Annotated in this window: 59 protein-coding genes; 25 read left to right on the top strand and 34 right to left on the bottom strand. The window is 54.2% G+C overall.

The genetic code is table 11. The annotated features are described in order from the left end of the window. Positions 1–41: 41 nt before the first annotated feature. From V6575_RS20490 to V6575_RS20435, 12 genes are all read right to left on the bottom strand, one after another. Positions 42–791 carry an NUDIX hydrolase gene (locus V6575_RS20490; RefSeq protein WP_340277043.1) on the bottom strand — a complete coding sequence of 250 codons (750 nt, stop codon included), beginning with the start codon at positions 789–791 and terminating at the stop codon, positions 42–44. Positions 792–799: 8 nt separating this feature from the next. Further along, positions 800–1,270, bottom strand: coding sequence for a DUF983 domain-containing protein (locus tag V6575_RS20485; RefSeq protein WP_340277041.1), 471 nt, complete (start codon positions 1,268–1,270; stop codon positions 800–802). Continuing rightward, a complete protein-coding gene (gene rnr, locus V6575_RS20480; protein ID WP_340277039.1) occupies positions 1,267–3,600 on the bottom strand; it encodes a ribonuclease R in 2,334 nt (777 codons plus the stop codon). The genes V6575_RS20485 and rnr overlap by 4 nt, the downstream gene beginning before the upstream one ends. Beyond that, positions 3,597–6,362: a type I DNA topoisomerase gene (gene topA, locus V6575_RS20475; protein WP_340277038.1), complete on the bottom strand. Its 2,766-nt coding sequence runs from the start codon at positions 6,360–6,362 to the stop codon at positions 3,597–3,599. The genes rnr and topA overlap by 4 nt, the downstream gene beginning before the upstream one ends. A gap of 246 nt (positions 6,363–6,608) precedes the next feature. Further along, entirely contained in the window at positions 6,609–6,947 is a 339-nt protein-coding gene (locus V6575_RS20470) for a DUF2834 domain-containing protein (protein WP_340277037.1), read from the bottom strand. Between the two features lie 91 nt (positions 6,948–7,038). Further along, positions 7,039–8,178 (bottom strand): DNA-processing protein DprA, encoded by a 1,140-nt coding sequence (gene dprA, locus V6575_RS20465; protein WP_340277035.1) that lies wholly within the window; start codon positions 8,176–8,178, stop codon positions 7,039–7,041. Beyond that, positions 8,178–8,849, bottom strand: a complete 672-nt coding sequence (plsY, locus tag V6575_RS20460; protein ID WP_340277033.1) for a glycerol-3-phosphate 1-O-acyltransferase PlsY — start codon at positions 8,847–8,849, stop codon at positions 8,178–8,180. Before plsY ends, dprA begins: the two co-directional genes overlap by 1 nt. A gap of 24 nt (positions 8,850–8,873) precedes the next feature. Beyond that, entirely contained in the window at positions 8,874–10,175 is a 1,302-nt protein-coding gene (locus V6575_RS20455; RefSeq protein ID WP_340277031.1) for a dihydroorotase, read from the bottom strand. 15 nt (positions 10,176–10,190) lie between these two features. Further along, entirely contained in the window at positions 10,191–11,147 is a 957-nt protein-coding gene (locus tag V6575_RS20450; RefSeq protein WP_422785610.1) for an aspartate carbamoyltransferase catalytic subunit, read from the bottom strand. A gap of 89 nt (positions 11,148–11,236) precedes the next feature. After that, on the bottom strand, positions 11,237–12,166 hold the full coding sequence (locus V6575_RS20445; RefSeq protein ID WP_340277028.1) for an AEC family transporter: 930 nt from the start codon (positions 12,164–12,166) through the stop codon (positions 11,237–11,239). Next, complete coding sequence (gene ruvX / locus V6575_RS20440) at positions 12,167–12,688, bottom strand: Holliday junction resolvase RuvX (protein ID WP_340277025.1); 522 nt, start codon at positions 12,686–12,688, stop codon at positions 12,167–12,169. A gap of 132 nt (positions 12,689–12,820) precedes the next feature. Beyond that, positions 12,821–15,094, bottom strand: a complete 2,274-nt coding sequence (locus tag V6575_RS20435; protein WP_340277023.1) for a bifunctional diguanylate cyclase/phosphodiesterase — start codon at positions 15,092–15,094, stop codon at positions 12,821–12,823. A gap of 496 nt (positions 15,095–15,590) precedes the next feature. Between V6575_RS20435 and V6575_RS20430 the strand changes: the two genes are divergently transcribed. Both V6575_RS20430 and V6575_RS20425 read left to right on the top strand, forming a co-directional pair. Further along, the gene (locus tag V6575_RS20430; RefSeq protein WP_340277021.1) at positions 15,591–16,304 is read left to right on the top strand and encodes a metal-dependent hydrolase; all 714 of its coding nucleotides are present in this window, start codon (positions 15,591–15,593) and stop codon (positions 16,302–16,304) included. Positions 16,305–16,507: 203 nt separating this feature from the next. Continuing rightward, positions 16,508–18,400, top strand: a complete 1,893-nt coding sequence (locus V6575_RS20425; protein ID WP_340277019.1) for a PhoX family protein — start codon at positions 16,508–16,510, stop codon at positions 18,398–18,400. Between the two features lie 78 nt (positions 18,401–18,478). Here the strand turns inward: V6575_RS20425 and V6575_RS20420 are convergent, their stop codons facing one another. Both V6575_RS20420 and V6575_RS20415 read right to left on the bottom strand, forming a co-directional pair. Next, positions 18,479–18,964 carry a YHS domain-containing (seleno)protein gene (locus tag V6575_RS20420; protein WP_340277018.1) on the bottom strand — a complete coding sequence of 162 codons (486 nt, stop codon included), beginning with the start codon at positions 18,962–18,964 and terminating at the stop codon, positions 18,479–18,481. 156 nt (positions 18,965–19,120) lie between these two features. Next, positions 19,121–19,708 carry a TetR/AcrR family transcriptional regulator gene (locus V6575_RS20415; RefSeq protein WP_340277017.1) on the bottom strand — a complete coding sequence of 196 codons (588 nt, stop codon included), beginning with the start codon at positions 19,706–19,708 and terminating at the stop codon, positions 19,121–19,123. A 135-nt stretch (positions 19,709–19,843) separates the two neighbouring features. Between V6575_RS20415 and gatC the strand changes: the two genes are divergently transcribed. The 3 genes from gatC to V6575_RS20400 all read left to right on the top strand — a co-directional run bounded on the left by gatC (position 19,844) and on the right by V6575_RS20400 (position 22,795). Further along, positions 19,844–20,131: an Asp-tRNA(Asn)/Glu-tRNA(Gln) amidotransferase subunit GatC gene (gene gatC / locus V6575_RS20410; protein WP_340277016.1), complete on the top strand. Its 288-nt coding sequence runs from the start codon at positions 19,844–19,846 to the stop codon at positions 20,129–20,131. 66 nt (positions 20,132–20,197) lie between these two features. Next, entirely contained in the window at positions 20,198–21,682 is a 1,485-nt protein-coding gene (gatA, locus tag V6575_RS20405) for an Asp-tRNA(Asn)/Glu-tRNA(Gln) amidotransferase subunit GatA (protein ID WP_340277013.1), read from the top strand. Positions 21,683–21,697: 15 nt separating this feature from the next. After that, positions 21,698–22,795, top strand: coding sequence for an NAD(P)/FAD-dependent oxidoreductase (locus V6575_RS20400; protein WP_340277012.1), 1,098 nt, complete (start codon positions 21,698–21,700; stop codon positions 22,793–22,795). A 100-nt stretch (positions 22,796–22,895) separates the two neighbouring features. Here V6575_RS20400 and V6575_RS20395 read toward each other — a convergent pair whose 3' ends face one another. After that, a complete protein-coding gene (locus tag V6575_RS20395) occupies positions 22,896–23,153 on the bottom strand; it encodes a YjhX family toxin (protein ID WP_340277011.1) in 258 nt (85 codons plus the stop codon). Between the two features lie 206 nt (positions 23,154–23,359). Next, positions 23,360–23,605, bottom strand: coding sequence for a hypothetical protein (locus V6575_RS20390; protein ID WP_340277009.1), 246 nt, complete (start codon positions 23,603–23,605; stop codon positions 23,360–23,362). Positions 23,606–23,824: 219 nt separating this feature from the next. Here V6575_RS20390 and V6575_RS20385 point away from each other — a divergent pair, with 219 nt between their 5' ends. The 9 genes from V6575_RS20385 to V6575_RS20345 all read left to right on the top strand — a co-directional run bounded on the left by V6575_RS20385 (position 23,825) and on the right by V6575_RS20345 (position 32,858). Continuing rightward, positions 23,825–24,124 (top strand): phosphatidylglycerophosphatase, encoded by a 300-nt coding sequence (locus V6575_RS20385; protein WP_340277007.1) that lies wholly within the window; start codon positions 23,825–23,827, stop codon positions 24,122–24,124. Between the two features lie 123 nt (positions 24,125–24,247). Further along, the gene (fliK, locus tag V6575_RS20380; protein ID WP_340277005.1) at positions 24,248–26,860 is read left to right on the top strand and encodes a flagellar hook-length control protein FliK; all 2,613 of its coding nucleotides are present in this window, start codon (positions 24,248–24,250) and stop codon (positions 26,858–26,860) included. 85 nt (positions 26,861–26,945) lie between these two features. Next, complete coding sequence (locus V6575_RS20375) at positions 26,946–27,236, top strand: EscU/YscU/HrcU family type III secretion system export apparatus switch protein (protein ID WP_340277003.1); 291 nt, start codon at positions 26,946–26,948, stop codon at positions 27,234–27,236. Between the two features lie 166 nt (positions 27,237–27,402). Continuing rightward, the gene (gene gatB / locus V6575_RS20370) at positions 27,403–28,887 is read left to right on the top strand and encodes an Asp-tRNA(Asn)/Glu-tRNA(Gln) amidotransferase subunit GatB (RefSeq protein WP_340277001.1); all 1,485 of its coding nucleotides are present in this window, start codon (positions 27,403–27,405) and stop codon (positions 28,885–28,887) included. A gap of 301 nt (positions 28,888–29,188) precedes the next feature. Next, entirely contained in the window at positions 29,189–29,869 is a 681-nt protein-coding gene (locus tag V6575_RS20365; protein ID WP_340276999.1) for an amino acid ABC transporter permease, read from the top strand. Then, a complete protein-coding gene (locus V6575_RS20360; RefSeq protein ID WP_340276997.1) occupies positions 29,866–30,576 on the top strand; it encodes an amino acid ABC transporter permease in 711 nt (236 codons plus the stop codon). The genes V6575_RS20365 and V6575_RS20360 overlap by 4 nt, the downstream gene beginning before the upstream one ends. 38 nt (positions 30,577–30,614) lie before the next feature. After that, positions 30,615–31,403 carry a transporter substrate-binding domain-containing protein gene (locus V6575_RS20355; protein ID WP_340276995.1) on the top strand — a complete coding sequence of 263 codons (789 nt, stop codon included), beginning with the start codon at positions 30,615–30,617 and terminating at the stop codon, positions 31,401–31,403. A 157-nt stretch (positions 31,404–31,560) separates the two neighbouring features. Next, the gene (locus V6575_RS20350; protein ID WP_340276993.1) at positions 31,561–32,022 is read left to right on the top strand and encodes a GNAT family N-acetyltransferase; all 462 of its coding nucleotides are present in this window, start codon (positions 31,561–31,563) and stop codon (positions 32,020–32,022) included. Positions 32,023–32,144: 122 nt separating this feature from the next. Then, entirely contained in the window at positions 32,145–32,858 is a 714-nt protein-coding gene (locus tag V6575_RS20345) for a glutathione binding-like protein (protein ID WP_340276991.1), read from the top strand. Between the two features lie 55 nt (positions 32,859–32,913). On the opposite strand, the gene V6575_RS20340 is transcribed toward V6575_RS20345, so the two are convergent. Beyond that, a complete protein-coding gene (locus V6575_RS20340) occupies positions 32,914–33,414 on the bottom strand; it encodes a DUF2147 domain-containing protein (protein WP_340276989.1) in 501 nt (166 codons plus the stop codon). A gap of 326 nt (positions 33,415–33,740) precedes the next feature. On the opposite strand from V6575_RS20340, the gene V6575_RS20335 reads away from it, so the two are divergent. Beyond that, positions 33,741–34,010, top strand: coding sequence for a hypothetical protein (locus tag V6575_RS20335; protein ID WP_340276987.1), 270 nt, complete (start codon positions 33,741–33,743; stop codon positions 34,008–34,010). A gap of 131 nt (positions 34,011–34,141) precedes the next feature. Here V6575_RS20335 and V6575_RS20330 read toward each other — a convergent pair whose 3' ends face one another. From V6575_RS20330 to V6575_RS20270, 13 genes are all read right to left on the bottom strand, one after another. Continuing rightward, positions 34,142–34,699 (bottom strand): GNAT family N-acetyltransferase, encoded by a 558-nt coding sequence (locus V6575_RS20330; RefSeq protein WP_340276986.1) that lies wholly within the window; start codon positions 34,697–34,699, stop codon positions 34,142–34,144. A gap of 248 nt (positions 34,700–34,947) precedes the next feature. Further along, the gene (locus V6575_RS20325) at positions 34,948–35,904 is read right to left on the bottom strand and encodes an AraC family transcriptional regulator (protein WP_340276985.1); all 957 of its coding nucleotides are present in this window, start codon (positions 35,902–35,904) and stop codon (positions 34,948–34,950) included. A 657-nt stretch (positions 35,905–36,561) separates the two neighbouring features. Further along, positions 36,562–37,617 (bottom strand): tyrosine-type recombinase/integrase, encoded by a 1,056-nt coding sequence (locus tag V6575_RS20320; RefSeq protein ID WP_340276983.1) that lies wholly within the window; start codon positions 37,615–37,617, stop codon positions 36,562–36,564. A gap of 177 nt (positions 37,618–37,794) precedes the next feature. Further along, positions 37,795–37,989 (bottom strand): hypothetical protein, encoded by a 195-nt coding sequence (locus tag V6575_RS20315; protein WP_340276981.1) that lies wholly within the window; start codon positions 37,987–37,989, stop codon positions 37,795–37,797. Next, the gene (locus V6575_RS20310; RefSeq protein ID WP_340276979.1) at positions 37,986–38,393 is read right to left on the bottom strand and encodes an HNH endonuclease; all 408 of its coding nucleotides are present in this window, start codon (positions 38,391–38,393) and stop codon (positions 37,986–37,988) included. Before V6575_RS20310 ends, V6575_RS20315 begins: the two co-directional genes overlap by 4 nt. After that, positions 38,384–38,569 carry a hypothetical protein gene (locus tag V6575_RS20305; protein WP_340276978.1) on the bottom strand — a complete coding sequence of 62 codons (186 nt, stop codon included), beginning with the start codon at positions 38,567–38,569 and terminating at the stop codon, positions 38,384–38,386. Before V6575_RS20305 ends, V6575_RS20310 begins: the two co-directional genes overlap by 10 nt. Continuing rightward, positions 38,566–38,727, bottom strand: coding sequence for a hypothetical protein (locus tag V6575_RS20300; protein WP_340276976.1), 162 nt, complete (start codon positions 38,725–38,727; stop codon positions 38,566–38,568). The genes V6575_RS20305 and V6575_RS20300 overlap by 4 nt, the downstream gene beginning before the upstream one ends. After that, positions 38,724–39,236 carry a hypothetical protein gene (locus V6575_RS20295; protein WP_340276975.1) on the bottom strand — a complete coding sequence of 171 codons (513 nt, stop codon included), beginning with the start codon at positions 39,234–39,236 and terminating at the stop codon, positions 38,724–38,726. Before V6575_RS20295 ends, V6575_RS20300 begins: the two co-directional genes overlap by 4 nt. Beyond that, positions 39,233–39,403 (bottom strand): hypothetical protein, encoded by a 171-nt coding sequence (locus V6575_RS20290; protein WP_340276972.1) that lies wholly within the window; start codon positions 39,401–39,403, stop codon positions 39,233–39,235. The genes V6575_RS20295 and V6575_RS20290 overlap by 4 nt, the downstream gene beginning before the upstream one ends. After that, the gene (bet, locus tag V6575_RS20285) at positions 39,400–40,326 is read right to left on the bottom strand and encodes a phage recombination protein Bet (RefSeq protein ID WP_340276970.1); all 927 of its coding nucleotides are present in this window, start codon (positions 40,324–40,326) and stop codon (positions 39,400–39,402) included. Before bet ends, V6575_RS20290 begins: the two co-directional genes overlap by 4 nt. Positions 40,327–40,328: 2 nt before the next feature. After that, positions 40,329–40,853, bottom strand: coding sequence for a siphovirus Gp157 family protein (locus tag V6575_RS20280; protein ID WP_340276969.1), 525 nt, complete (start codon positions 40,851–40,853; stop codon positions 40,329–40,331). A 119-nt stretch (positions 40,854–40,972) separates the two neighbouring features. Next, positions 40,973–41,107 (bottom strand): hypothetical protein, encoded by a 135-nt coding sequence (locus V6575_RS20275; RefSeq protein WP_340276967.1) that lies wholly within the window; start codon positions 41,105–41,107, stop codon positions 40,973–40,975. Further along, positions 41,107–41,415 (bottom strand): hypothetical protein, encoded by a 309-nt coding sequence (locus tag V6575_RS20270; RefSeq protein ID WP_340276965.1) that lies wholly within the window; start codon positions 41,413–41,415, stop codon positions 41,107–41,109. The genes V6575_RS20275 and V6575_RS20270 overlap by 1 nt, the downstream gene beginning before the upstream one ends. Positions 41,416–41,847: 432 nt before the next feature. Between V6575_RS20270 and V6575_RS20265 the strand changes: the two genes are divergently transcribed. Genes V6575_RS20265 through V6575_RS20255 form a run of 3 tightly spaced genes read left to right on the top strand, consistent with a single transcriptional unit; the run spans position 41,848 to position 46,274 of the window. Then, entirely contained in the window at positions 41,848–42,927 is a 1,080-nt protein-coding gene (locus tag V6575_RS20265; RefSeq protein ID WP_340276964.1) for an AAA family ATPase, read from the top strand. Next, complete coding sequence (locus tag V6575_RS20260) at positions 42,809–45,400, top strand: S8 family serine peptidase (protein ID WP_340276961.1); 2,592 nt, start codon at positions 42,809–42,811, stop codon at positions 45,398–45,400. The genes V6575_RS20265 and V6575_RS20260 overlap by 119 nt, the downstream gene beginning before the upstream one ends. A gap of 1 nt (position 45,401) precedes the next feature. Then, positions 45,402–46,274 carry a hypothetical protein gene (locus tag V6575_RS20255; RefSeq protein WP_340276959.1) on the top strand — a complete coding sequence of 291 codons (873 nt, stop codon included), beginning with the start codon at positions 45,402–45,404 and terminating at the stop codon, positions 46,272–46,274. Positions 46,275–46,354: 80 nt separating this feature from the next. On the opposite strand, the gene V6575_RS20250 is transcribed toward V6575_RS20255, so the two are convergent. Beyond that, positions 46,355–47,131: a LexA family transcriptional regulator gene (locus V6575_RS20250; RefSeq protein WP_340276958.1), complete on the bottom strand. Its 777-nt coding sequence runs from the start codon at positions 47,129–47,131 to the stop codon at positions 46,355–46,357. Here V6575_RS20250 and V6575_RS20245 point away from each other — a divergent pair. The 5 genes from V6575_RS20245 (at position 47,130) to V6575_RS20225 (ending at position 49,666) form a co-directional block, all read left to right on the top strand. Beyond that, on the top strand, positions 47,130–47,411 hold the full coding sequence (locus V6575_RS20245) for a hypothetical protein (RefSeq protein WP_340276957.1): 282 nt from the start codon (positions 47,130–47,132) through the stop codon (positions 47,409–47,411). The two genes, V6575_RS20250 and V6575_RS20245, sit on opposite strands and share 2 nt — an antisense overlap. A 153-nt stretch (positions 47,412–47,564) precedes the next feature. Further along, entirely contained in the window at positions 47,565–48,011 is a 447-nt protein-coding gene (locus V6575_RS20240; protein WP_340276956.1) for a phage regulatory CII family protein, read from the top strand. Further along, positions 48,008–48,949 (top strand): helix-turn-helix domain-containing protein, encoded by a 942-nt coding sequence (locus tag V6575_RS20235; RefSeq protein WP_340276954.1) that lies wholly within the window; start codon positions 48,008–48,010, stop codon positions 48,947–48,949. Before V6575_RS20240 ends, V6575_RS20235 begins: the two co-directional genes overlap by 4 nt. After that, the gene (locus V6575_RS20230) at positions 48,939–49,136 is read left to right on the top strand and encodes a hypothetical protein (protein ID WP_340276953.1); all 198 of its coding nucleotides are present in this window, start codon (positions 48,939–48,941) and stop codon (positions 49,134–49,136) included. The genes V6575_RS20235 and V6575_RS20230 overlap by 11 nt, the downstream gene beginning before the upstream one ends. Further along, positions 49,136–49,666: a transcription termination/antitermination NusG family protein gene (locus V6575_RS20225; protein WP_340276952.1), complete on the top strand. Its 531-nt coding sequence runs from the start codon at positions 49,136–49,138 to the stop codon at positions 49,664–49,666. Before V6575_RS20230 ends, V6575_RS20225 begins: the two co-directional genes overlap by 1 nt. Before the next feature lie 195 nt (positions 49,667–49,861). Here V6575_RS20225 and V6575_RS20220 read toward each other — a convergent pair whose 3' ends face one another. The 3 genes from V6575_RS20220 to V6575_RS20210 are packed head-to-tail and all read right to left on the bottom strand — an operon-like array spanning position 49,862 to position 52,736. Then, a complete protein-coding gene (locus V6575_RS20220; RefSeq protein ID WP_340276950.1) occupies positions 49,862–50,911 on the bottom strand; it encodes a DNA cytosine methyltransferase in 1,050 nt (349 codons plus the stop codon). Then, positions 50,908–51,618, bottom strand: coding sequence for an MAE_28990/MAE_18760 family HEPN-like nuclease (locus V6575_RS20215; protein WP_340276949.1), 711 nt, complete (start codon positions 51,616–51,618; stop codon positions 50,908–50,910). The genes V6575_RS20220 and V6575_RS20215 overlap by 4 nt, the downstream gene beginning before the upstream one ends. After that, a complete protein-coding gene (locus tag V6575_RS20210) occupies positions 51,615–52,736 on the bottom strand; it encodes a DUF262 domain-containing protein (protein WP_340276948.1) in 1,122 nt (373 codons plus the stop codon). The genes V6575_RS20215 and V6575_RS20210 overlap by 4 nt, the downstream gene beginning before the upstream one ends. 610 nt (positions 52,737–53,346) lie before the next feature. Here V6575_RS20210 and V6575_RS20205 point away from each other — a divergent pair. Next, positions 53,347–53,868 (top strand): 2'-5' RNA ligase family protein, encoded by a 522-nt coding sequence (locus V6575_RS20205; RefSeq protein WP_340277063.1) that lies wholly within the window; start codon positions 53,347–53,349, stop codon positions 53,866–53,868. 576 nt (positions 53,869–54,444) lie between these two features. Further along, the coding region (locus V6575_RS20200) for an autotransporter outer membrane beta-barrel domain-containing protein (protein ID WP_340276947.1) at positions 54,445–55,762 on the top strand (1,318 nt) is incomplete at its 3' end.

Here is a 55,762-nt window from a genome sequence, read left to right as displayed (position 1 = left end):
CTCCGCGCTTTTAGGCTTCGAGGACGACTATTATCTAGATATCAGATCTGGTTTTTTTGGAAATCCCCGTTCTTGTAAAAATAAAACGGAACAGCTGATTCCGGTGCCAGGTCCGGATCAAATTCAAGTCGCTCGCCCAGGTCCTGTAAAATTTGCCGTGTGATCATGGGAAGCTCGTCCATACTCGCAGCTTCGTCCAGCGTCAGCCAGGCAATGTCCTCAAGCTCTCCAGAGGGGCCTGTACCGCTTTCCAGCCTGTCAGCAATCGAATGTGCGGAGACAGCGAGAAAGCGCGTGTCGAAGCGCCGAGAGCGGTTTGGAGGTGTGATTGCACGGGCAATCATTCGAAGAGGCTCTAGGTCGGGCATGATGCTGCGGGTGGCAAAGTCTTCAAAGCCCTTGCCGAGATGGATTTTTTCAGCGTGATCAACTTTGCGGCCAATGAATAGCCCGGCTTCTTCATAGGTCTCCCGAATGGCAGCCAATGCAAAGGCACGCACACGAGCGGGGGTCTTTGGACCTTTGAGCTGATCGGACAGCTTTGCTTCCACGACAGGATGATAGTCGCGCACAACAGAAATGCGCGAGTCCGAAGGATCCAGCCTGCCACCTGGAAAGACAAACTTGCCAGGCATGAAGGTGTGGCGCATATGACGGCGCCCCATCAGGACACGAGTGTCTTTACCCTTGCCTTCAAGAATCAGCAGGGTGGCCGCGTCCTTTGGCCGGATATACGGGTACTTGCCCGCTTGTTCGTCCTTGCCGAACTTGGCGGCCAAGCCTGTTTTCATGGGTGAACTCATTGTTGAGATCGCAATGTGTCTGCGGGATCCGGTTCGGGCAGATCTTCAGTGGTCTCCGGGTCGAAGCCATGCATGTAGAGCGCCCACTGAAGACCCACGAGAGACCCTTTGATTGGTCGCAAAAATCCCAGAGAGAGCAGTATCGTCAGCGGCAGCCAAAGCGCCATGTGTATCCAAAGCGCTGGCCGATAGAACACCTCGACGGCGAGTAGGGCCGGGATGATGATGTGACCGACAATCGTGACAGTGAAATATGGCGGTGCATCGTCGGCGCGCTGATGGTGAATTTCCTCACCGCAGGCCTGACAGGAGTGCACGGTGGTCAGATAGCCATTGAACAACTTACCTTTGCCGCAGGCCGGGCAACGATTGAGCAAGCCCCTGCCAACGGCCCGCATCACATTACGGGCAGGCTTGGCATCCGGTATGTCGACGTCTGCAGCGTGGGATGTATAGGTGACGTTCATCGCTTCTTCTTCCCGGTTCTCGGCTTAGTCGAAGCCTTGGACCGGCGGGATGGGCCGCGTCCACGCGGGGGACCGGACTTTTTTGGCCCGGAACTGCGCAGACGTTTGCCGACAATGCGTCCCGGGGTCATGATCTCGAACCTCAGGGCACCAGCAAAGGGAGCCGCTTCAACCAGCTTGACTTCAACACTATCCCCAAGCTGGTAGGTTTCTCCGCTTTTGTCACCTATTAGCGAATGCGACCCTTCGTCATACCTGTAGTAATCAAGACCAATGGTTGATGCTGGCACGAAGCCATCTGCGCCTGTGTCTGCCAGGCGGATGAACATGCCTGATTTCACCACACCTGCAATACGTCCCTTGAAGGTCGCGCCGATCTGCTCGGACATCCAAAGCGCAATCAGCCGGTCAATCGTATCGCGTTCGGCCAGCATGGCGCGGCGCTCTGCAGATGAGATTTCCGCACCAATGACATCCAGTTTGGATTCGATGCCATCGGGCAGGCCGTCATCGCCAAAGCCCATGGCCTTGACCAGACCACGATGGACGATCAGATCGGCATATCGACGAATTGGCGACGTGAAATGGGCGTATCGGCGCAGGTTCAGGCCAAAGTGACCAATGTTTTGCGGTGAGTATTCCGCCTGGGCCTGGCTACGCAACACCACTTCGTTGACGACCGGTGCCTGCGGCGTGTCCTTCACCTTTGCCAGAAGGCCATTGAACATGGCAGGTCGGAGGCCGCCGGAAGATGGCAGCTTCATATCGATGGTCGAAAGGAATTCTTTCAGGGATTCCAGTTTTTCGGGGCTGGAAGCATCATGAATGCGGTAAAGTAGGGGAGATTTCTTTTTCTCCAGCGTTTCAGCCGCGGCCACATTGGCCTGGATCATGAATTCCTCGATCAGCTTGTGAGCATCCAGGCGCTCCGGCACAAAGACGTGGTCCACTGTGCCGTCGTCTTTCAGCTTGATCTTGCGTTCCGGCAGATCGAGTTCCAGCGGTTCGCGGGCATCGCGCCCAGCCTTCAAGGTGGCGTAGGCGTCCCACAGAGGCTTCAGGACGCCATCAACAAGCGTTTCCGTCTTGTCGTCTGTAATGCCCTCGATTGCCTTCTGAGCCTGTTCGTAGGACAGTTTCGCTGCCGAGCGCATCAGTACCCGGTGGAATGTATGGCTTACCTTGCGACCTGACTTGTCGAAGATCATCCGCACAGCCATGGCCGGACGCTCTTCTTTCTCGCGCAGGGAGCAAAGGTTGTTCGAGATCCGCTCTGGCAACATCGGGATCACACGGTCGGGGAAATAGACCGAGTTGCCGCGAAGATGCGCTTCACGATCCAGCGCCGAGCCGGGGCGGATGTAATGGGCGACATCTGCGATGGCGACATAGGCGATGTGACCGCCTTCATTGGCCGGATCTTCGTCCGGTTCGGCAAAGACGGCGTCGTCGTGATCCTTGGCGTCGGCCGGATCAATCGTGACGAGCGGTATTTTGCGCCAGTCTTCCCGTTTGCCAAGGGTAACCGGCTTGGCGCTTTCTGATTCCAGTTCAACTGCAGCCAGGAAAACATGCGGGATCGAATGAACCTGAAGGGCGATTTCAGAAACAGCTTTTTCCGACTTCATCGAGCCGAAGCGCTCGACGATGGCCGCGCGCGGTGTGCCGTATTTTCCGGTCCGCACCACCTGAACACTGACGAGGTCGCCATCTTTGGCGTCCTTCAGGTCGGTGGGGTCAACGTCCAGCTCGCGCTGCTTGCGATCAATCGGTTCCAGAAACGGTGGGCGTTCGCCTTCACGGTGCCTCAAAATGCCAAGAACTGCGCCTTGCTGTTTTTCGAGGACCTTGATCACCCGGCCAGTGTGTTGGGCTTCCGGGCCGCTGTCGATGTCCGCTAGACGGATGAGGGCACGGTCACCGACGCCAGGTTGAGGTGCTTTGCCCTTGGCTGTCAGCACAAGCACTTTGGGCGCTTGTCCTGCTTCTTCGTCCCAGTCGACAGGCTCCCCAAGCAGTTCGCCGTCAATATCGCGGGCGATCAGACTGACCACGAAGACTGGCGGCAGATCGCCGGGTCGGATCAAGCGTTTTTGACGCTTTTCAACCATACCGTCTTCAGCCAGATCCTTGAGGATCTTTTTCAGCTGAATTCTGGCCGCTCCGACAATGCCGAAATGGCGAGCGATTTCGCGTTTACCTGCTTTGCCGGGATTTTCGGCGATAAAGGTCAGAATCGCATCGCGGGACGGGAATTCACCGGGCGTCTTGTCTCTGCCAGTGGTTTTGCGTCTTGTCGGTTTGGCGGGACCTGTGCGTCGTGCGCTCAAGATGCGTTTTCCGGGGTTGGCTCATCAGCCGGCTCTTTAGCCTTGGCTGCGGGCTTTTTGGCGGCTGGCTTTTTAGCCGCCGGTTTTTTCGCCGGTGCGGCTGTCTCGCCATCAGCCGATTTAGCAGCGGCTGTCTTTGCCGGAGCCTTCTTGGCCGCAGTTTTTTTTGCAGCTGTCTTCTTTGCTGCGGGCTTTTTGGCTGCTGGTTTTTTCGCAGCTGCCTTTTTCTTGGTGCCGCCCTTGGCTGCCTTCGCCGCGATCAGCTCAACAGCCTGTTCCATGGTCAGCGTTGCCGGGTCTGTGTCTTTGGGCAGCGTTGCGTTGATCTTGCCATGTTTGACGTAAGGTCCGTAGCGACCGTCATAGACGTTGATCGGTCCGCCTTCTTCAGGATGCTCGCCGAGCTCCTTCAGTGCGGTTGCCGCTACACGGCCACGTCCGCCCTTGGCACGCTTTTCAGCCAGCGCATCGACCGCACGGTTGATGCCAACGGTGAAGACTTCATCGGGGGAAGACAGATTGGCATAAGTGCCATCATGCAGGACAAAGGGGCCATAACGGCCAATGCCTGCCGTGATCATCTTGCTGTCTTCGGGGTGCGGGCCAACTTCACGGGGCAGGGACAGAAGCTGGAGAGCCTTGTCCAGATCCATCTCGGAAGCAGACCAGCCTTTAGGCAGGGATGAACGCTTCGGCTTGGCTTCTTCGCCGAGCTGAACGTAAGGGCCGAACCGACCAGTTCTCAGAGAAATATCCAGATCTGTTTCGGGATCCTTGCCCAGAACCTTCGGTCCTTCAGCCGCATCGCCATCCCCATCGCCGCCCTTGGCGAGTTGACGTGTGAAGCTGCACTCAGGGTAGTTGGAGCACCCGATGAAAGCGCCAAAACGGCTGACCTTCAGGGATAGCTGACCATCAGAGCAGGTCGGGCAGGCGCGTGGTGCTGTGCCGTCTTCCTTTTCCGGGAAGATATGTGGAGCCAGAAGATCATTCAGCGCATCTAGCACCTGAGTAACCCGAAGGTCCTTGATTTCATCGACTGCGCCGGAGAAGTCTCTCCAGAAGTCATTGAGAACATCCAGCCAGGACAATTCACCCGCAGAGATCTTGTCGAGCTGTTCTTCAAGGCTGGCTGTGAAGTCGAATTCCACATAGCGGTTGAAGAAACTTTCCAGGAAAGCGATGACGATGCGGCCCTTGTCCTGTGGGACGAGCTGCTTCTTTTCCATCTCGACATAGTCGCGGTCTTGCAGCGTCTGGAGGGTCGATGCATAGGTCGATGGACGACCGATGCTGAGTTCTTCCATCTTTTTGACGATGCTGGCTTCTGTGTAGCGCGGCGGCGGTGTCGTGAAATGCTGGGCTGCTTCAATCGGCTCGGCTGCTGTGTCGACAGCACCAAGGGCAAGGGCAGCGCCTTGATCAACAGCAGGCAGACGGCGGGAGGCTTCGTCCTCTTCGTCGTCGCGGCTTTCCTGATAAAGGGCAAAGAAACCATCAAAGCGGACAACCGAACCGGTGACGCGCAGCGCTGCTTTCTTGCCTGAGCCATTGGCATCGATGTCGATGGTGGTGCGCTCCAGAATGGCAGATTCCATCTGGCTGGCCATGGTGCGTTTCCAGATCAGGTCGTAAAGGCGAGCCTGATCGGCATCAAGGAACTTGGCAACATCTTTCGGGCGACGGCTGAGCTCTGTCGGGCGGACCGCTTCGTGGGCCTCTTGGGCATTCTTGGCTTTTGTCGAATAGAAACGCTGTTTTTCCGGCACATATTTGTCGCCGAAGTCTTTGGCGATCACGGAGCGCGCCTCGGAAATCGCTTCCTGGGCGATCTGCACACCATCAGTACGCATATAGGTGATCAAACCAGTGGTTTCACCTCCGATGGTGATGCCTTCATAGAGCTTTTGAGCAACCTGCATGGCGCGGGATGCGGAAAAGCCGAGCTTGCGCGAGGCTTCCTGCTGCAGGGTAGAGGTTGTGAACGGCGGCTGCGGATTGCGCTTGGTCGGCTTGGAGGCAACGCTGGCAACCTCAAAGCTGGATGCCTGCAGCATTGCCTTGATGTCTGTGGCTTCGGCTTCGCTGCGAATGTCGAGACGGCCGATCTTCTTGCCATCATAACCAACAAGAGAGGCTGGCAAAGCTTCACCAGCAGGGGTCTTGAGGTGGGTCAGGATCGACCAGTATTCCTGAGGCTTGAAAACCTCGATTTCCATTTCGCGGTCGGTCAGCAGGCGCAGGGCAACAGACTGCACCCGGCCAGCAGATCGAGCGCCTGGAAGCTTGCGCCACAGAACCGGCGACAGGGTGAAGCCAACGAGGTAATCTAGTGCACGGCGGGCCAGATAGGCATCGACCAGTGGCGTATCCAGCTGGCGTGGGTTCTTCATGGCCTCAAGAATGGACGACTTGGTGATCGCATTGAACACGACGCGCTCGACCGGCTTGTCCTTGATCAATTTCTTCTTCTGCAAAACTTCCAGAACGTGCCAGGAAATCGCTTCTCCTTCTCTATCCGGATCGGTCGCGAGAATGAGGCTGTCTGCCTCCTTCATGGCGTTGGCGATCTCGGTGAGACGCTTCTGCGATTTGCTGTCGACTTGCCAGCTCATGGCAAAGTCTTCGTCTGGTAGGACGGATCCATCTTTTGGCGGCAAATCGCGAACGTGGCCGTAAGAGGCAAGCACGTGGTAGTCGGAGCCGAGATATTTATTGATCGTCTTGGCCTTGGCCGGCGATTCCACAATGACGAGTTTCATCAGTACCCAAACGCTGGTTGCCGGGTTCGCCGCCGATTTCAGTGGCGCGTTCCTCAGGCGGAAATATGAAGTCTTTGACTGGCGACGATCAAGGATCACGCGCCGCCTGTCAAATGGACCTTTCGAAACCTGTGGTCAAGTCGCGCTTTTCCAACAGTCTGAACAAGCTTGAACGTGGATACGTAAATTACGTTCAAAAAGAGAGCGGCGGTCATCAGAAACAGGGAGCTTGATCTGGCGTGTAATTTATAAGTCTTGTGCCGCTTGCGCTGTCTTTTGGCTTGACTGTGTCTCGCGTAAATAGAGGTAGAGTGGCATGGCCAGAGACAGGCCGACGCAAAAGACAGCCGGAAGCACCAGCCACCAGGTCTTGATGCCGCGGCCCTTCGCATCGTCGTAGCTCCAGACCCAGAAGACTGTAATGGATATCAGGATATCTGCTGTGAAGCCCCCGGTAGCCGGATTAGCAAACAGGGATTGAATAAAGAGGGGGATGTCTATGCCATGAGAGACAATGAAAGAACTGAAGAATAGCCAGGGTATCGCGGTTCCCGCGACCGCCATCACCAAATAAAAGTGTTTCATTTTTTAGGTCCTTTATATGATGTCTTGATCGGAGGTCGCATAGAGGCGATTGGGATGATTGTAGCCCTTCAGTGGGGGCTTCGAATGGGGGCTAAAGTAAAAGTGAAACCCTCTGGCCACTGTGTCTTTCAAGCCGTCCGGCAAGTTCCAGTTCCAGCAGAAGGACATGGATTATCCGTGTGCTTTCGCCGGTGAAGCGAATGATCTCGTCTATTTCAACAGGTGTTGGCCCCAAGGCTGACACGAGTCTTTCTCGCGCGCTGTCGCTTGGTTCTGTGGAGAAGAGATCCTTGTCTTCGGTTGGCTCTTCGATTTCCAGGGTAAATGGTAATTCCGGTGCGATCCTGTCGGCAAGGGCTTCCAGTACATCTTTTGAGGATGTGACGAGCATTGCGCCCTGGCGAATCAATCCGTTGGCACCTTCCGAACGCGGATCGAGCGGTGATCCGGGAACGGCAAAAATCTCACGGTTCTGATCTAGAGCAAAGCGGGCGGTGTGAAGCGAGCCTGATTTTTTGGCTGCTTCAATCACGATCACCCCCAAAGACATGCCCGATATCAGCCTGTTGCGACGTGGGAAATCCCGTCCGCGTGGTTTCCAGCCGAAGGGCATCTCAGAGATGGCGTTGCCGCCAGCGCTGAGAAGGGCCTCTAGCAGTCTGCCATGTTCGGGCGGATAGAGAATGTCGATGCCGCCGGCAAAGACAGCTGTCGTTCCTGATGTCGTGGCGGCTTCATGGGCGGCAGCGTCAATGCCGCGTGCAAGACCCGACGCAATGGCATAGCCTTGATGGCCCAGTTCGCGTGAGAATTGAGCCGCGAGTTTTCGGCCAGAGAGGGACGCATTGCGGGCCCCGACGACGGCGACCATTTTCGGCTCTGCCAGTGTCTGGCCGCCTTTTACAGAGATCAGCGGCGGCGGGCCATCAATATGGCGCAGGTGCGGAGGATAATCCGGCTCACCCAAGGCGATGAGCCGGGCATTGGCGTTCTGGTGGGACTCTATTTCCGCTTCTGCATCGTTCAGCGGGCAGACACGGATGGCTGATTTGCCGCCTCGACGCGACAAGCTTGGCAGCGCATCAAGGGCTGCCTCGGCTGAGCCGAAGTGGTTAAGCAGATCGCGAAAGGTGGCGGGCCCAACGTTTTCCGATCGGATCAATCGGAGCCAGGCGAGGCGCTGGGCCTCGTTTAATATCAGGGCGTTTTTTGATGTCGCCCTGTTGTTCATCAGGCGGGACTGCCCGGTTCATTTTGAGGGTCCTCAGGCATGTTTCCCGCTGGTTTGGATTTGGCGCCGATCTTGGTTTCCTGCCCCCTGAGGAGCCTGCCAATGTTCTCATGGTGCTTCAGCCAGAGCAGGAGGGACAAGAGTGTAAACATTTCAGCCATTTGCGTATGGCCTAGCACATACAACAGAATGGGACAGGTCAGGCTTGCGGTCAGCGCCGAGAGCGATGAATAGCGTAGAACAATGGCCATAACGAGCCAGATTGCGAGAAAGGCAAGACCAGCAGGCCAGTAAAGACCCAGCAGGATGCCGATATAGGTAGCGACACCCTTGCCGCCATTGAATTTCAGCCACACCGGAAAGAGATGGCCCAGGAAGGCTCCAAGACCTGCGAGCAGCGCCATTTCAAAACCGAAGTAATGGTTGGTCACGAGCACTGCGACTGTGCCCTTCAACGCATCGCCGAGCAGAGTGGCTGCTGCCAGGGACTTGCGGCCAGTGCGCAACACATTGGTGCTGCCGATGTTTCCTGAACCAATGTCTCGGATGTCGCCCAAACCGGCAAAACGTGTGATCAGAAACCCGAACGGAATCGAGCCAAGCACATAGCCGAAGGCGATAACGGAAAGGTAATACGGCCAGGCAATTCCCCAGCTGATCGGATCAGGCACTTAATTTCTCCGTCGTCATTTTTTTCAATCGTAAGTGTAGACGGTCTTGCCTGCAACGATTGTCTGCAAGGTTCGCCCGGAGAAGCGGCTGTCCTCAAAGGGAGAGTTCTTGGAGCGGGACTTTATGGCGCTTTTTTCCAGCACCCACGGACGGTCTGGATCGAACACCACGACATCTGCCGGCGCTCCTGCTGAAAGCTGTCCAGCATCCAGCCCCAGCCGCTTGGCGGGATTGCAGGTCATGGTCGCCAGAAGAGGCATCAAATCGACTTCTTCCGAATGATGTAATCTCAAAGCGGCAGCCAGCAGGGTTTCCAGGCCAATTGCGCCGTCTTCGGCTTCGGCCCAGGGGTGACGCTTGGTTTCGACATCCTGTGGATCATGGTTGGACACGATGATGTCGATGGTGCCGTCGGCTATGGCTGCAATCATCGCCTGGCGGTCGTCTTCATCACGCAAGGGAGGCGACATCTTGAAGAAGGTCCGGTAGGGACCCATGTCGTTCTCGTTCTGAGTCAGGTGGTTGATCGAGACACCTGCGGTAATATCCAGCCCGCGTTTTTTGCCAGTGCGGATTACATCGGCGCTGTCTGAGGTCGAGATCAGATTGGCGTGATAGCGGCTTTTGGCCATGGCAACGAGGCGTAGATCACGCTCCAGCATGATGATCTCGGCCTCGCGTGGAACGCCTGACAGGCCTTTCCAGCTGGCATTGAGACCGGCGTTCATCGTGCCCCCCGCCAGATCAGGGTCTTCTGTGTGATGGACCACCAGCGCATCGAAATCGCGGGCGTAAGTCATGATCCGGCGCATGATCTGAGCGTTTTTGACGGACTTGTGCCCGTTGGTGAACGCAACAGCACCAGCTTCCTGAAGGAGGCCGATCTCGGTCATGTCCTGACCGGCAAGGGTTTTCGTCAGGGCGGCCATCGGCTTGACGTTGACGATGGCCGTGTCACGGGCGCGGCGCAGGATGAAGTCAACAAGGGCCGGGTCATCGATCACCGGGTCCGTGTCCGGCATGGTGACGATGGTGGTAATGCCGCCGCTGGCTGCGGCCAGAGAGGCCGAGGCGAAGGTTTCGCGGTGTTCTGCCCCCGGTTCTCCCACGGAGACGCACATGTCGATCAGGCCGGGCGCTGCAACGGCTCCAGCGCAATCAATAATCTCTGCGCCATAGGGCGTGCCCTGGTTGGCGGCTTCCGGTCCTGCTGCCAGGATGGTGCCATCGACAATGATGACAGAGCCGGGGGCATCAAGGCCGCGCGCCGGATCAATCACCCTTGCATTGGAAAGCACCAGAGGTTTGGGCGTGTCTATGGCCACAGGTCTATCCTTAACTTAGCCGTTCGGCATATGGGCTGCGAGCGCTTCAAGCACCGCCATGCGCACTGCAACGCCCATTTCCACCTGTTCGCGAATGAGGCTTTGCGGCCCGTCGGCAACTTCCGGGTCAATCTCTACGCCCCGGTTCATCGGGCCTGGGTGCATGACCAGCGCGTCCTCACGGGCAAAGCTGAGCTTTTCCTTGTCGAGGCCGTAGTAGCGATAATACTCGCGGACTGACGGAATGAAGGCCCCGCTCATGCGTTCACGCTGGAGGCGGAGCATCATGACGATATCAGCGCCTTTCAGACCTTCGCGCATGTCGCGGAAGACTTCCACGCCCATTTTTTCGATGCCGCTGGGCAGGAGCGTCGAAGGCGCAATGACCCGAACTCTGGCGCCAAGTGCATTGAGCAGAATGATGTTTGAACGGGCGACACGCGAGTGCGTGATGTCGCCGCAGATGGCAACGGTCAGCCTCGCGATCTTGCCCTTGTGACGGCGGATGGTCAGTGCATCCAACAAGGCCTGCGTCGGGTGCTCATGCGGGCCATCACCGGCATTGACAACCGAACAGCCAATTTTGCGGGCGAGCAGGTGAACGGCTCCGGCTGCATGGTGACGCACGACCAGGAGATCTGGGTGCATGGCGTTCAGCGTCGCAGCGGTGTCGATCAGGGTCTCGCCCTTTTTCACCGACGACTGGGACACAGCCATGTTCATCACATCAGCGCCTAGCCGTTTTCCGGCCAGCTCGAAAGAGGATTGGGTTCTGGTGGAGGCCTCGAAAAAAAGGTTGATCTGCGTCCGGCCGCGTAGCACGGGATTGATCTTTTCCACCTTGCGGCTGACCTCAACGGCCTCATCCGCCCGGTCCAGAAGACCGAGAATTTCGTGGGGTTGGAGCCCTTCAATGCCCAGCAAATGGCGATGGGGAAAGGGGCTAAATCGACGGGGGGCTTGTGCGCTCATCGAGGTCATTGCAATAGGGTAAATTTGCCGATTCTACAAGCTCCAAGACGCATTGCAGGTGCCTGTCCACTGGATTGGTCACAAAATGACTAACCGAGCAGGACGAGGGCCAGCGGGATGGTGACCATTGCGGCGAGAGTTTGAAGGGTCAGGATCTCGGCCATCAGCTTGGCATCACCGCCCATCAAACGAGCCAGAAGAAATGAATTGCTGGCCGATGGAACCGAGCAGGCGATCAGGATGGCAATCAAGGCGTTGCCCTCTATGCCAAACAAGGCTGCAAAGCCGGCGGCAACCAGTGGACTGATCAGAAGGCGGATGAATGTGCCGCTGGTGAGGGCTGGGCCTGGCCTGCGCAGAGACTTGAGGTCGAGGCTGGCTCCCACGCAGATGACCCCGACGGGCAGGGCGGCGCCGCCCAGCATGGTCAGCGTCGTCATCGCGGGGGCCGGGATCGGGATGGACAGAAGATTGAACACCACACCTGCAGCAATCGAGATGTTGAACGGATTCGTATAAAGGTCGCGGGCAACCTTTCGGGGTGTTGGCGCTTCCTGGCTGTCGCCGTAGCGCGACAGGACCAGAATGCTTGAGACATTCAGCACCGGAATCATCACGACCATTGCGATGGCCAGGAGAGCGACGCCTTCAGTGCCGATCAGGCTGTCGGCCATGGCCAGTGCGAGAAAACCATTCCAGCGCACGGCGCCTTGAAAGATCGATGTGTAGCGCGGACCTGTTATGGCGAACCGCTTTTCCAGAAAAGGTCTGAGCGCAAGGATCAGTGCAATCATGAAGGAAATGGAGCAAAGGAGCGCAAACCCCATGGAGAATGTAGGCATATGGGCGAAGTCAGCAATCGCGATTGATCTGAACAGGATCGCCGGAAACAGCAAGTAATAGGCAAGCCGTTCGATGCCGGACCACTGGTCCTTGCTGATGATGTTTGTTCGCTCCAACGCGTAGCCGAGCGCCGTGATGAAAATGATTGGCAGCAACGAATAGAATATGATCAGCATTTAAATTTCATCAAATCGAGAGGAGGGGCTGTTGGATAGATCGTTGGCTTCAATGTGGCGCAGGCGGTCCAGGAAGCCTTGCAGGATAAAGGCAGCTGCCATTTTGTCGACGACTTCGGCGCGTTTCGCCCGGCTTGTGTCAGCTTCAAGAAGAGTTCGGGTAACGGCAACTGTCGAGAGGCGCTCATCCCAAAAAGTGATTGGCAGGTCCGTCTTGGGGGCGAGGTTCCGGGCAAATGCACGGGTTGCCTGAGCGCGCGGGCCTTCGCTGCCATCCATATTCAGGGGCAGTCCTAAAACCATGCCGCCGACATCCTGCTCGTCGCAAATCTCGAGAAGCAATTCGGCATCAAAGGTGAATTTCCTGCGCCAGATGGTCTCCATCGGGGTCGCAATACCGCGCCCGACGTCAGACAGTGCCAGACCAATGGTTTTTGTTCCAAGGTCAAGGCCAATCAGGCGTTTGGACGGTGTGGTGGCTTGAAGGAATTCTTCAAGTGAAAGGGAAGGGACGGAAGCCATGATTGGGCTCTATCAGCTGAATTGTGTTGGCGCTAGGTCACGAAGTTTGTGTATGTCAGGTTTTTCAGCAAAAAATCTGACATGGCAGTTCTCAGTGTCCAACCGAGCCTAGGGATCGGCGTGGTTTGTTATCTAGAGGCTTTGCAAACGGGGAGGAACCGATGCGTTGGCTTCCGTATCCAGCCATTCGGCCAGTGCCTCGACTGGCATGGCTTTGGCGTAGTAGTAGCCCTGCAGGCAATCGGCCCCCATTTTACTCGCAAACTCGACTTGCTCAATGGTTTCGACGCCCTCGGCAACGGTCTTTGCGCCAAGGGATTTGGCCATTGTTATGATCGATTTCAGGATTGCACAGATTCGCTCATCCTCGTAGGCACCAACAATGATTGATCTGTCGATTTTTATGAAGTCAACGGGAAGCCTGGCCAAACGGGCGATATTCGAGTAGCCCTTGCCGAAGTCATCGATCGACAGCCGGTAACCGCGCTCGTGCAGGGCCTTGAATGTTGAGGATGCTCTGTCTTCTGAAGTGAAAAGAGCGTCTTCGGTGACTTCTATCTCCAGGCGTTCTGCTGCGAAGCCAAGTTTGTCGCGAATGCGATCGACGCTTTCCACAAATTCGGGAGCAACGAAATGTCGGGATCCGATGTTGACTGACGTGAAGATGCCATGTCCAAGATCAACCAGCTTTTTTTGATCCAGCATGGCTTGCTCGATGACCCATTCCCCAAGGGCCACGATGATCGGAGAATTCGAAATGGCAGGCATCCAGCGGTCTGGCATATAACGGCCGTACTCCGGATGGTTCCATCGGACCAGAGCTTCCACGCCGGTGGCCTTTTGCCGTCTAGAGCAGACCTTCGGTTGGTATTCCAGAAACAGGCCACCGGTCTCGATTGCTTCCAGAATGTCGCGGCGCATTTCTGCCGAAGACTGTGTGCCTATTTCTGAATTGAAAATCTCAGCCCGGTTTTTACCGCCATTTTTGGCGTGGAACATGGCAATGTCTGCACGCTTTATCAGACCTTCGACATCGTTACCGTCGGCAGGAAAACGTGCGCAGCCTATGCTTGCGCTCATGGTCGAATTGAATGGCAGGCCGGGGACGGGGGTCGACAATACACTCCTCAAAGTGCCCAGGAGGCTGTGGATTTCAGCTTCATCGCTCATGCCTTGAACGACGATAATGAATTCATCTCCGCCGATACGGGCAACAATCGGAGCTTCCAAGGGGGAGGCAGTGCTGTCCTGAGCGGTCAGTTTCAGATTACTTGCCACATTGACCAGCTTTTGAGCGCTGACCCTTAGGACGTCGTCGCCTACACTATGTCCGTGCAGATCATTCACGTCTTTGAAGTTGTCGAGATCGACGAGGATCACAACTCCGCTTTGGCTGGGGTGCGTCGCGTCTCTGAGAATTGGCCCTGCCACAAATTGGAGGCGATCTCGATTGGGGAGTCCGGTAACGCTGTCACTGTAGGCGAGGGTTTCGACTTGGGTGGTGACCTGCGTCACCTTACGGACCATGGTGTTGTAGTTCTTGCGAAAATCAATGATTTCGGCAAAAGGGATCAAACCATCATCGGATTGCACCATGTTCAACTTCCGCGCGCGCGCATTTTTTTTCATTGCGGCGACAAGTTTTTCCAATGGGGTAGACAGGGATCTAGCAAAAAGTAGTCCCAATGCGAGCATGATGATTGCGCCGATGCCCAAAACGAAAAATGCTGAAGATTGGTTCTGGTAGACCTTGTCGTAAATTTCAGAGACCGGTTGAGGAACCATAACGCCCCAACCCGAACCTGGAACCGCTGTGAGGCCTGCAATCATGTCGCCTTTGAGGGCTGGAGAGTAGAATTCCTCGATGCCGGTTTCCCCACGCATCATCCTGGACACGGATGATACTTTAGAGATATTCTTGCGAGTTTTGACCCAGTCCTTGTTGGGGTGGGCGAGCACATTGCCCGCTTGGTCGACGATTGCCGCGTGTCCTTTAATCCCGAAACTGATGCTGTCTCCTAGGGTTTTGAAATACTGTGTGCTGATTTCAGCTATTGCATAATAAGTGTCCATGTCTCGAATGAGAAACAAGACGTTCTCGCCATTGCCATTATCGCGAACAGTTGAAAACACCATGTGGTCTGAAACTGCGATGACCGAGAGGCTTTCGAACAACTCAGCGCCCATTTTTTGGAGTTTTGGGATAGGGGCCGTTGTTATCAATTGCTTGATTGTTCGGTTGTTCTTGTCGACATTCAGTACACACAAAATGTGCAATTGCCGCAGAAACTGGTCCATCTCTGTGGTTGGGTCTCCGCGGGAAAGGCCCGCACTAACGAACTCGACCGCCGCTGTGACGTCATTCTCATAGCGCTCAAGCGCGTAACCGAGATTTTGAGCGATCAAAAGATGTCTATCTTTGATCTCGGTAAATTCCCGATTTACGCTGTCATGGTATGACCAAATGCTGAGAATGAGCGCTGGAATCAATGTTGCGCTTACAAATGATAAGACCAGAAAACTCCGGATTCTCATGCACATTCAACCTTTCGGTGTTGGTTGTCCAGAGTTGGTCGTTGCATGGCTGCGTCTTTATATTAACAATTTGTCGTGCGTCATGAGTAGTTATACTATCTTAAACTCTAAAATATTAATCAAATGTTGTAGGCGTTTTTTACAGTAAACCTCTGGTTAAGTTCTACATTCAAATCTTGGAGGCCCGCGTAAATTTCCTGAGCGCCGTTTTTTGTCGCCTTTAGTTTTATACTTTGGTTTTTGGAAATGTCAGGGGGGGCGGTCAAGTCCTTTGTAAGGTCAAGTCCTGGGAATGTCGGGGGTGCAGGCAGGGAAAAGCTGTGCGATAGGAATGGTGCTTCTTTAAAATCGGCATGGGAACTTTGTTATGAAATTGACCTGGTATGGGCATTCGGCTTTCAAAATTTCAATCAAGGGTGCATCGATCCTGATCGACCCTTTTTTGACGGGCAATCCAAGCTTTCCTGCAGACATGAGCGTTGATCTTGTGTCTGAGGGCGTAACGCATGTCCTGTTGACCCATGGCCATGACGACCATGTTGGAGATGCTGCCGCCATTTGCAAAAAGACCGGCGCGCAATTAACTGCCGACTATGAGCTTTGCTTGTGGCTGCAGGCGCAGGGCGTCAGCAACATCAATCCGATGAATTCTGGCGGTTTTCTTGATTTAGGGCCTTTCAAGGTCGCAATGACGACCGCCCACCATTCATCCTCGTCGCAGAGCAAGGGTAATGGGGAGGCGATCTATCTCGGCCAGCCACATGGCTTGATCGTGGATGCACCAAATGAGCCTGTCGTCTACCATATGGGGGACACAGACATCTTTGGTGATATGGCCCTGATCAACGAACTCTTCGCTCCGAAGGTCGGAATTGTGCCGATTGGGGATCGTTTTACAATGGGCGGTAAAGTGGCTGCGCTGGCCTGTAATCGCTTCTTCGATTTTGAAACCATTATCCCGTGTCACTTTGGAACTTTTCCGATACTGGACCAAAATGCGGATACCTTTATTGGCGGCCTTGGGGAGAGGGCATCCAGAATCCAGCTGCTCGCTCCGGGGGATGAGGCCACCTGCAATTAACGCTCGCAAGTGAGAAATGTGATGGTGCGGCAAAGGCGCGAGGTTGTCTCGTTGGATGATGATCTCGTGCCTTTGCCTTAGAGCACAGATTTCTCCGGATCATTACAAATGCATAATGCACTGGAAAGTGTCGTCAACCTGACATGGTGATGGGTGATCTTGCGCGCGTAAATGTTGGTAGCCAGCTATTTGGAGAGCAAGCCATGACAAACGCGGATACGCATGATCTTTCGTGGGACGATTGGGACGAGTTGCAGCGTCCGACGCCTGAAGAGACTGAATTTGATCAGGTCGTTGACAGGGCTCTGTCTCGACGTGGCTTTTTGGGCGGCATTGTTGCCCTTGGCTCTGGTGCTACGGCCATGGGCCTCGGCACGAGCCTGTTAGGGTCAACCTCTGCCGAGGCCATGACCTCCAGCCGCTTCGGTTTCAAGGCAATACCGATTGCGACAGATTCAACTGTCCATGTTCCAGAAGGTTACACATGGGACGTTCTGGTGCGTTGGGGCGACAAGCTTTTTTCCGATGCTGCAGACTTTGACCACGCAACAGGCGGCGATGCTGCCACGTCCGACCGAGTGTTCGGCGAGAACACTGACGGCATGGAATTCTTCTCCGTTGGCGACCACCAGCTGATTGCTGTCAATCATGAATATGCCAATCCCAAGCTGAACTTGCCGAACAACAAAGACGGCATTCCGACATCTGCAGAAGATGTCAAAAAGCTGCAGAACCTGCAGGGCGTGACTGTGATGGAAGTGTCCGAAGGCGAACATGGTTGGCAAGTGGTTGTCGACAGCCCGTTCAACCGGCGTATCACCCATAATACGCCAATGCGTCTGGCTGGCCCTGCTGCTGGTCATGATTTGCTGAAAACGGATGCTGATCCGTCGGGCACTCAGTCGCTTGGAACGTTCAACAATTGTGGTTCAGGTAAAACCCCTTGGGGCACTTATCTGACCTGCGAAGAGAATTTCAACGGTTACTTTGGATCGACCGATGCAGCATTTGCTGTGCCGGATGATTACAAGCGTTATGGCATTGGACTGAAAAGCCGCTACGCCTATCAAATGTTCGATCCACGTTTCGATATCTCCAAGAACGTGAATGAACCACACCGTGCTGGTTACGTGGTGGAAATCGATCCGGCTGATCCTGCTTCAACGCCTGTGAAACGCACAGCGCTGGGCCGCTTCAAGCATGAAAATGCTGAATGTGCTCTCGGTCGTGACGGTCATGTTGTTGTGTATCTGGGAGATGATGAGCGCGGCGAATTCCTTTATAAGTTCGTGTCCAATGGCACCTATCAAGCTGGTGGCAGCACAGATGGTCTTCTGGACGATGGCACATTGTTTGTTGCCAAGTTCCATGACGATGGAACCGGTGAGTGGCTGGCCTTGACTGAGGAAACCACTGGCATGAGCCAGGCTGAGCTCAGCATCTTCACTCGCATGGCAGCTTCCAAGGTTGGCGCAACCACCATGGACCGTCCTGAATGGATCGCGGTTAATCCTGTGGCCGTCGAGGCTTATTGCGCGCTCACCAACAACAAGAACCGCGGTATCAAGACCAATGCCGGCGGTGATGAGACCCCTGTGGGCGGACCTAATCCGCGTGCAGAGAACAAATACGGCCAGATCGTACGCTGGTATCCGGAAAACGATGATCATGTGGATCCCAAGTTCAAATGGGACCTGTTCGTGATGGCCGGAAACCCTGAGGTTCATGGGGGTGACACCTACGGTGGGTCTTCCAACATCAATGCTGGCAACATGTTCAACTCGCCGGACGGTATGGCCTTTGACACAAAGGGTCTGTTGTGGATCCAGACCGATGGCAATGACAGCAATGAAGGGGACTTTGCCGGACAGGGCAACAACCAGATGCTGATCGGAGATCCGGCCACGGGTGAAATCCAGCGGTTCTTGACAGGACCACACGGCTCGGAAGTGACCGGTCTCAACTGGTCAGTGGATCGCCGCAGTGCCTTTGCTGGAATTCAGCATCCTAAAGCACCGTTCCCTGATGGAGATGGCAAATTGGCCCGTTCGTCCATTGTGGTGATCAAGCGTGATGACAACGCCCTGATCGGATAACGGTTCAGGTTTGGATGAAAGATTAAGGGCGCAGCGGGTTACCGCTGCGCCCTTTCTGTATTGTTCATATAGCCGAGATCACCGGATGATTGGTTCTTTCAGGTCTTCCGGCTTTTTGTCCTTGATGATTTCCCAGTTCAATGTTGCGTTGTTGATGTAGCCTGCAACATCTCCCTCAAAGCGTTTCTGAACGGCGGGGCTGTTGTTCAGATACAGTTTGCCATCAACAATTTTCCAGGCTTCTGGAACGACAGGCACCTTGAAGCCCATGGCTGCGCCAAAAGCGCAAAAACCGCCATATTGCGGGGCGTATTTGGCTGGATTGGCGACAAACATGTCGCGGTTCTCAGCCGAGGAGAATTTCCAGGTCACATCGTCGTAGGTGGTTGTGAATTTATCAGAGCCTGCAACAGGTTTGCCTAGCGTGAAATAGGCAACCGGATCGGTGCCTCCAATCGCAGCATCGCCGCTGACATAGGTCGTGATTTCGTCGGCGTATGCAGAGCCTGCAAAGAGGCAGGTTGTCAGAACAATGCCGGTGAGGGCGGATTTGATGAAGGTCATTTGGCATGGTCTCCCAAGTGGCAAGGACGGCAGGTGAAAGGGGGCGGCTGCCTTGCATTGGAAAATGAGATCCTGAGCGTGAGAATGCCAATCAAGCCTCTTCACGGATCCGGCACAGATGCGAGAGCCAATGGCAGTTTTGGTATCTGGCTGGTGTCAGGTTGGCGGCATTCGAGGGGCGGTGAGGCCAAGGACGAGATGAATGGCTGTCTCAATATCTGCCTCGCTGATCTGCTGTCCCCGGATCTGCAGTTTGAAATAGATCAGGCCCAGCAGGAGGTCGATCCTGGTTTCCATGTCTGCTTCAAACGGTGTGGCAATGAAAATCTGGCGCAAGACCAGGCGGCGCGCATCTTCCGCCTCATTTAAGATTCCCTTCAGCTCCGGGTGATCTTGCATCGGCACAAGTGCCCGCAAGGCGTCGCCAAGTGGTGTCTCCTGATAGGCGCGGACTGTGTTGGTCAGGCAGATTTTCAGATCATGGGCGACATTGCTGCGTTGAGGCGGAGAGGGACTGGCTTGCTCCAGTGCAGAACGGATGGCAGCTGCGACCATGGCCGTCTTGTCCGGCCAGCGACGATAAATAGCCTGTTTACTGGTCTGCGCCTTGGCCGCAACATGGGCGATTGTCGTGGCCTCAAACCCTCTTTCGGCCAAGCCATTGAGGGTGGTCGTCAATATGTCTTCGGTGACTTGTGTTTTTTGGGGGCGGCCAATATCAGATTGGTTTTTACGGTTACTCATGGAACCGTATTTGCTGGTTTTCTATTCTCCTTGCAAGGGTTTCCCTTGTCCTTGGCTCAAATTTCAGAAAAACAGGGGGCAGATACGGGCTGGAAATTGTCCGATGGCTTTATCAGTTGAGAAAGAGAAAACCTCATGTCGGTCGACACAGATACGGTGAAACGCGTTGCCCATCTGGCGCGCATCAAGGTCAGCGACGGCGATGCCGAGCGTATGACCGGTGAACTCAATGCCATTCTCGGCTTTGTTGAACAGCTGGACGAAGTGAATATTGACGGCGTTGAGCCGCTGACATCGGTTGTTGAGCAGACCATGAAAAAGCGCGCTGACGGCGTTACCGATGGGGGCTATGCCTTGGATGTCACGGCCAATGCACCGATGTCTGAAGACAATTTCTTCATGGTTCCGAAAGTCGTCGAATAACCGGATTTCACGATGACCGCCGTTTTTTATTCACGGCCGCTTCAGGCCGAAACCGAGATCTAGATTATGACCGACCTGACCAAACTAAGCATTGCCGATGCGCGTGAGAAGCTCGCCAACAAGGACTTCACCTCTCTCGAACTGACCGAGGCGTTTCTCGACAACATTGAAGCGGCGAATGGCGCGCTGAACGCCTATGTGGCGGTGACAGGCGATCAGGCCCGCGAAATGGCGAAAGCATCTGATGAGAAGCTCGCCAAGGGCGAGGCGGGGGCGCTGGAAGGCATTCCGCTCGGCATCAAGGATCTGTTCGCGACCAAGGGTGTTCACACCCAGGCTTGCAGCCACATTCTGGATGGCTTCAAACCAGCTTACGAATCCACTGTCACCGCCAACCTTTGGGCCGATGGCGCTGTCATGCTGGGCAAACTCAACATGGATGAGTTCGCCATGGGATCGTCCAACGAGACGTCTCATTATGGCAATGTGATCAATCCGTTCCGCAAGGCTGGTTCCAATCAGGATCTGGTTCCGGGCGGCTCTTCCGGCGGATCAGCTGCAGCGGTTGCAGCCCGTCTTTGCATGGGCGCCACTGCGACTGACACAGGCGGATCAATTCGCCAGCCAGCTGCCTTCACCGGAACGGTTGGCATCAAGCCGACTTATGGCCGTTGTTCGCGCTGGGGGACGATTGCCTTTGCCTCGTCGCTGGATCAGGCCGGGCCGATTACCCAGACCATTCGCGACAGCGCAATCATGTTGAAGTCGATGGCCTCTGTGGATGCCAAGGACACCACATCGGTGGATATGCCGGTGCCCGATTATGAAAAGGCGATTGGCAAATCAGTCAAGGGCCTTAAGATCGGCATTCCGGCTGAATACCGCATCGACGGCATGCCAAGCGAGATCGAAGAGCTTTGGCAGAAGGGCATCCAGTGGCTGAAGGATGCGGGTGCCGAGATCGTTGATATCACCTTGCCGCACACGAAATACGCATTGCCAGCCTATTACATCGTGGCCCCTGCCGAAGCGTCCTCGAATCTTGCCCGCTATGACGGTGTTCGCTATGGCCTCCGGGTTCCAGGCACTGACATTGCGGACATGTATGAAAGCACGCGCGCAGCCGGTTTCGGCTCCGAAGTGCAGCGCCGGATCCTGATCGGCACCTATGTGCTGTCCGCCGGATATTATGACGCCTATTACCTCAAGGCGCAGAAAGTGCGCTCGCTGATCAAGCGGGACTTTGATCTGGCCTGGGCCAATGGCGTTGATGCCATCCTGACACCGGCGACCCCGTCAGCAGCTTTCGGCATTGCTGATCAGGACATGCATTCCGATCCGGTCAAGATGTATATGCAGGACGTCTTCACAGTGACGGTGAACATGGCGGGTCTGCCGGGTATTTCCGTGCCAGCTGGCTGCGACAAAAACGGTCTTCCGCTTGGTCTGCAGCTGATCGGCAAGCCGTTTGATGAGGAAACCCTGTTCCAGATCGGTTCCGTGATCGAAGAAGCTGCAGGCCATTTCTCGCCGGACGCCTGGTGGGCATAAAGGTTCTTCAGCGTTATGCATGACGTTGAAACCATTGTTATTGGAGCAGGGGCGGTGGGCTTGGCGACGGCCCGCGCTTTGGCTCTATCCGGTCGTGAGGTCATGGTGCTGGAGCGCCATGACCTGATCGGTTCGGAGACGAGTGCGCGCAATTCGGAAGTCATCCATGCGGGCATTTATTATCCCAAAGACAGTCTGAAAGCGTTGTGCTGCGTTCAAGGCAAGGCGCGGCTCTATGACTTTTGCGCGGCCAATGGGGTCGGCCACGAAAAGATCGGCAAGCTGATCGTGGCCAGTAGTGCGGCCCAGGTCGAAGAACTCGCGGGCATTCGGGCCAGGGCTGAGGCCAATGGCGTCGGCGATCTGAGCTTTTTGTCTGAGGATGATGCCGCAGCCTTGGAACCGGACCTTAATTGCAAGGCTGCGCTGATGTCTCCCTCAACCGGGATCATCGACAGCCATGGTTATATGTTGGCACTTCAGGGCGAACTGGAAGCCAATGGCGGTCAAGTGGTGCTGAACACGGATGTGGTTGGCATCTCGGCGCTGGCTGACGGTGGATATTCTGTCGTTGTGCGAGCGGATGAAGAAGACTACGCACTGACCTGCAAGGAGCTGATTGTAAGCGCTGGGCACGGTGCGCCAAAGCTGGCTGCAGGCATTGAAGGGGCTGCCCCGCCAACAGCCTATCTCGCGAAAGGCTGCTATTTCAAACTCACCGGAAAAGCGCCGTTTTCTCAGTTGATCTATCCGGTGCCGGAGCCTGGTGGGCTGGGCGTTCATCTGACCCTTGACCTGCAGCATCAGGCGCGGTTTGGACCGGATGTGGAGTGGGTGAGCGATCTGGATTACCGGGTAGATCCGGCGCGCGGGGAAAAGTTCTACGCGGCCATTCGCAGCTATTGGCCGGGCCTGGAGGACAGCGCTTTGGTCGCGGATTATTCCGGAATTCGCCCAAAAATCTCAGCGCCGGGCGCGCCTGCAGCGGATTTCCGGATTGATGGCCGGGAGGCTCATGGCCAGTCTGGCTTGGTCGCGCTTTACGGCATTGAATCGCCCGGTTTGACGGCGTCTTTGGCCATTGCGGATGTTGTTCTGGAGCGTTTGGGGTGATGCCTTAGCTGCTGCAATGGGGTTTTAGGGGCGGACGCACGGCATCCAGCCGACCAGGAAGAAAAAACAGCCGACTTTATCAAGCCGGCTGTTTCTGTTTTTAGCGGTTGTTGAGCTGGGAACGGACGCGCTTCAAGCCCAGTTCGGTGATCCGGTATGGACCACTTGATCTTGAGGCGATGTAGCGGCGACGTTTCAGCTTTTTGAACAGCGGCAGCGGGCAGCCGGACCAGAGCCAACCTTCCCGTGTCACTGTGCAGTTGGTCGTTATTTTACCGGTCTCATCCTTTTCAACGAGGATGCGGCCACCTTGAGCCAGCAGGTGAAGCACCCGCTGTTCAGCTTTTGAGATGTCCATTGAATTGTGAAGTCTTTAAATGCGCGCAAAATAATGCTTGTCGCAGCAGGTGCATGCGGCAGCGTGTCTCACATTTGCCCGACCAACATGTGATCGGGCTTTAAAGGGCCTCTCGGCAAAAGCGCATAAAAACTCCATAGGTATGCAAGAGCGAATTTAACTGCTGTCAGGCATTTTACAAGGAAAATAGCGGGATAGTTCGCGGGTTAGCTGCCTTCGGCGGGCCAATAACCGCTTGCCGGGTCTCGGGACACTGGGAAAGTCTTGACTTCCGTGGATCCACAGCGCGCGCATTTCAGATTTTCAGCAATCTTAGAGACATGCACGTCTGGATCAAAGCGTGCGTCGCTCATGTATCGAAATCGATGGCAATGACTGCACTTGAGGCCAAGGCGCTTTTCTTGCTGTCTCATGTCATCAATGGTGATGTCTGCAGATGCTTCTGTTTGCATGTATTTTATTCTACTTGTTTTGGAATTGCTAAAATCATACTGCTTACCTTGAGTAATATGAGTTAGCTTAATTTTTACAGCTCTACATTTTCTGCATTTGTTGATAAATTTAAAGGTACTACCTGCGCATAGCCGTTCATTGTGTTTTAATTGCATCCTGTCGTGTCGATGTTCAATTCTCAGCTCGCAATTCCGGGAATCTGTCGTTAAATATCTGCCATGATGACATTCTCTGACACATGGCTGGATCTCTTCGGACTTGCTGGCTTTCTTAACCCCTTTGCGCTGTTGATCGGTGCGGGGATGGGCTGGTACGCCAATCAGGCCTCCAAGATTTTCGTCGCCGGTTTTGCCGGAGCTGTCCTGTCGCTGTTTATTGAGACAGCCTGGAGCTTTACCCCCATTCCCATGCTTATTCCGCATGATGCGGGAGCCTTGGCGATGTTTCCATTCCGTTTTGTTGGGGCCATTGTTGTCGCCAGCATTGCTTATTGGATTTCAAACAGGCGTAAAAGATAGATTCGGGCAATGAATTCTTTGCGTGAATGGCAGGCCTTATCCGTTAGAACCATAGATAAAGAATCTCTGCTACAGTGAGGTCTGTTTCCTCGGGTCTTGTGCCGGTAGCAAAAAGAATACGTCATGGTTGGTCATATCGCAGCCCTGCAGATGGCAAGTGCTTCGTCCCGAGGAGGGGCGGCGCTCAAACTTGAACCCGGCATGGAAGTGCCTGCGAGGGTTGTTTCGAGCGGACCAGACAATATTTTACGTCTGGCCGTAGGCAAGCAAACTGTGGACGTTCAAGCCAGCACTCCCTTACCAAAAGGCACTGAAGTCACGCTGAAAGTATCGGGTGATACGGCGCGCCCCCAGATTCAGATTATTCCGTCGGCTCAAGGCACGAGCCAGAGCGCGGCACTTCAGCAGGCTGGTTCGGCTGGGGGACAGCCGCCGCAGTCACCGCCTTCGGGCACAACGTCGCCAACGCCTCCTGTTTCTCAGTCCCCAAGTCAGCCAGCGTCTCAGTCCCCGACGCAACTTCAGCCCCAAGCGCTGCTTCCTGACCAGACTGGAGCTACGCCTGGGCAGATTCGTGCGTCCGTCACAACGCAGATCCTGACGTTGCCCCAAACTGCCGCGCTGCCTCAAATTGTATCGTCGCCCAATTCACAGGTTCAGGTTTCCCCGCCTTCAGTGCCTGCTGCCTCACCAGCTGCACAGCCTTCTGTGCAGACGCCTGGCGTGACACCTGCCCCCAGCGGGACGTCCTCAATTCCGACAAATTCGCCAACGCCTGCCTCTGCATCGGGAGTGCAAACGTCTGCGGTGAGCCCACCGGCTACAGGGTCTACATTTGCGTCTGGTACTGGGAATGGGACTGGTGCGCCCACCGGATCGGCAGTTTTGCCGTCGCAGGGCAGTCCCCAATCGTCGACTGCCGGCCCTGCTTCTCAGGTTTCCACAACAGCTCCCAACACCGGTGCCAGCATTTCTGGTGCCGGTGGGAATTTGCAAACAGCTTTGCCTGGGTCCCCGGTGCCTGGGGCCTTGACTGGCGCGGCATCCAGCCCAAATACCCCGGCGCAAAATCCGGCAGGGCCACAATCTCCCTTGCCTGCAGGTGGGGCTCCGGTAAATGGAGGCAGCAACGCTGTGCCGACGCCGCCTGTTGCTTCCGTGCTGAGTGCTTCTCCGGCTCAGGTAACTGCAGCACCACAAGCTCCGGCAGGTTCGCAGGGTAGCTCTGGAGCCGTGGCGGGCCAAATTTCCGGACAAGGTGTTGCCCCCGCAACGGGGCAGGGCGCTGGTGGTTCGGCGTTACCGCAACAGCCTTCGGCGCAGCTGCCTTCTCAGATACCCCTTTCGGCAACGTCTCAAACCTCTGGCCAAGCACTTCCCCAGACAGCCGTTCCAGGAGCGGCTCCCGTTGATGCTCCAGCTTCTCAGGCACCTCAGTCTCTTCAAACGCCCCAGGCTGGAGGGGCGCTTGCGCAGCCCGGAACCTCTTTGCCAGCTTCAGCGAGTGGAGCGACATTGCCGAGCACTGCAGCTCCTGCTGCGAGTGCCCCCACATCTGGCCCCATCGTCACAGCTCAAAGCGCACCTTTGACGGCGGAGGCCAAACCACCATTGCCAACAAGGTCTGCACCTTTGGCCGGCCCGGCATCTCAAGGCTCCCAAGGTCTTCAAGGCGGCACGCAGGCGTCTCAAGTCTCTGGGCGGCTGGTCGCGAGTTATTCTCCGTCTGTTCTTCTGTCCGGTGCAGATGCGTCTCGTGCGGGACGTCTACCGGTGTCTGAACCGCTGCAAGCGGCGGCCAACAGATTGTTGCCCGGTCTTGAAAGCCAGCAAGCGTCCCTGTCCGGTGTCTTCGCCCAGATCGGGGCATTATCGGCCAGCGTCAGCTCAGGCAAAGTCTCAGTGTCCAAGCCGGTTCAGGATGTGATGCAGCAGATCCTCGGGCTGAGGCTCGGAGGCGGTGCTGCGTCGGTAACAGGCAAAACGATTGCTCAGTCGGTGGCAAACTCTGGGCTTTTTCGCGAGAACACCCAATCCGTCAGCGGCAAATCTGCTGCCCTTGATCTGAAGTCCCTTTTGGTCCAGCTGCGCGGTATGTTGGATGGGCTCGGGGTTAAACAAATGCCAGTGAAACCGCTGGTGCAGCCGCCTGTGCCGGGCCTTCGAAACGGGCCCAGCGGACAGACACCGGCCGCCGGAGCCTCCTTACATTTTGTGCCCGATGGCGAACCGGAAGCACAGGCCCAGCTGACTCGTTTGATGCAGAGCACCGACAGTGCGTTGGCGCGCATTCGCCTCAGTCAGATGGCAAGCCGCGGGCTTGGCAAGGAAGAAGCGTCTTCCCGACCGACAGGAAGTGCCCGCGCCATGGATGTGGTCATGGATCTGCCTCTGGCTGTTGGTCAGGAAACCGCCGTTCTGCAGATGCAGATCGGGCGGGACCCTGAACATGACCAAGGTGAAAATGACGCGGAAAAAGCCTGGAGGCTGCGCTTCGGTCTGGATCTGACAGCCACCGGACCAGTGGAGGCTGCTGTGAGCCTGCGCGGCGGGGGAACTTACGTCAGTCTCTGGCTTGAGCGGGAAGACACCCACCGTAATTTGTCGGCACAGCGGGACACGATAGAGGCAGCGTTTGCCCACGCCGGTCTTGAATTGCAGGAGCTGCGGTTCATTCGGGGGCAGCCAATCCGTTCCAAAGCTGCTGCGGGCGCAAGAGTGGATCGTCAATCGTGACAGCTTATGGTGTGAATATGCATCATAAGAAAGATCCGGGGCATATGAGTTGCTCCGTGTGCGAGACTGGAGTGAGGGCACTGTTGTGAGTGATAGAGAAGGCAAGGGGAAAAAGGTTGCCGTCGCGCTGTCCTATGATGGCGACAGTGCGCCGATTGTGACGGCAAAAGGCTTCGGCGCAGCGGCCACGAACATCGAGGACGTTGCACGTGAGGCGGGGGTTCCGATCGAGAACAATCCGATGATGGCCGAGGCCTTGTCCCAGATCGAAATCGACCACGAGATTCCAACTGAGCTTTATCAGGCGGTCGCGGTTCTCATTGGTTTCATCATGCGCACGGGCGCATCCCAGAACCCAACAGATCCCAGAGAATAAGGACGCGGTTTTCGCCGTCAGACGCTCCATTTGGTAAGATAATGTTGTCTTTGTGGGAAATGCTGCTGTCTCATAGGTGCTCACGGATTGTATTGTGAGCGCCCTGCTTTTATAGGAAGAGCAACACCCTTCCGGGCTCAATATCAGCGAACAGGAATTTGAACGCATGACGACGCTTGTCGAGGCACGCACACCAGACCCGAAGAAGTTCATCAAGGGCGCCACTGGCGACTGGGAAATTGTCATCGGCATGGAAGTCCATGCGCAGGTCAATTCGGAGGCAAAGCTGTTTTCCGGAGCGTCGACTGAATTCGGCAATGATCCGAACAACAATGTGTCTCTGGTCGATGCGGCCATGCCCGGCATGCTGCCAGTGATCAATGAGGAATGTGTGCGTCAGGCCGTCCGCACGGGTCTTGGCTTGAAGGCTGAGATCAATCTGAAGTCCGTGTTTGACCGGAAGAACTACTTCTACCCGGATTTGCCGCAGGGCTATCAGATTTCCCAGTTCCAGCAGCCAATCGTTGGCGAAGGCATTGTCTATCTTGATATGCCCAATGAGCGGGTCGAGATCGGCGTTGAGCGCCTGCACCTTGAACAGGATGCAGGCAAGTCGCTGCATGACCAGCATCCGTCGATGTCTTTCGTAGATCTGAACCGATCCGGTGTGGCGCTGATGGAAATCGTTTCCAAGCCTGACATACGGTGCTCGGATGAGGCGAAGGCCTATCTGACCAAGCTGCGGACTATCTTGCGCTATCTGGGCACCTGTGATGGGAACATGGATCAGGGATCCATGCGCGCCGACGTCAACGTGTCTGTACGCCGTCCGGGCGCTGACTTTGGCACTCGCTGTGAGATCAAGAACGTCAACTCGATCCGGTTTGTCGGTCAGGCGATTGAATATGAAGCCCGTCGTCAGATGGCGATCCTGGAAGACGGTGGATCGATTGATCAGGAAACACGGCTGTTTGATTCCGTAAAGGGCGAAACCCGCTCCATGCGGTCCAAGGAAGAGGCGCATGATTATCGCTATTTCCCGGATCCGGATTTGCTGCCGCTTGTGTTTACGCAGGCCTACGTGGACGACCTTGCCAAGGATCTTCCGGAACTTCCGGATGAGAAGAAGGCTCGTTTCGTCAAGGAGTGGGGCCTTTCGCCTTACGATGCTGACATTCTGGTTGCTGAAAAGATCTCAGCTGATTTCTTCGAGAAGGTCGCAGATGGGCGCGATGCCAAGCTGGCCGCCAACTGGGTGATCAATGAGCTGTTCGGTCGCCTGAACAAGGAAGGTCTTGATATCACGACCAGCCCTGTGTCGGCTGATCAGCTTGGGTCCATTGTGGATTTGATCAAGGCCGGAACGATTTCGGGCAAGATCGCCAAGGACCTTTTTGAGATTGTCTGGAGCGAAGGCGGTGACCCGGCTCAGATCGTTGAAGACCGCGGCATGAAGCAGGTCACGGATCTGGGGGCCATTGAGGCAATTGTCGATGAGATCATCGCAGCAAATGCCGCTAAGGCAGAGCAGGCCAAGGAAAAGCAGGGTCTGCTTGGCTGGTTCGTCGGTCAGGTCATGAAAGCGTCCAAAGGCAAGGCCAACCCGCAGGCAGTAAGCGATATGCTGAAAGCCAAAATCGGTATTGAATAATTCTGGTTTGATTTGTTCTCAGTTATTTTCAAGCGCCCTGAACGACTGTTCAGGGCGTTTTTTGTGTTGAGCCAGCTATGTTTTTTGATGTAAAAATAGGCATTTTAGATTTTTGAACCTGCCTATTTAGTAATCTTTTTCTGCCGGGTTTGACTTCTTACGCCCCCCTCCGAGCATTTCGTCATACTTCATGCCCTTTTTCAAAATTGGCATACGGTTTGCGTGTGGAAGGCATCAGTCTGTTTCAACCTCTCAGGATTATTCTCAATGTTTGCTGTTCAATGCCGATTGATCGAAATTTATGGCTGACCTCAGATTTTTCGAAATTTACCGCAATCTGGACTATGTTTTTCTGATTTTGCATGGTGCAAGCGTCAGTGCGCTTCTCACGGTCGGAGGTGGGGTTGCAGGATTTGTTCTTGCAGGTTTTCTGTCAGCAGCTCGGCATCACAAAATTCCCGTCATTGCGCATGTTGCGACCGGCTATGTGGAGTTCATCCGCAACACGCCGCTCATCGTGCAGATGTTCTTTGTTGCGTTCGGCCTGCCGATGTTGCTGGGATACCAGTGGCCATTCTGGGCGCATGCACTGCTGGCATTGACACTGAATTTTTCGGCGTATTTTGCTGAAATCTTGCGTGCCGGACTGACATCCATCGCCAAGGGGCAGACGGAAGCTGCGATGGCACTTGGTTTGCCGAAGTGGCTTTGTTTTGTGAAAATCACCTTTCCCCAGGCTGTTGCGACCATGTTTCCGTCATTGAACAGCCAGTTCATTTTCCTGTTTCTCACCACCGGTGTTGTCTCTGAGATTGGAGTTACCGATCTGACCTGGGCCGGGCTTTACATCGACAGCCGAAGTTTCCGGTCTTTTGAGGTCTTCTTCACGCTAACTGCCTGTTACGTCCTTATGTCCCTGACATTCAAGGGCCTGTTCAGTGTGCTGCATGACCGGTTGTTCAGGTGGAGGACTGTCCGATGAAGCAGATATTCGTTGACGTTCTGGGAAAACCCTTTGGCATCGTCCTGTTTCAGCTTTTTGATGCAACACAGTTCACCATTTACTTGTCGCTGATCGCGTTCGTCGGTGGCGGCATAATCGGATTGCTGGTCACGGCTGGGCGCATTGCCCCCTCCAAGAGCCTACGCGCGGTTTCCACGGCCTACACCTGGTTGTTTCAGTCCGTACCGCTGCTGATGTTGTTGTTTTTGCTCGGCTTGGGAATGCCAAGACTGTTTGAGATCAATGTGGATCCATGGGTGGCGGCCAGTCTATCACTGACCCTTTATACAAGCGCGTATCTGTCCGAGGTTTGGCGAGGCGCCTTGGCGGCCATTCCGGCGGGGCAGAGTGAAGGGGGCAAGGCGCTGGGGCTGACAACGCCGCAAATCGTCTTGCTGATCATCGTGCCCCAAGCGTTTCGCCTGGCGATTGCCCCAACCGTTGGTTTTCTCGTTCAGATCATCAAGGGGACATCGCTGGCCTATATCATCGGGTTTCACGATCTGATGAGCATTGGAAAACGCTGGGCCAATTCGCCGGTCCCCGGGACCCAGCCTTTCGTCATCTACCCTATGATGGCGATGATCTACTTCGCCCTGTGCTTTCCCTTGTCGGTCTGGTCGCGACGCCTCGAAAAACGCCTTGGCTCCTCCTCCCCCAAAGGCGGTGCAAAAGCTTCCGCCTGACTGTCTTTTCAAGTTCATCACCTCAGGAGAATTGTAAAATGATGAAAAAACTATCAGGACTGATTGGCGCAGCGATTACTGCATCAATGCTGGTCGCAACGCCGGCCTCTGCAGAGCTCAAGGACATTCTTTCTGCGGGAAAGATCAAGATTGCCACTCCGGAAAATTTCACACCGTTCGGCTCTCTGGGCGCTGATGGTGAATATGAAGGCTATGACATTGATGTGGCCAAGATGATCGCAGAGGATCTTGGTGTGGAGCTTGAACTGGTTCCCGTAACTTCAAAACAGCGGATTCCATTCCTCGAAACAGATCGTGTTGATCTTGTGATCGCCACTCTTGGGGCCAATCCGGAACGGGCCAAGTCCATCTGGTTTTCCCATGCCTATGCGCCCTTCTTTTCCGGTGCATTCGCCAAACCTGATGTTACGGTCTCTTCAGTCGATGATTTTTCCGGCAAGAAGATCGCTGTAACAGGGGGAACACTTGAAGATCTGGCGATTACGGCTGATGCCCCTGCTGATGCTGACATCATTCGATTTGGCGACAACGCGGCGACCATCGCAGCTTATGTATCGGGTCAGGCAGATGTCATTGTGACTGGTAATATGGTGGCGCTCGGCATCACCCAGACCAATCCGGAATTCGGTCTTGAGAACAAGTTTATTATTGCGAACTCACCGTCCTTCATTGGCATCAAGACCGGCAATATCGATTTGCTTCAGTGGGTTAACGTCTTTGTCTTGAACAAAAAGCTGAACGGCAAGCTGGATGCCTTGTCCAAAAAATGGCTGAAAACGCCATTGCCACCGTTACCTGCCCTCTGATTTACTTGAGATCGACGGATTAAGGTGCGCGGCAGGCAACTGCCGCGCATTTTTAGTTTGCCGCAGTTTTATCAGTCAAACGAGGTTACAGCGCTGTCGTAGTCTTGTATTTCGAGGCTGTTAAAATGATGGTCTTTGTTGCTGCGGGAGAGATGTCATGAGTGTTGCCGTTTCCATTGAAAAGGCGAGACCGGAGCATCTGGTTGAGATTGTTGCGATCATTGGCGCTGGCGCGGCTGGTGCGCGGGTTGGCCGGGAGAGCAACAACGCTGAGGATTACCGCCAAGCCTTCGACGCTATTTTGCAAGCGCCCGAGATGGATATCTATGTGGCGCTGGACGATGACGGCAGTGTGCTGGCGACTTATCAGATCCATTTCATGAAGGGTCTCGCGTTCAAGGGCCGTCCTCGGGTCGAACTGGAAAGCGTACATACCCGCGCGGACATGCGCGGTCAGGGGATTGGTGCCAAGTTGATTGAGCATGCTGAGGCGCTGGCACGACAGGCGAATGCCGGGCTCATACAATTGACGTCCAACAGCGTTCGTACGGATGCACATCGATTCTACGTTCGGCTTGGTTATGACCAGAGCCATCTTGGCTTCAAGAAGTTGTTATGAGCTGGAATGGGTTTTCGATGCCTTGCCGTTGTAAGTCAGATGTGGCTACCTTAAATCCATCGGTGTTCGACGATGGAATGTCGTTGATGTGATTGCCGACCAAAGCCAAGCAGGAGCGCCCGATGGCCGTGACCCAGACAAAGCCGATTGAACTCTATTACTGGCCGACCCCCAATGGCTGGAAGGTCTCCATCATGCTGGAGGAGCTCGGTGTTCCCTATGATCTCAAGCTGATCAACATTGGCAAAGGCGACCAGTTCGCGCCAGACTTTCTAGCGTTTTCTCCGAACAACCGCATGCCGGCCATCGTTGATCCGGAAGGTCCGGGAGGGGAGCCGATCACTGTTTTTGAATCCGGCGCGATCCTGCAATATCTCGGACGTAAATTCGGTTTGTTCTATCCGAGTGACGAGCGGGCCCGTGTGGAGACCGAAGAGTGGCTGATGTGGCAGATGGGTGGCTTTGGTCCGATGTTGGGTCAGAACCATCATTTTCGCATTTATGCGCCTGAGAAGCTTCCCTATGCGATGGATCGCTATCTGAATGAGACCCATCGTCTTTATGGCGTGTTGAACAAACGCCTGGAAGGGCGTGAATATGTTGCAGGCGGTGAGTACACAATTGCCGACATGGCGATTGTCGGATGGGCACAGGGCTGGGAACGCCAGGGCATGGACATGGAAGAGTTTCCGAATGTCAAAGCCTGGAAGGCACGTCTTGAGGCCCGAAATGCCGTTGTGAAGGGTCTGGCTGTTGGCCGGGAAGAGCGCGAAAAACTGGCTCTGGAAGATGATAAGGACGCTCAGAGCGTTTTATTCGGACAACGCGCTCGTTGATTTTGACCAGATGAAAACCGGGATTTGAGTTTTGCAGATGCTGGGGCGTCGCTTTTCACGGAAGGCGGCGCCATTTTTCTGTCTCGCACATCTTGAAGACCACTCTGACGCAGCCGCGTAAGGTCAGGGTGTTTCGCGTTTTGCTGGTTAAGGTCACATCGGCGCTGAAACCGCGTCGAGGGTCGTAGATACGGCCATTCCAGGCTGTCCTGGTTGGCTTGAGCCTCCACAGGACCGTCAGTCCTTGAAGCTTGCGCGTGCGTTTTGATTTGTCCTTGTGGTTGACGTCTGTGGCGCTGGCTGTGCTGTGCCCGGGCAGCGGCTTGAAATCAACGAGCTTGCCACATGGGCTTTTCCCGCAAGGCTGGATCTGAACCGTCGCGCCGTCTGATGTGCGCCACGTGCCAATTATATCGGGGGCTGCAAGAGCGGAAGCTCCCATGTTGATCAGCATCAGGGAGCCCAGTATTGCGGACTGCCTGTGGCGTGAGCGTCCGAGCAGGCCCCGCATTTGAATGGCTGCATCCGTCATGATGTCTCTAAGTGCCTTCGTCATTTGGTTTTTCATGGGTGACAAAACGCCGACCGCGTGAAGAAAAATATCGAGCAAAATTGTTAAAACCAATTGATGGTAAGCAAAGTGTTTATGAGCTCCGTCCAGTTTGAAATAAAACTGATTGAAAAATATGGCTTATTTTAGTTTTCAGTCTTACCGTTTTGTGAACTTCAGACTTCCTTCAGTCTTTGTTGGGGCTTCGTTAAGTTAGAAATTTAACCGCTCTTTATAGCTGCTCTTCTCAATATGAAGTCAAGAAACGCCAAGGAAAACCGGCGTTTCGGTTTCACTAAAGCTGCAAGGCTTCACACCAAAGGGAGAGCATCATGGCTCGTTTTGAAATTCACTCTGCCGATATGGCCATCATGGGCGAAAAGCCTGCAACTGCCGACATCCTGTTCCAGATGGGACTGGACAGTGCCTGCGGCCGTCACGGCACAGCGGATCTGGTGACTGCGCACAAGTGGTTCAATATTGCTGCATTGAAGGGCTGTGCTGATGCTGCACGCTACCGTAAGGAAATTTCCGTTGAAATGACTTCCAGAGATATTGCGGCTGCCCAGCGGTCTGCTCGTGAATGGCTGTCGATGCATTGAGCGGTGCCTGCTGGATGATCAGCCACCGTTTCTCTAACGCTTGCTAGCTGCGGCATACGTTTTTATGCCGCGGCAAGGGCAGGATTTCTTCTTGCCGAACAGTTCTGAATGGTGCTTTCAAGAGCCCATAGTCACTCGGCCAGTGAAATTCGGAATAGCAGTGTTGCATGCCCGCCTAAGGATTTTTCGGCGGTATAGCTCGTCAGCAACGATCCTCCTGACTTTTCAATAACCCGAATTGAAGCGGGATTTTCGGGACTGGTTGTGATATCTACGTGTTTCAAACCAATAGCCTTCGCCTCTGGTAGTATTGCAACCAGTGCAGCGGTTGCCAATCCTTCTCCCTGTCGCCAAGGCACGACAGAATAGCCAATGTGTCCAGAACATGTGGGCGGCAAGTCTTCGGTTCCAGGTTTCCAACGTAAACCAATGTGGCCACAAAATTCATTGTCCCACAGCCAGCGTCGAACACTTGGCAGACGCGGAACTTCAGACCCGTCCGGCAGTTTTATTGGACCCGCTTTCGCAGTAGGGTCATCTAAGCCAGAAACAAACAATGCAGCGTCTTGGGAGATCTTTGAAAGTTGCTCTTGTGATGCTTCTGATCTCAAGTTGTCTGGTGACCAACCTCTCTTCAGCGCATCAACATAAGCCGGAATTTTATTTATGCTGGGCTTGAGCAGTTTCATTCGTGGTCACATTCGTTAACTTGAGAATTCAGGCGGACATTTGTCCATCGTGTAACATGAGTCGAGGTTAGCTCGAAATTGGCTTGAAGCCGCATTTGACCATATGGCCAGTTTGATCCCGATAAAGGCATGCGACGCTGTCGCCATTCAATAGCATGGCAGAATTGCCTGCGTATCTGTTTGACGATAGGTGTCGGTTTTATGTTTTGGATCTTGCGCCGCAGACGCTCTGTTTCCACGCCCAGCCCTTAATCACTCCAGGATGTTGTCGTCGTTCCGGTCCAGCCCTTGAACGCCCGATAAAACGAATTCTGATCCTGATAGCCCAGCAGGTAGGAGACCTCGCTCACGGGGCGTTGTTCCTCCTTGAGGTAGTGGGCAGAGAGCTCCCTCCGAGTTTCTTCAAGTAGACCACGGAAACTCCGGCCCTCGGTTTTGAGCTGGCGCTGTAGCTTGCGGACATTGATGTTGAGATGCCGGGCGATATCCTGAATGGAAGACTGGCCGGCCGGAAGACGTTCTTTCAAGGCCTGTTTGACCTGCTCGCTTGAAGACGGGGCAGGGCTTGGAGATGCATTTGCCTCAATCCAGGCGACGTCCATGGCTGAAGGACTGTTGCTGGCGGTCAACAGAGGCAAGTTGGCGTCGGAAAGAGGCAGCTCCAGAAACACGACACTGGAGTTGGTCGGGGCAACGCCCAGATAGGCGATATCCTCAAACCGCAGTTTGGCAGCATCCATGATCCCGACGGCCGAAGGTTTGATCATACGTGCACTATGAGTTCGGCACAGCTCTACAATGAAAAGGAGTTCGCACAGGGCCTCCCAATGCAGAATGGTAATATCTGGCGCTCGTGGCTTTATCTCGATCCGGAGACGGTCCTGCAGCCTCTTTGTGAAAAAGGAAATGCCTTCGGCTGATCGCTTCAACAGGGACAGTCGTTCCAGACCGCGCTCCACTGTGGCGCAACTTGCAAAAGCAAGACTGCTGGCGGCACGTGGAGTGCGTGCCCTGAACATAGCCAGATGGTAAGCGAGATCGGGGCGGGCGCTCAGGCGCTCAATTGCCAGATCAAGGGCGAGGCGCTGCTTGCCGGTTACGCTCTGGGTGGTTTGCAGGAAAGTTACAGGCAGGCCAGCCATTTCCATGAGCTTTTGCTCATCAAGATCAAGAACCCGGATAACGGCTTTATAGGTTTGTAACATGAAACAGGGGTTTTCTTGTTCTAGGCGGTTGTTTTTCATCACATCGATATTTTGGATCACACTACTCGCAAAATTTACCGATGTGTCGTTGTTTGAATGACTTTTTTGCGTGCTTTGCTAGATCGGATGTTTGCAATTTCTGATCAACTTCATAGATCGGATACGCGGCCTCTGGTTCTCGTGTTCGTGTAGGTAACTTGGGGGCGTTTGAAGGCTGCCCGGCCTTTGACAAGATATTATGAGTTGGTTTTTTGAACTTGGCCAGTTCTGTTGACGCAGCAATGACAGACAGTCTTCTGGCTATCGTTACATCTACGGCGTTTGTAATTTAGGGTTCGGTTCTCACCTACCGGCCCGCTATTGCCCCCGGTTTCCTGCCTGGTTTTCTATGACCCCTTAATCTTGATCATCATATGTGCGATCTGTCGCTGAGCAGGTGTCGGCACTGACTGTATGGTTTTGTCCAAAGGACTGCGTTTTTGGCACAAGAATATGATGTGATTGCCAAATCCACAGGCTAGTCAGGTCAGGGGTCTTGCAATCCATATGAAATCAGGTATCAGAGGCGAACCGGAGAGGTGGCCGAGTGGTCGAAGGCGCTCCCCTGCTAAGGTTGTAAGTGAAAACGAAATTATCGTTTTGTATCAAGCCTTTAGCTCATTTCACACGTTTCAACTGTTTTGGTTTTGTAAATTCGTCGCTTCGGCCTCGTGAGAACGCATCGCGAACCTTTTGAGAACTTCCCTCAGAATGCGCATAGGTGTCGAGCGGAACGCGGGGGCTTGACCACCGGCCAGCCTTGGCAGCGTCAACAGCATTCACGCCCTGACGAACTATCAATTCAGTTCCAAAGCCATGCCGACCGGCAGCATGTGGCGCGATGTATTCTATCCCTGCTCTTTTGCAAGCATTCCGCCACGGGCCATATGCGCTTTGCCGGGATCTATATCCAAAGACGAACCCATTGCGGGCTTTCAGGTTTGCGAGCGCTGCAACGGTTTCCGGGATGATGTCGACCCACTGGCCGGGGTGTCCCTTGGATGGCGTAAGCCAGACGCGGGAATTGCGCAAATCAAGGTCTGAAGGCTCTATCTGGATAGCCTGACCGATCCGGGCGCCCGTCGTGAACATGAAGAGCGCAAGGGCGCCCATGTGTGGGCTTGCCTCTTTTGTGAATTTGTCGAGCCATTCCCATGAACCGGGTGTTTTTTCCTTCCGGCTTTGCTTCCCTCGCGCAGCATCCTGTTGCTGGCGTTCGGCTGCGGAGTAGGCCTTGATCTTTATCGGGGGCGTTCCCTTCTCATCGTGCGCGTTGTTGATCACGGCGCTGATAGGAGTCACGACTTGTCGTCGCCATGTGTCACAGGCGGCCATTGGATATATTTTCTTACCCAGGTCGCGCACAAGCTTGGGCGTTATGTCCTTGACCCTCATTTGCCCGATGACTGGAACGACCTTCATAAGATACCCGGCCTCTGCCGGTTTTGCGTCGTAGAGCATGACGGCGGCAGAAAAGGTTAGCTCGTCTGCTTCTGTCGGCGCTTCTGATCCAAGGATCGCACGTTTCCGCGCCTTACCTTCGATTTCTGAGAGCTTTGTCTTCGCAACTGCCTCGTCAGATGTTCCAAGGCTTCGGTTGACGTAGCCGTCGATGCCGTCAGTTCGTCCACGGAGCCAGAATTTTTGTCCGCGCTTGTAAATTTCAAGTGGCATTTCTCGGCCTCAAAAATCTGATCAATGTGTTGCGGTGTTAGAAGGATCGTCTTGCCGAATTTTAGGTAGGCGTTGATTGCCCTTGCTTTGGCTCTGAGAGCCCTTTCAGAAATGGGCGCTCCCATCTGTTCGAATTGCTCAACCCAATATGACGGGGGGCGGGCTATTGCTAAGGCCTTAGGCTGCTCTTGCATTGTGTGGACCTCCCTCGATCATTGCCACAATCCCGCGCAGTTCATGACTGAAACCTACGGTTAGAATTTCATTGTCGGCGTTGAGCTTGTCTATGAGATCCAGCAAGGCAATCACGTCCTTGCCGGTGACTGGAAGGCGTTGTTCCGCTTGGGAGCGGATGCGGGCGAGGTCGATCATTCTGCGTCTCTCCTGACGACTTCGCCGTTCATGCGGCGTTTGAATTTTGAGCTTTTGCTGCCCGGCATAGGGGACGTCTTGCGGCGCTCGGTTCCGTTCATCTTTCGTCTGATGCGATCTGCCTTTGAACGAGCGGCGGCTTCTTCTTTGGTTTTGACTTTGTGGGCTTCGGTAAGGGCGGGGGCAAGGTTGCTTTCCCTGTTCTCCCCGCCCATCGACAAGGGCTTGATGTGCTCTGCCTGCCATTTCATTCCGGGTCTGATCTTGATGCCGGATATGTGGCAGATACCGCCTGCGCGGATGAATATGCGGTCCCGTACGCGATCTGGTGGCTGACTGTCCGGGGTCTTGCCAATCCATTCGGGAAGGCTGCGGCCGCCAAGGGGATCTGAAATCATGGGCATGCCGGTTCCCTTTCCATCCAATCGAGGCGGGGTAGGGTGATGGTGTTACGGGTTCGTTCTGAACCGGGCTTCTTGATCAATGTGCTGGCTTGGTGCTCGGCAACCTCAATCGTTGCTGTCTTGATGACGACGGGCTTCAAGCGCTTGTTGCCTGGACAAAGGATTAGATCGCTCATGCGGCAGCTCCTGACCAATAGACGGCGCTCATGATGACCAGAAGGCCGGTTACGAAGGGCAATTCGCTTGCGTCCTCCGTGTCGCGGGTCGTCGCGGCAATGCAAGTTCCAAGCAGCGCCAGAACGTAAGGCGCGGCGGTGTTGATGAAATCGCTCATGCGGCCATCCTTGCTGTGTGTGAGAGCTGAACAGGATCAGAGCCAATCAATCGGGCAAGGGTCATCAGGACGGCTTCCTTGGACCTCTGGAAGTCCTTGGCGTCCATTGTCTGTTCTGTTTGGGGTTTGGCTGTGAAGGTGCGGACGGTGTTGCCTCGGCAGGTGATGACCGCATAGCCATCGAGCTTGCGGGCCATGGCTGCGACCTTGAAGGCCGCGTCCTCGGTATCACAGACAACGGTTGTTTCATCGGCATAGCCACTGCGCACCAATGCCCACTTGCGAAGGTGGTCAGGGGAGGGGAAGCGGTCGGCCTGATCTTCCGGCAGGTTCTGCCAAGCTGCGTTGATGCAGGCGAAATAATGCTTGTGGCTTTTCCGCGTCCGGCCCGTGGGTGTTTCCAGAGTGTAGAGGCCGCCGACTTCGAACATGGTGCGGCAACGCTCAAGGCATTGGGGGGCTGGCGTCATGGTCGCGCCTGTCCATTGGTACGTGATTTGAGAGGTCATTTTTTGAACTCCAGGCCGAGTTCCGCCGCCCGGCGCTTGAAAGCCCGGTTCCACTCAGCGGAAAATTCAGGGGGTTGGGTTTTGCTTAGGGCCGCAACGACCCGGTAAACGGTCGCCAGTTCGTTGCGGTCTTGGGCGCTTTGAAGCTGCTCAAGCGCTTCGCTCAAGCAGCGATAGCCCGTGTAGTCAGTCGATCAATCCGGCGTTCAATCTCTTTCTTTACCTCAAGGCCGTCGTTCGGGCTCTTTGCCCAGAACTCCCTGAGTGAATGAAGGTTGATCTGGGTGAAGGTCTCCAGCTGCTCCAAGGTGCGGGATTTATCCCGGCTCCATTCAATGATGCGGTCTGCCAACTGGCCTACCGGTACCGGTTCCAAAGGCGTGTCTGATGACCAAGACATCATCACCGCGTCTACCGATGAAACACGGGCAAGCCGCCGTTGCTCTTGTTCGTGTTCAATGATCTGGGAGGCTGTCAGGTCTTGCGCTTGAGCCTGATGCATTTCTTCTTCGACATAGACGCCGCCAAACTGATCAGGCCAGCCAGCGCGCAGGGCCTGAGCCTCGGCGCATTTGGTGAGCATGACCTTCGGCATTCTTGCCCATTGGCCTGTTGCGTCCAGTTTGAACTTGCCGGAAGGGTGGTCGCGGCCTGTCTCTTCGTTTTTTGTCCAGATTTCCTTGAGAGGCGCGAACTCATCCCAATCTGCTTCTCCCATAACCGGGAACCATTCGCCGCGGTTGTCTTGTTGCCAGAGGCGAACGGAAACGGACGCAATGCCTTTTGGGTTGGTGTCGCTGATCAGGTCTTTGTCATAGACGAACTGTGCCGGTTCGGACGCCGGGCGGTAGTTGCCGCAACGCTGTGCGATCACGCGCAGGCCGTCCCTTGAAACCACAATCGACATGCGGCGCTTTTTTGGATCGGTCTTGCTGAACACAAGAGGCAGGATCTGTTTTCTGAAAGGGTCAAGGCCATAGGACTTGGCGGCTTCCATGAACAGGTTGAACTCGCCGTTGTCGCAGTCCTTGGCAATCGTACTGCGGACAAGCTCAATCTGGTTGGGGCGCAATTCTGGTAGAGCAGACATGTTCATTTTCTCCTGATTGAGATTGCAAGGCCGCCGTTATCAAGCTCGGCACCGGGTATCTTGGCTTCGTCCTTGAGGGCATCGGTCAATGCCTTCTTGTCGAGGGCAGGCGCGGGGGCGGGCTTCTTCTTCCAGAACTTGGAAGGGATTAGAGCCTCGTCTGTGACAACGATCTTTCTCGGTGTTTTCCGAAGGGTGAGCGTCATGGTCGGCAATCGGATCGGGGCATCCAGCTCAAGGGTCATGAGCGCCTGCTCAATGTTGGCTTTCAGGCGATCACGCCGGGTTTCAGTCTGGTGTTTGCGCACCTCAAGGACTTCTGCCTTTGACTTGATGCCATCTAGCAGCAGGTCGCATTCATCCATGGCGTCTACGGCGGACTTGATGGCCTCGAACAGGTTGGTTTCGCCCTCGATGACATCGGTCTTTGCCTGCTCGTCATCGCCAATAAGGCCTTGGACGTTTTTCAGCAGTTCTTTCGCCGCCAATGTCTGGCGAAAAACTTGGCTTGCCTCGTTGATAGACATAATTCCCCTCTGGTTTGGCTTCGGGATTTGAAATTGGGAGTTTGGAAAGGTGGTGCCCGGCTGGCCTAGGAGGTGCGCCAGCCGGGCGCGGCGGCGGAACGGAGAAAACCGCCAGCCGATTAGAAAGACGTGAGAAGCAATGTCGGCAGAGCCGCCGCAATGCCTGCCAGAACGGCAAGGGCGGCCTTGTCTGATGCGGACCAGCCAGACAGCTGGCCCAATAACAGGACATTGAAAGGGGAGCTGAGCCGCATTAAGCGGCCATCAGCTGATAGGAACCCCCTGCAGCAGCTTCAAGGAAGCGGGTCTGCAGGTCATCACGGTTGGCCTTCTCGTTGCACTGTTCGAGAAGCTGCCAGAAGAGGGAAGACTGTGGAGCGCGGGGCATCATCACTACCTTAGCTTCGCCGCCAAGCTCATCGATCTGGATTGCCTCAACCCGGCAAACACTGTCGGCGTCCTCAATCAGATGCACCGTGCAATCAATCTCTGCAATGCAGATACCGGCAGCGCGGATCTCAAGGGTGGTTTCAATCTGGGTGGCGAAGGGTGTGTAAGGCATGTTTGGTGTTCCCTGTCTTTCGATAGAGAATACGTACTAAATGTACGAATGTCGGTCAAGTACAAAATGTACGAAAAATGTTGTTGCGTACTTTATGTGTTTTTCATCCGTTATTGATAAAAATGGTTTTCGGCCCAGAGCGGCTATATTTGGCGGTTGATCTGCTTTTGGGAGCGTTGTGCGTAGGCGACCTTATCGCGTAACTGCACTTAATTTGTATTATCATGTCTAGAAACTCAACCAGATCGTGTTTTGTAAATCGGAAGAGGTCAGTTGACGCCGGACCGATCGGTATCGATGTTTGTACATAGTTTCAGCGCCCATGACTGATTACTTGCGTGAGGTCGAGCAATCGTTAATGGTATTCGGGCAAAGTTCATGCTAGCGGATGGAAAAGACAGATCTCTCTGAGGCGAGGGCGAAGGAAATCAAATGGCCAAACAGACAACTGTTCATAAGTTACGACCGAAGAATGGTAATGCGGCCCGCGACACCCTGACTGCACTTATTGAAGAAGCTCATCGCCAAAACAAACGCGGCAATGCCGACCGGTCCCTTCCCCGGGAACAGTCAACGCAGCGCTTCCACGGGGGAGGTTCGAGTATGTTGCCTGAAAACCTTCAGCCACTACTACGCGAGATTTTGCCAACTCGCAGGTTGGCTGAACTCGTTCTCCGTAAGGAAATTTCGCGAGAAATCAAGGAACTGATTGGAGAAGTCGCGCAGACGGCGTTGTTGCGCTCCCATTCTCTTGAACCACGCCATACGGTAATGTTGGTCGGGCCCCCTGGAACAGGGAAGACCAGCCTTGCCGAGGCAGTTGCGACAGAATTAGCGCTTCCGTTTTTCACTGTGCGTTACGATGGTTTGGTTGGAAGCTATTTAGGGGAGACGGCATCCCGGCTTCAAGCAGTTGTCGAATATGCTTCTAGAACCCCGTGTGTTCTCTTTTTTGATGAGTTCGACAGTGTTGGGAAGGAGCGTGCGGATGCTCAGGAAACTGGAGAGATTAAGAGGGTTGTCAGCTCTTTGCTTCTTAACATGGATGCCCTTCCGAGTAGTTGTATCGTGGTTTGTGCGACCAATCATCCTGAGCTTCTCGATAGAGCTGTATGGCGCAGATTTGAGATACGAGTAGAACTCCCCAAGCCTGGAGCTGCCGAGTTGCGGGAGTGGTATATAAAAACAGAAAAGAACCTTGGTGACTTGGGGTTTACTGCGGCTAATTTCGTAAAGATGTTTCAAGGAGAAACTTTCTCGGAAATTGAAACTATAACGCTCGACGCTCGCCGTAAGGTTGTGTTATCGCATGGGGAGTTGAGTCCCAGCGAGGCATTCGCTCAAGCACTCGACAGATGGAGTAGACGTCGAGAAGTGGGCGGGGAGCAGCCATATGGCGAAGGGGCCAATCGTAAGAATAAACCGAGAGCCAATAAGGCAAGGGCGAATAAAAGGGCAGAGGGCAAGGTTCCCGAAGGCGATCTCCTCGGAAGAGCAGACAAAACGACATAACACGAAATTTTCTGAAATAGAGAGTACCGTTGGGCGTATACTGAACGGAGGAGAGGTTTCAATATCTCCCAATGAAGTTACTCCTGATCGAGCGCTTGTTTTTGAAGTAATTGGTCCTTTATCAAATGTGGTAAAGTTCGTTGCTGCGGCACGGGAAGCCGGGTTTGATTGGCTCGGGGAAGATTTAGATTACGGTACAGACGACGAAGAGGAGGGTGATGAGGCCGCCGCGGATAACGCAGATAGCATGCTTTATATTACTATGCCGACCACCCGCGGTCTTCAGAAGGTTCTCTCTCTCTGGAAACAATACTCCTCCAACCAGCCAAAGCCAAAGACGGGTGATCGAGAGTGGTGGCCTCTTTTCAGTTACTTGAGCGATATTAGAACCTGGTCGGCAAAGGATCGTGTCGACCCTGCGGTTACTCGTTATGTCGACCGTATGATGCTAAAGTTTCCCGACAGACCGACCCGATTAGAACTTGATCTCTGGTTTCTAGGTGACCTAAGCTTGAGAGAGGCAGCACGCAAGTACGTTTCTGAACTTATGTTGTTAGTTGAAGGAAGCGTGCTGGACTTTGTGACTATCCCGGAAATCAAATATCAGGCGGCTCTGGTTGAGCTGCCCAACGAGCAGGCGCGGCTCTTGGGTTCGTTGCAAGGCCCTCTTTCTACCGCTGATCGTGTCATGCGTGTGCGACCGCAGTCTATGTACAGCAGCGAGGCCGAGAACACCGAATTTTTTGTTTCGGATGATCGAGCCCCTCTGACGTCTCCTGACTCAAGAGCCCCCGTGGTTGCGCTGCTTGACGGCTATCCTTTGGAGAATCACTTCCTACTTGCGAACAGGCTAAGGGTCAACGAAGTAGACGTTCATGCTTTGGACGTTCCCGTGGTTAGGCGCAGGCATGGCACGACGATGGCGTCGCTCATTGTCCACGGAGATTTGGGTGACAACACTGTTCCAATTGACCGTCAACTTCAAGTCGTGCCAATTCTTGGGGCTCCGCAGAATCTCTCCGAAGAATGCACACCGCTGGATAAGCTTCCGATTGGCTTAGTTCATCGTGCAGTTATGTCGTTGGTGGCTGGCCTAGATGGCGGGAAGCCTGTCGCTGAAGATGTTGTGGTTATTAATCATTCTATTTGTGATAGTGAAGGTCCATTCGGACAACGGGCAAGCTATTGGGCGAAATTGCTTGACTACCTTAGTCATCGCTTTCGGTTGCTGTTTATAGTCAGCGCCGGAAACAGCAAGGAACCTTTTACGGTTGGTGCTTACGCCGATTGCAATTCCTTCGAAACTGCTGATCCAATTGAACGGCAGATCGAGCTCCTTAGCGCTCTCAATCAGAGCAAAGGGGGCAGAATAATATTGAATCCTGCTGAAACGCTCAACGGACTTACCATAGGCGCTGTTCATGGTGACAGTTCTACTGGCGTTCCAGTTGGATGTGTTGATCCATTTGATACAATCTCTGAAGTAACAAACCTTGCATCAAGTATCGGTCTGGGGCTTAACAGGGCAATCAAACCCGACATTGTAGAACGTGGAGGGCGTCAGTTGGTCAACTCAGAGGAGAACCAAGGCGTTGTGTCAGTTTGGGCGGCGGAGCATCCGGACGTCGGGCAACTAAGCGCAGCGCCAAGTGTTGGCCTTAGCCCAAAGAGCGTCAGGCGCTCTACTGGAACCAGCAATGCAGCTGCTTTGACTACACGAACAGCAACCCGGCTCGTGGACGTTTTGGAGAGTCTGTTCGCCGAAAATAACGAGCGATGGCTGGAGGCCGAGACGCGTGCTGTCGTTATGAAGGCGCTGATCGCTCATGGCTCTAAGTGGGGCAGTGCGGGCGATATATTGTACGGACTTTACGCAGGTCATGCGCTTCGGAAGAAGTCAGCTATTAGTAGCGTTCTGGGATATGGCCTTCCCGATAATTCAAGGGTTTTCACTGCCCACGGTAGTCGCATAACGCTTCTTGCTGACGACATTATTTCTCATGATACTCTACACAAGTACTTAATTCCAATCCCGCGCGCGATGGTGGGTAACCGTGAGCTTAGGCGGGTTGTCGTTACGCTCGCTTGGAGTAGCCCGATTGATCCAATTACTAAACGTTACCGTGGGGTTCGCCTTGAGGTCGTGGATGAGAATGGCAAACGCGATTTCTGGAAGGGGGTCAAGCGATCACGCGCGCCGGATGGTCGGGTCGCACGCCGTGGTACGCTCCAACATCTAGTTTTTGAAGGTAAAAACCTTATCAAACCAGGAATTTCTGGAAATGTTTTTCTAGGAGTTCAAGCTATGGCTGAAATGACCTCCTTTCAGGATGCGAAAGTGCCTTACGGCTTGGCTGTAACTCTTGAAATGGGGCAGCCCGTTAGGACAGATATTTTCGCTGACGTGGAGGCTCGTGTAAGGGCCAAGCGCGTGGACGTATCGCAAAGAGTGCCAAATCGTGTGAGGATCTGAGATGAGTCATAACAAAAACAGTATTGGCAATAAGAGCCCCTCAACGATCAAAAGTTATCTCGAAAGTATCGGTGACCAAGCAGCGCTTCAAGAGCTGTTCCCTAACGGCGGGGTTGGTCAGGGTTTGGGGATCAATTGGGGGGGGCAGGTCTGGGGTCATACCGGGTTTATCTGTGGCTACCTTCCTCCTGTGACTGAGGAGAAGTTATCGAAAATTGAAAGCGCGCTTACACTCAAGCCAGACTTGGATCTTGTGAACACTAGAGTCAAAATTACACTAGAAAAATTTTGGGTTCACAATTACCCAGGTTTTGGCACTCACCAGATACTTTGTGAATTTACTGGAAAGAATCAGCTTGAGAATGAGCCGGAAGAATTGCGGTTTGCGTTGACTGCAAATGCAAAGGATGGCGCGAGTGCTGCGATTGCCGGATCTCCTATATTCCTTGGAGTATCAGTCGGTCAAAATGGCATTGCGTTCGAAGGGAAGACTATAAATGTCGCCAGTAAAAGCGATGAAAATATTCTCAGTGCAATTGGGAGCGGTCCTTTTAAGGAGGGGCTTGGCCTTTTGACCAAGGCTCAACCCGCACTTAGGCCGTTTGTTAGTCTTACATCGAGTGTTGTTCAGTCTGTCCTTAGTCGTGCCAAAAACAAGCAGGTGTTCGAATTTAAGCTAGGACTTGATTTCGCGAATAGTCAAACTTCAGTGCCTCTACGGAAAGGTTCCTTTATTGTCGTACAGGCCGATCCCACTACATGGGACTGGGACACTTTAGCATGGAACACTGATTCTGGGCAGGTGGTCGTTAGAAGTACTAAAACGCCGGTTGAGTATAATTATTTAGTTTTTAGAGTATCTTCCTACAATTAATTGGATATTGCACTATGAAACTACGGCGGTTTTGGGGAGCCTCAAATGTGGCCAAGTTTCAAATAAGCTCTAATGGCTATCTAATCAAACTGCTTGATGACACCGATGATTTTTGCCTTGATCATGACCTCTGAGGCCTCTGGATCTAGGTCTGAATAGGTGATTGCATTTTGGAAGCGCGGGTCAGTCGACACGGGGTGAAGCTCAACAACGCCGTTATGTTTCACAATGCGCTTAGCTGTACGCTCAACCGTATGGCCGCCATCGCGGCTGCGTTCTACAACGGCCAAATCACCAATCTTGATTTCAATGAGGGCGTCGAGGTAATTGACGCACAATATCAAGTCTCCGTCCTGGGCGACCTTGTTCAGGCTTTCGCCTTTGATCCTTAAGAGGTACTGCGCCGAGCTTGGAAAACGGCTGTCACAACCGATCAGCGTTGATGTTTCGATGGTTTCAGCTTCGAATAGGTTTGATTCCAGCCAGAGGCCTGCGGCCACTTCACCGTGGATATTGAGCGTTTGGACCGTGCCGGGATTTTGTACTCCGGCAACAGGCTTTAGCTGGTCCCCATCGCCGTAGAGTAGCCAGCCGGGGGACACATTGAACGATTCCGCATACACTTGAGCCATCTTCTTTGAGATCGGCCTGTTGCCGTTCTCATTGCTGATCAACGTGTTGATATTAATCGAGCGCAATAGCCGTGCGGCTTCCGATGCGGACTTGAATCCAGCTTTCTCTCGGGCGGTTTTTAGGCGGTCTTTTGCATCCATGTACGCAAGATCGCACATTCCATTCGTATGTTGTGTACGATTTTGGCTTGAGATGTATTCGTACATAATGTACGTATCTGGCATGATGACTGCTCCGAAAACAATTGACGAGCTTTTTTCCCGGTTTGGAAAAATTGCTCGTTTCGCTGAAGAGGTTGGCTGCGGATATGAGGCAGCACGCCAGATGAAGCGCCGACGGCGGATCACGCCGAAATATTGGACAATCGTTGTTGATGCCTGCGAGCGTCGTCAGATCGCAGGTGTTGACCTCGAATGGCTGGCGCGGCGGCATTCCGTTTTGGTGCCGCCTAATTGTTTCTCCGGCGCGTCCTCTCGTCCTGAAACATCCCCCCTCACAACATAAAGCCTCGGCTTCAACAGTTCTCTTAAGGGATGATCTGCAGCCAATGGCCCATCCCCCCTGATGACTTTCAAACTTGGTGTCTTGCTCTTGTCCATGCCGAGAAGGTGCCAAGGCCCGCTTCACCCGTCACCTGACTAAACCAGAGATTTTTCCATGGAACTGAACGCAGCCAAGCAGGCGTTTCGAGAATGCGTCAAGCTGGCAGGGGGCTTTGAAGCTGCTGCTGACTTGATGGGTGTTTCCAAAACGCTTCTTCACAACCTCCAAAGCCCGAACATGCCGGACGATCCCCGCGAGCGGCCCTTGTCGTTTCTGATGAGACTTGAGGACGCCGCTCAGAAGCCTTGCTTCCTGACCGCTCGCGCTGCCTCTCACGGCATGGTCTTGATGCCTGCTGCTTCCTCTGAATGTGATGACTTCCGCGATGTGCTGTTGAAGTTTGCCGCTGTTGCCGGTCGCCTTGTTGATGATGGCTCTCAGGCCTTTGAGGACAAGCGGATTGATGCTGCGGAGGAAAAGACCCTTCGGGCTGACCTTCACGCCATTGCCAGCGCTGTTCATGAGCTTGCTTCTGCCGTCAACAAGGAGCGGGGGCGATGAGCCTTGATGCCACCCTATGGGCTTGGAAGGTCAGAGGCCTTTCAGCCAAGGAAAAGCTGATCCTGCTTTCGATTGCCGACCGCGCCTCTGAGGACCACACGTGTTGGCCTTCCATTCGCCGTTTGTGTGATGACTGCGGCATGAGCCGTAGCTCTGTCATCCGCGCCATTGCCTCCCTGTGCGAGCGCGGCCTTCTGGCAAAAAAAGACCGCTTCGACAACGGCAAGCAGGTGTCCTCGATCTATCATCTGGTTGGCGTCAAAGACCGTCATCTTGACCAGTCCGGCCCCCAATTACAGGGGTGTCACCCTGACACGGGTAGGGGTGTCACCCTGATACGGGGGGAGTGTCACCCTGACACCGGGGGGGTGTCACCACGACACACAGAACCTACCATTGAACCTCTCATTGAACCTAGGAAAAGGAAACCTTCGGTTTCTCAAAAGGGATCGCGGCTCAGCGCCGATTGGATTCCCTCCCAGAAAAACATCGATGACGCCCTCACCAAGGGCTTGAGCGACAACGAGGTGCGCCATGAGGCCGAACAATTCCGAGACTTCTGGATTTCAAAACCTGGGGCAGGCGGCTGCAAGCTCGATTGGGATGCCACGTGGCGAAACTGGTGTGGCAACGCGATCAAGCGCCGCCCGGCCTCCCGCTCTTCCAACGCCCGCCACCCCATGGCCATCGCGATTGACAAACTCAAAGGCCGTGTTGGAAACCCTGACGGACGTGAAGATCCTTTTTCACAAAACCCGTTCTCTGCCCCCGGCCAAACTCTTGAGCTTGAAGCAGCTCGCAGAGGACATCCTGACCTCCCGCAACTCTCCCGACCTCAAGCAAGCAACATGGATGGCCGAGAGGCTGGTGAGCGTCTACCGCGCCCGCGACTTCGTCAATCCGGCAGCGTTCATAACGGCTCTGGCGATGACGTTTGAACAGTTCCCGGTTGAGGTTGGCCTGCTTGTCTCAGATCCCGTCAACGGCACCCCGTCAAAGCGCACCTTCGCGCCCTCTCTGGCAGAGGTCAAAGCTGATCTGATGAACCAGAAGCTATGGGCAAAAGGCCTCCGCCTCGCCATAGGACGGATTGAACAAAAAATGAGGGAAGGGGCCGCCTCCTGATGACAGACATTCAAAGCCTCATCTGGTTCATTGCCAGCACCAACCCTCGCTGTGAGGGCAGGGCGCTCAAGTCGCTTTCCCAAGCTGGATTTGAAACCTTCTGCCCCATGCAGACCGTTCGCCGCAAAGTCTGGGTCAAGGGAAAGCGCCGCTCCAAGGACGTTCAAAAGCCACTCTTCACCGGCTATGTCTTCGTTGGCCTCGATCCCGCCAACATGGCCTTTGGCATTGCCCGTCGCTGCGATGGCGTTGCTTCCTTCGTTGGCGTCAACGGATCGCCACAACGCGTCTCAGGCGCCCGCGTTTCTGATCTGATGGCCGCCCAGGACATGGGAATGTTTGATCATCGTGAAGGGCATAACCGGATTGTGTTTGAGATCGGCGAGAAAGTTGTAATCGATGGCGGATGGATCGATGGGGAAAGCGCGACCGTGACCATCCTACCGCGCAAGGTGGGGCAGGACGCCACGGTTGAGCTTGATGGGCGCAAGATTCGCTTGCCTATGGCGATGCTCAGGAAGGTGGCTTGAGCCTTAGCCCGCCGCTTTTGGCCCATTGCTGACCTTGGCCGAGGTGATCATTGTTGCGCCGCCGTTTCCCCTAACCCGCCGTTCGTGCTCTAGTACAGCATTTCGCATTCAAAGGTCGGCGACGGCCCGGCTTATTGAAAATCAGCTGGAATAAAACATGCTCACTATGAATTACTGAATTACTGAATTACTGAATTACTGAATTACTTGAGCTTGCACGTGTTCGATCAATATCTCGCCAATAAACTCACCCAACATGACCGGAACAGCGTTACCGATCATACGTCCAAGCGTGTTGAAGTTGACACGGGCATCGTCTGGGATAAATGCATAGGTTTTGGGAAAACTCTGCAACATTGCGGCTTCACGAAGGCTGATTGCACGATCTTGTTCAGGGTGCCCAAACCGCCCATTACCAAACCCATAACACTGCGTAGTCATTGTTGGAGCGGGCTGGTCCCACTCCATGCGTCCATAAACTGACGGGTAGGTAGAGCCAGAAGCTCTTGAATGGCAAGCAGCAACAAGATCTTCGGGCCAGTCGCGCCATGTGCCGCCTGGTTTCGAATGGCGAATACGTTCTAAGTTTAGCTCACTAAGAGATGCCGATGCGTGGAGTGGATCGGACGGGTCTGTGGTCCCTGCTGCGATTGCAGGCAGTTGGGATATAGTATCTCTAACGGTGACAGGAGGCTGCGCAACTTCCGGTATCACAATTGGACCTAGGAGCGAAGCAATCAAGACCAATCGTTGCCTGCGTTGTGGAAGGCCAATATCGCGACCATCCACAACAGCAAAATCTACATAATATCCCGCCCTGTGCAAGTCAGAGACAAAATCTTTGAAAATCTGCTGTTTGCTCAATGGGGGAACATTCTCCATAGTGACGAGCTTGGGGCGCACACTGAGCACCAGTTTGGAAAAAGACGACAGCAATTCCCAATCATCATGGGGACCTTTCCTTCTCGCAGACTGAGAATAAGATGAGAATGGCTGACATGGGGCACATCCAGCCAAAAGCGTAATATCTGTGTCCTCAAACACTGTCAGGATGTCAGAAGGCATGATTTCAGAAACGTCAGCTTCCACGAATTTGGCTGCATTGTTCGCCTCCATTGGAAACCGGCAGGCCGGGTCAAGGTCGATCCCAAGACGTACGTCCACCCCAGCGCGCGCCAAACCATGCGTCAAACCGCCCACACCACAGAAGAGATCAACAGCAGCAATTTGTATTTCGTTCCTCATGTCGCAGCTTCCTCTGCTGCTAGAAAACTTTTGGTTGCGAGGAAGTCACGATAGCATTCAGAGACGGCTCGCAAATAGGGCAGCACGCGATTTCCTAAAGCAGCCAGCTCGTCCAACGTTAGGTCGTGTGCGCCATCTTCGAAGGTGCTTTCGCCATGGGCAATAGCGTTTCTACGCCCGGAGAGATAAGTCAAGGCTGTCGTCTCATCTCTGTAAACACGCTCATAGGCCGCTTGGCTAATTTCAGGCGCAATATTAAGCGTGCATCCCAAACGACCTGCCACCTTTTTTATTGATTTGTCATTCCAACTACCGGCCTCACCCTTCACAACGAAAGCTGTTGGGCTATTTCCGGATGCAAGTGTCCCTCCAACCTCGGTAAGACGCTTGAATGCACCATCTCCCAAACGCTCCTCACCTGACCAAATTTCCGCCCTAACCCATTCTTTGAGTATGGCTTCCGTCCAACGTCGTGGGCGTTCCGCAACAACGGTTCGACCTACGGTTTCTAGCGTTCGTGTCGTAATGGCTTCTACGATGTTATATAGGTGAATGAGGAGCCCAGATTTGATCGTGTTCACGTGGCGCACTTCAATCTGGCCGTCTTCTTCTACGTCATCCACACGGGCTTGCAGCATTCGAGCAATCGCAAGATGCCGCGCAAATTCCTCTTCTCGTTCGTCAAGGTATGCAAGTACGTCGTTCATTTGTCCGCCAACCAATCTCTGACAAGAGTTATGCGACCCAAGAGTTTGCTTTTGACGTTGGCCGCATCTGATTTGGTTGCATCTTTGAACGGATCAGATTCCAAAAGTGGCGTTAGGTCTGGCGTACGTTGAAGAAGTGTTGGGTCTACACGCAAGGCGAGCGCTGTTCCAACAGCGATAGACTCGAACCGGACGCGGGGCACTTGATTTCCAGTTTCAGATTTAGTGAACCCATGTGGAGAAACGGCAGTGACGAATCGCAACATCTGCTCAAACTCATGCCGCATTGCATCAGCTGTTACCGAAGTGCGATTCGCCTCAATCTCAGCATTTATCTTATCGCTAGTCTCTTTAACATACGCGAAATAAAACAGTCTTGGTTCTTCTTTGTAGGTTGGGATGTCACCAGGACCACCTGCAGCATTTGGAATGAAACTGCCGAGATATGCGAAGAACCGAGTGACGAATTCTTCGCGCTCTCTCTTGTCTATCAACGCCTGACTTATTGGGGTCATCGCAATAAAGTCAGGCGAATTTGCCAGTGCAATGATCAAGTCCATAAATGGGCCTGGAAGGCTCCCGCGCCTTACTTCCGCTTCATTCGCTTGCGTACCACTAGTGTTAATGCGCATGAACATTTCGGTACGTGTGATTGGATCCGTTTCGTTCGCAAGAATGATCACCCGAAGTGAGCTGTCGGCGAACTTTAGTTGCCGTGATGTCGGAAGATCACTGTAAACAAGGCCGTTCGCGGCAGGCAGGGCTTCTAGGCCCTTTAGTATGATCTTATCAGCCATGAAATCGCGGATGGTTCTGATCCGTTGCGAACCATCAACGATTTCCATCAATCCTTCATCATCTTGCCAGAAGAAAACAAATGGGACCGGCAATCCCATCAACACTGATTCAATAAACTTAGACTGTTCTTTTGGCTTCCAGATCAGGTTACGCTGATAGTCCGGCACATAATAGCGCTCTGCATTGAGCTTTTGCACTATGAACTCGACGGAATACTCCACAACCGTGAATTTCACGGTGCGAGAATATTCTCTGATCTGCTTCTCCGCCTCGTCGATCTGCGCCGGGTCGGGTAGCTTTCGTCTAGTCTTCCGGACCATACGCAAACCCCATATCTTGCGTTATATAACCACATCCAACACCAGATCGTCTACCGAATTTCTCGTTCTGCAATGCTATCATTGGACCGGTGTAGCTCGAATTTAAACCAATTGTCTACTTCTATTGTCCCTGAAACGGACGCCAAGTCGTTTCCGTCAAGACGTAAGTTTGAAGCACTCGTTTTTCATTGAAATTGGCAATTTAACAAAAAATCAAAATGCGGGCTGAATAACTACAAATCCGTAGGTTAGACGTCTGCTCCTGTTTCATCAGCGCAAACCTCGTGAGTCCACAGCGAAAGTCCGCTCTCCGCCCATTGCTGCCTTCAGGCACCGCAAGCTCAATACAATCACTCTGATGTTTCGATCTATGTAGAAACCGCGCCCGTGACCATCCTGCCGCGCAAGGTTGGGATGCTCAGGAAGGTGGCTTGAGCTTGAGGCAGGCGCTTCCGGTCCGGAGCGGTCGTTCATCCGGCTCAATGTCGTTGGGGTGCGGCCAGTCGAAGGAGACGTTCGCGGCAACTGCTAAGCCAGGACACCCAGCAAAGTCGGCAGAGCGGACAGAACAGTCGTTGATCTTCGACGTTGATTGCCCCATCGTCGCTTGATGATCTATGTACTGGCATATCCAGAATTCGAGCTGAGCGTGGCTGAGAGGATCAATCGCTTCCGATCTGCCAACGAACCTGAGAGAGCAAGGCTCGTGCCTCCGCACGTCACTCTGGTGTTTGGAATGAGGAATCCGCATCCACAGGATTTCCTCACCCACTGCGAATTTGTGGCCGGGCACGTCTCAGAATTGGCTGTGAGCTTCATGGCAGGTGATATCGTTTATGACCCTTTTGAAAAGACACACAAACTGCTGCTTCCTATTTCGACTGGAAAGCGCACGCTGATTGCATTGCACCAACAACTCTATGACGGCACGCAAAGCGCGAAGCTGAATCCCGAGGTTCCCTATCGGCCTCATATGACGGTGGCCACGCATAAGGACCGGGCGATCATCGAGCGGTTTGATGTAGCCACACTTGGAGCTTTTCCGCTTTTCGGAAGGATCAGGAAAATAGAGATCGTCGAACTTTCAGACAACACGCTCCACCCACTTCGGACTATTCCGCTTCGAAAGTAGGAACTGGGCTCAATCTGGCCTTGCGGCGGCACAGGACGCGACGATTGAGCTTGATGGCCGCAATGTTCGCTTAGGCGCTGACCGGGGGCAGAGAGTTGTGTCTGTGCCAAAAGGCGCGATTAACTTGGCAATATGCAGAAGCACTAAGACCTTGTTAACCATGATTGACGCATCGTCAGGTCATGATTTTTGGTCATTTTCAAAGTGTTTCCCATACGGGCGCGCGGAAAAGGTGCGTTGGGACCAAACCTGAAACTTGGGTGAGATGAGGAGCGCCGGAGACAGATGGACAAAAGCAACGATGCGTTCGTCCTGCCAGCCTCTGATTTTTCCATCCCACATCACCTAGGAACACTTGTGCCAAACCCGTGATTAGATCTCAGGAAGCGAGAGCAGATGCCGCCGTCCCGGAATTTCACCAGTAACGTCTCGAACCCGTGCTTCCAATCAGATCTCGGCGTCTCAAAATCCGGACGCCGGGCCAAATTACTGTGCGCCACAATGCTTTGCATTCTACCCGGATTTGCCTCTGCGCAGGAGACTCTTCCCGTCGGTGTGAGCTTTACCGGAAACGTCGTGAATAATGGGCATGGTGTGATCGATGTTGCCAATCCCGATCGCAGCACAGGCTCGGTGATCTTTGGTGCGGCGGCCGGTGAAAAGCCTGTCCCCGCGGGCGTTCTGGATGCGCGCGAAATCGTCTTCGGATCAGGTAGGGGAAGCGTCGTCTTCAACCATACCGACACGGATTACGTGTTCGATCTTGATGTCACCCTCGCTGGCAGTATGGAGTTCTATTCCGGGCATACCACGCTAACCGGAAATTATGTTAGATTCGTCGAGGTGGTGCAAATCTACAAGACCGGAACGCTGACGCTCAATAACAGTTACTTGGGTCCGATCTGGCTTCACGACGGTGTGGTTTTCGACGCCAACGAACATCTCGCGGCGGGCGGTTTTACCGTTAATTCCGGAGCCACCCTTGGTGGAGTCGGCGGTGGCTCTTCTACGATCACTGTGCACTCCGGCGGCAAGCTGGCGCCGGGTAACTCCACAGGCAACTCCATCGGAACATTTAGGGCCGATATTGTGTATTTCAATGATGGGTCGATTTTTGAGGTCGACGTGGATGCCTCGGGGAAATCAGACAGGCTGTGGATCGGGACAGGCACCCAGATCTCCCCCGGTGCGACGCTTTCCATCGTGGCGGCAGAGGGCGGGACCTACGCCCCCTTGACCATCTACCAGGTCCTTCTGTTTCCCGAGAGGTCACTCGATGGAAAATTCGGCACGGTGACAGACAATTTGGCGTTTCTTGACGCCGATCTCAACTATTTGGACATCGACTTAGAGCTCAGCCTGTTTCGCACCACCAAGTCAGACAATTCTCTTCTGTCATTCTCCGACCTGGCCTCCACGCCCAACCGCAGTTCGGTTGCAGACGCGGTCGAGGCCGCTGGCGCGGGCACGTTGCATGATGCGGTGCAATCGATGCGGGTGGGCGATACCGAGCAGGGCTTCCAGCAACTCTCAGGCGAGAGCCATTCGACCATCCATAGCGCTGGCCTGACCAGCGCCAACATAAGTCGGAGCAGTCTGACCCATCGGGTCATCACCGCCACCGGCGGGGTTGGCGCATCATCGGGCGATCAGGTCTCCATGGGCTTCCACGGCGAGGGAGAGGTTCCCATGCTGGAGCAGCTCAACGCCCAGATGTGGGGCGAAGCCTTTGGCGGATGGGGTAAGGTGGACGCCACTGCGACGACAGCCTCGATGGAAAGCTACGGCGGCGGCTTCCTGACCGGCTTCGATGCGGAAATCATCGCCGACTGGCGCACCGGCTTGATGGCCGGCTATTCCAGAAACCAGTTCCATTCCTCAGGCAACGGCTTCA

Source organism: Roseibium algae (genome assembly GCF_037783265.1).
Taxonomy (GTDB): Bacteria; Pseudomonadota; Alphaproteobacteria; order Rhizobiales; family Stappiaceae; genus Roseibium; species Roseibium algae.
The sequence above is the reverse complement of the archived record's forward strand: the minus strand, read 5'-3'. Positions and strand labels throughout refer to the sequence as shown.

Excerpts from the sequence above, each read along its gene's own strand:
- V6575_RS20310 (WP_340276979.1), bottom strand. The coding sequence starts at position 38,393 with ATGCCCATGATTTCAGATCCCCTTGGCGGCCGCAGCCTTCCCGAATGG.
- V6575_RS20235 (WP_340276954.1), top strand. The coding sequence starts at position 48,008 with ATGAGCCTTGATGCCACCCTATGGGCTTGGAAGGTCAGAGGCCTTTCA.
- V6575_RS20205 (WP_340277063.1), top strand. The coding sequence starts at position 53,347 with ATGATCTATGTACTGGCATATCCAGAATTCGAGCTGAGCGTGGCTGAG.
- V6575_RS20245 (WP_340276957.1), top strand. The coding sequence starts at position 47,130 with ATGATGACTGCTCCGAAAACAATTGACGAGCTTTTTTCCCGGTTTGGA.
- V6575_RS20400 (WP_340277012.1), top strand. The coding sequence starts at position 21,698 with ATGCATGACGTTGAAACCATTGTTATTGGAGCAGGGGCGGTGGGCTTG.
- V6575_RS20305 (WP_340276978.1), bottom strand. The coding sequence starts at position 38,569 with ATGAGCGATCTAATCCTTTGTCCAGGCAACAAGCGCTTGAAGCCCGTC.
- V6575_RS20485 (WP_340277041.1), bottom strand. The coding sequence starts at position 1,270 with ATGAACGTCACCTATACATCCCACGCTGCAGACGTCGACATACCGGAT.
- V6575_RS20325 (WP_340276985.1), bottom strand. The coding sequence starts at position 35,904 with ATGTTACAAACCTATAAAGCCGTTATCCGGGTTCTTGATCTTGATGAG.
- V6575_RS20265 (WP_340276964.1), top strand. The coding sequence starts at position 41,848 with ATGGCCAAACAGACAACTGTTCATAAGTTACGACCGAAGAATGGTAAT.
- V6575_RS20345 (WP_340276991.1), top strand. The coding sequence starts at position 32,145 with ATGGCCGTGACCCAGACAAAGCCGATTGAACTCTATTACTGGCCGACC.
- V6575_RS20420 (WP_340277018.1), bottom strand. The coding sequence starts at position 18,964 with ATGACCTTCATCAAATCCGCCCTCACCGGCATTGTTCTGACAACCTGC.
- V6575_RS20250 (WP_340276958.1), bottom strand. The coding sequence starts at position 47,131 with ATGCCAGATACGTACATTATGTACGAATACATCTCAAGCCAAAATCGT.
- V6575_RS20385 (WP_340277007.1), top strand. The coding sequence starts at position 23,825 with ATGATGACATTCTCTGACACATGGCTGGATCTCTTCGGACTTGCTGGC.
- bet (WP_340276970.1), bottom strand. The coding sequence starts at position 40,326 with ATGTCTGCTCTACCAGAATTGCGCCCCAACCAGATTGAGCTTGTCCGC.
- V6575_RS20355 (WP_340276995.1), top strand. The coding sequence starts at position 30,615 with ATGATGAAAAAACTATCAGGACTGATTGGCGCAGCGATTACTGCATCA.
- V6575_RS20220 (WP_340276950.1), bottom strand. The coding sequence starts at position 50,911 with ATGAGGAACGAAATACAAATTGCTGCTGTTGATCTCTTCTGTGGTGTG.
- V6575_RS20300 (WP_340276976.1), bottom strand. The coding sequence starts at position 38,727 with ATGAGCGATTTCATCAACACCGCCGCGCCTTACGTTCTGGCGCTGCTT.
- V6575_RS20445 (WP_340277028.1), bottom strand. The coding sequence starts at position 12,166 with ATGCTGATCATATTCTATTCGTTGCTGCCAATCATTTTCATCACGGCG.
- ruvX (WP_340277025.1), bottom strand. The coding sequence starts at position 12,688 with ATGGCTTCCGTCCCTTCCCTTTCACTTGAAGAATTCCTTCAAGCCACC.
- V6575_RS20260 (WP_340276961.1), top strand. The coding sequence starts at position 42,809 with ATGGCGAAGGGGCCAATCGTAAGAATAAACCGAGAGCCAATAAGGCAA.
- V6575_RS20225 (WP_340276952.1), top strand. The coding sequence starts at position 49,136 with ATGACAGACATTCAAAGCCTCATCTGGTTCATTGCCAGCACCAACCCT.
- V6575_RS20390 (WP_340277009.1), bottom strand. The coding sequence starts at position 23,605 with ATGCAAACAGAAGCATCTGCAGACATCACCATTGATGACATGAGACAG.
- gatB (WP_340277001.1), top strand. The coding sequence starts at position 27,403 with ATGACGACGCTTGTCGAGGCACGCACACCAGACCCGAAGAAGTTCATC.
- V6575_RS20210 (WP_340276948.1), bottom strand. The coding sequence starts at position 52,736 with ATGGTCCGGAAGACTAGACGAAAGCTACCCGACCCGGCGCAGATCGAC.
- V6575_RS20295 (WP_340276975.1), bottom strand. The coding sequence starts at position 39,236 with ATGACCTCTCAAATCACGTACCAATGGACAGGCGCGACCATGACGCCA.
- V6575_RS20450 (WP_422785610.1), bottom strand. The coding sequence starts at position 11,147 with ATGAGCGCACAAGCCCCCCGTCGATTTAGCCCCTTTCCCCATCGCCAT.
- V6575_RS20470 (WP_340277037.1), bottom strand. The coding sequence starts at position 6,947 with ATGAAACACTTTTATTTGGTGATGGCGGTCGCGGGAACCGCGATACCC.
- V6575_RS20320 (WP_340276983.1), bottom strand. The coding sequence starts at position 37,617 with ATGCCACTTGAAATTTACAAGCGCGGACAAAAATTCTGGCTCCGTGGA.
- V6575_RS20430 (WP_340277021.1), top strand. The coding sequence starts at position 15,591 with ATGAAATTGACCTGGTATGGGCATTCGGCTTTCAAAATTTCAATCAAG.
- dprA (WP_340277035.1), bottom strand. The coding sequence starts at position 8,178 with ATGAACAACAGGGCGACATCAAAAAACGCCCTGATATTAAACGAGGCC.
- V6575_RS20415 (WP_340277017.1), bottom strand. The coding sequence starts at position 19,708 with ATGAGTAACCGTAAAAACCAATCTGATATTGGCCGCCCCCAAAAAACA.
- gatA (WP_340277013.1), top strand. The coding sequence starts at position 20,198 with ATGACCGACCTGACCAAACTAAGCATTGCCGATGCGCGTGAGAAGCTC.
- V6575_RS20280 (WP_340276969.1), bottom strand. The coding sequence starts at position 40,853 with ATGTCTATCAACGAGGCAAGCCAAGTTTTTCGCCAGACATTGGCGGCG.
- V6575_RS20270 (WP_340276965.1), bottom strand. The coding sequence starts at position 41,415 with ATGCCTTACACACCCTTCGCCACCCAGATTGAAACCACCCTTGAGATC.
- V6575_RS20350 (WP_340276993.1), top strand. The coding sequence starts at position 31,561 with ATGAGTGTTGCCGTTTCCATTGAAAAGGCGAGACCGGAGCATCTGGTT.
- gatC (WP_340277016.1), top strand. The coding sequence starts at position 19,844 with ATGTCGGTCGACACAGATACGGTGAAACGCGTTGCCCATCTGGCGCGC.
- V6575_RS20335 (WP_340276987.1), top strand. The coding sequence starts at position 33,741 with ATGGCTCGTTTTGAAATTCACTCTGCCGATATGGCCATCATGGGCGAA.
- V6575_RS20215 (WP_340276949.1), bottom strand. The coding sequence starts at position 51,618 with ATGAACGACGTACTTGCATACCTTGACGAACGAGAAGAGGAATTTGCG.
- V6575_RS20315 (WP_340276981.1), bottom strand. The coding sequence starts at position 37,989 with ATGATCGACCTCGCCCGCATCCGCTCCCAAGCGGAACAACGCCTTCCA.
- V6575_RS20255 (WP_340276959.1), top strand. The coding sequence starts at position 45,402 with ATGAGTCATAACAAAAACAGTATTGGCAATAAGAGCCCCTCAACGATC.
- V6575_RS20240 (WP_340276956.1), top strand. The coding sequence starts at position 47,565 with ATGGAACTGAACGCAGCCAAGCAGGCGTTTCGAGAATGCGTCAAGCTG.
- fliK (WP_340277005.1), top strand. The coding sequence starts at position 24,248 with ATGGTTGGTCATATCGCAGCCCTGCAGATGGCAAGTGCTTCGTCCCGA.
- V6575_RS20425 (WP_340277019.1), top strand. The coding sequence starts at position 16,508 with ATGACAAACGCGGATACGCATGATCTTTCGTGGGACGATTGGGACGAG.
- V6575_RS20490 (WP_340277043.1), bottom strand. The coding sequence starts at position 791 with ATGAAAACAGGCTTGGCCGCCAAGTTCGGCAAGGACGAACAAGCGGGC.
- V6575_RS20365 (WP_340276999.1), top strand. The coding sequence starts at position 29,189 with ATGGCTGACCTCAGATTTTTCGAAATTTACCGCAATCTGGACTATGTT.
- V6575_RS20340 (WP_340276989.1), bottom strand. The coding sequence starts at position 33,414 with ATGACGAAGGCACTTAGAGACATCATGACGGATGCAGCCATTCAAATG.
- V6575_RS20275 (WP_340276967.1), bottom strand. The coding sequence starts at position 41,107 with ATGCGGCTCAGCTCCCCTTTCAATGTCCTGTTATTGGGCCAGCTGTCT.
- V6575_RS20360 (WP_340276997.1), top strand. The coding sequence starts at position 29,866 with ATGAAGCAGATATTCGTTGACGTTCTGGGAAAACCCTTTGGCATCGTC.
- V6575_RS20230 (WP_340276953.1), top strand. The coding sequence starts at position 48,939 with ATGACGTTTGAACAGTTCCCGGTTGAGGTTGGCCTGCTTGTCTCAGAT.
- V6575_RS20395 (WP_340277011.1), bottom strand. The coding sequence starts at position 23,153 with ATGGACATCTCAAAAGCTGAACAGCGGGTGCTTCACCTGCTGGCTCAA.
- V6575_RS20330 (WP_340276986.1), bottom strand. The coding sequence starts at position 34,699 with ATGAAACTGCTCAAGCCCAGCATAAATAAAATTCCGGCTTATGTTGAT.
- topA (WP_340277038.1), bottom strand. The coding sequence starts at position 6,362 with ATGAAACTCGTCATTGTGGAATCGCCGGCCAAGGCCAAGACGATCAAT.